This is a genomic window from Sphingomonas sp. Leaf412 (assembly GCF_001425405.1).
Classification (GTDB): domain Bacteria; phylum Pseudomonadota; class Alphaproteobacteria; order Sphingomonadales; family Sphingomonadaceae; genus Sphingomonas.
In genome coordinates, this window is the sequence record NZ_LMQP01000002.1 from 168,232 (window position 1) to 212,193 (window position 43,962).

Genomic DNA, 43,962 nt, shown 5'->3' on the forward strand with positions numbered 1-43,962 from the left:
ATCGAGCAGGCGGATATCGACGCATTGCTTCAGGAAGCGCGCCGCGCGATCGACCCGGCGGGCCGCATGGTCCTGCACGCGCAGCCCGCGCTCTACACGCTCGACGGGCTGACGGGCGTGAAGAAGCCGATCGGGCTGCACGCGGACAAATTGGGCGTCCACATCCACGTTATCGCTGCGGACGGATCGCCGGTCCGCAACCTGGACCTGTGCGTGCGGTCCGCGCATCTGGAGGTGAAGTCGATCATCGCCTCCCCGGTCGCGACGGGTCTCGCCTGCCTCAGCAACGAGGAGCGCGACCTGGGCGTGGCATTGGTGGAGATCGGCGCGGGGATCACCAACGTGTCGCTGTTCGCCGGATCGATGCTGGTGGGGCTGAAGTCGATCCCGATCGGCGGCGCGGACATCACCGACGATATCGCCAGCGCGTTCGGCACGACGCGGTTGCAGGCGGAGCGGATCAAGTGTTTCCACGGTTCCGCCAACGCGTCGCCGCGCGACAATCACGAGATGGTGACGATCCGCGAACGGACCGAGGACGAGGACAGCGAGGCGTTGCAGATCACGAAGGCGGCGCTGATCGCGGTCATCCGCCAGCGGCTGGAACATTGGGCGACCGAGATCCAGACCGCGCTGAAGGAGCTGAAGTTCGAAGGCCCCGTCGCGCGGCAGGTCGTGCTGACCGGCGGCGGGGCGGAGATGAAGGGGATCGCCGATTACGCGCAGCAGTCGCTGGGCCGCTCGGTGCGGATCGGGCGGCCGCGCGGGCTGACCGGATTGCCCGAGGCGCATTCGGGGCCGGGCTTCTCCACCCTGGCGGGACTCGCCTTCTTCGCCGCCAGCGATCCCATCGACCTGCGCGCCATCGCCCCGCGGCAGCAGGCCGTGACGCGCACCAAGGGCATCCGCGGCATCTCCCGCCTGATCCAGGCGGCGAGGGCCAATTATTGACGCATGCATGGGGCGTTAGGTCGCGTTTTCGCTGGCACGAACCGTCCCGTTGCTGCACATCCCCATGAATCTTCTGCGCGGGGGAAGCGCGCGGATGGACGGAGTAGTACCGCGATGAGCATCGAATTCCTGCCCCCCGAGATGGACGACCTGACGCCACGGATCACCGTGATCGGCGTCGGTGGCGCCGGCGGCAACGCGATCGCCAACATGATGCGCGCCGACGTGCAGGGCGTGAACTTCCTGGTCGCCAACACCGACGCGCAGGCGCTGCGCCAGAGCCAGGCCGAGCAGAAGGTGCAGCTGGGGACGAAGATCACGCAGGGTCTGGGCGCGGGCGCCCGGCCGGAGATCGGCCGCGCCGCGGCGGAAGAGACGATCGACCAATTGTCGCGCCTGCTCGAAGGCTCGCACATGTGCTTCATCGCCGCGGGCATGGGCGGCGGCACCGGCACGGGCGCGGCCCCCGTCATCGCCAAGGCGGCGCGCGACATGGGCATCCTGACCGTCGGTGTCGTGACGAAGCCGTTCAGTTTCGAGGGCAACCGCCGGGCGAAGGCGGCCGAGGCGGGCATCGAGGAATTGCAGAAGTTCGTCGACACGCTGATCGTGATCCCGAACCAGAATTTGTTCCTGGTCGCCAACGCCAACACCACGTTCAAGCAGGCGTTCGAGATGGCGGACGAGGTCCTGCAACAGGGCGTCCGCGGCATCACCGACCTGATGGTCATGCCCGGCCTCATCAACCTGGACTTCGCGGACGTCCGTTCCGTGATGCAGGAGATGGGCAAGGCGATGATGGGCACGGGCGAGGCGGACGGCGACGACCGCGCGCTGGTCGCGGCGCAGAAGGCGATCGCCAACCCGCTGCTCGACGGCGTATCGATGCAGGGCGCGAAGGGCGTGATCGTGTCGATCACCGGCGGCGACGACATGCGCCTGCTGGAGGTCGACGAGGCCGCGAACCACATCCGCGACCTGGTCGATCCCGACGCCAACATCATCTGGGGCTCCGCGTTCAATCCCGACCTGGAAGGCCGCATCCGCGTGTCTGTGGTCGCCACGGGCATCGAGGCGGGCGTCACCTCCGCCACGCCGTCCGCACCCGCGACCGCCGCTCCCGAGCCGACCCGCACGTTCAGCTTCTCCGCGCCGCGCCGGCCGGAACCGGCGGGGTTCGCCCCCGTCCCGGTGCCGTCCGACCCGGCGCCCGTCCAGGGGGAGCCCACCGGCGCCGCCGCGGATGCGATGGCGGCGGGCGTGCCCCCCGTGACGCAGGGGCCGCTGGTCGAACCGAACCCGCCGGTCCGGGCGCCCGAGGACGACGAGTTGCTGTTGGGCAGCGAGGCGCTGCTGCCCGAGCCGACGCCGGCCGCGGAACCCGAGCCGCGCGCGGCCGAGCCTGCGCGTCGCCGGTTCCTGGGCGGCGAAGAGGCCGAGCCGGTCGCGCAGCCGCGCGTGAAGCTGGGCGGGACGTTGTTCGAGCGGATGCAGAATGCCACCCGCGCCGCGGCGCGCGGTGACGACGAGCCGCCGCGCGAGGGCGGCGACCTGCCGCGCTTCCTGAACCGGCAGAACAACCAGTAACCTTCGCGCCAGTAACCTTTGCGAAGGTCGGCGGGATCGGGCCCGGTGCGCCTTCGCGGGCGCACCGGGCCCGATTCGCATGGCCGCATCGGGCGCGGAAGTTGACGAAGTTCACGCCACGCAAGCGTCCGGAACCCCCGCCCACCGCTCCCCGGCGGACTCCGGGGGCGAGGGAGGCGGAACGGATCGGGCGCATCGGGGCAGAGTGACAGGTCGGCGGCGTGTAGGACAGGCACGATCGACGTGTCGCCGCGTCGCAGCCGGCTCCGATGTCGCCGGGGGCGGGCGCGCATTATCCGGCGTCGGTGACTGCCGTCGTGACCATTCCATCTTGCGCGCACGACGGCGGACGTCCGGGTGGGGTCGCGGGCCGATCGACCGCAGCCCGCACCTTCATCCCGACCATCCGTCGCGTTCTTCGGAACGGGGCCGAGCCCGCGCCGTCACCACGTGCCGAACACGGGCGCGCCGCGGCGATATTCCTCCAGCCGCCGCCGCGTCGCGGGCGTGACGTCGGGCAGGGCGTCGGCGTCGAACCAGCCGACCTCCGCGATCTCGAAGCCGTCGGGGCGGGTCGCGGTGTCGCCGCGGGCGCGGGCCACGTATACGACCACCTGATCGTCCTTATACTCCTGCCGGTGATGGAAGACGCCGTGCAGCCGTTCCACCGCCACGGCCAGGCCCGTTTCCTCGCGCGCCTCCCGGATCGCGGCGGCATCGGTCGCCTCCCATTTCTTCACGCCGCCGCCGGGCAGGTGCCAGCGATCGACATAGGTGTGCCGGACCAGCGCGATCCTGCCCGCGGCATCGACCACGATCGCGCGGACGCCCAGGGTGCGCGGTCGCCGGACGCGCCACCACAGCCGCGCGCCGTGAACCATCAGGCGGTGATGCAACGCCATCGCGATCTCCTTCGGCGATTCCTTACGCTGCCGGTCGGGCCGCGAACAGGACCGGATGCGGGACGCTTCGTCGCTGCCGCGGCTCCACTCGCCGCAGCGTGGTCGATGCCTCATTGGCGGTTCGACGCGGCTGGTCTTTAGCGGGCGTTCCCATGCCCATCCGTGTCTTCCTGTCCGTGCCGCTGCTCCTCGCAGGGGTCGCCATGCCCGCTGCCGTGCCGGCGCAGGGCTATTCCGCGGTCGCCGCGACCGACGCCGACCGGCTCGCCGCCGCGGTGCGCCGTGTCGGCGCGTCGCCGCGCGACCTGTCCGCCCTGATCGATGCAGGCGAATTGTCGGTAAAGGTAGGCGACGCCACCGCCGCCGCCGCCTTCTTCAAGCGCGCGGAGCAGATCGATCCGAACAACGGGCGGGTGAAGGCGGGGATCGCGCGCATCCTGGTCAGCGGCGAGCATCCGGGCGAGGCGTTGCGTTACTTCGCGCAGGCCGAGCGGACCGGCCTGCCGATGGCGCCCTATGCCGCCGATCGCGGTCTCGCCTACGACCTGATCGGGCAGCAGGAGCGGGCGCAGCGCGACTATCGCCTGGCGCTGGAGCGGGGCGACGACGACGAGCTGCGGCGCCGCTATGCGCTGTCGCTCGGTATCTCCGGTCGGCGGGACGAGGCGTTGAAGGAGATCGACGCGCTGCTTCGCCGCAGCGATCGCGGCGCGTGGCGCGCGCGGGCCTTCATCCTGGCCATGAACGGCGACGTCGCGGGCGCGAACAAGATCGCGGGCAGCATGATGGGGGGCGGCATGGCGGGCGGGCTCGCGGCCTTCTTCCAGCGGTTGCCGACGCTGAACGCCGCGGATCGCGCCTTCGCGGTGCATTTCGGCGAGGTGACCTCCACCCCGGCGCGCGTCGCGGATGCCCAGCTGGCTCCTGCGCTCCCCGCGTTGACGCCCGAGCCGGGGCGCCGCCCGGTCGAGGAGGCCGCAGCGACGACGACTTCCCTGCCGGCCGCGCGGACCGATCGCCGGACCATGCGGCGCGATCGCGGGCGCGTCGCGCCCGTGGTGACCGCCGCCGCGCCCGTGGTGGTGGGACGCCCGGCGAGCGGGGGTGGCGTGACGCCGGTGCCCACGACGACCGCACCCGTCGCCACCGCGGCCACCGCGGCCGCGGCGATCCCGACGCGACCGGCGATCGCGGCGCCGGACCCGGTCGTCCGCAGCATCCCGGCGCCGTCGACCGTCGTCGCAGCGGTGCCGTCGACCGCGGGGGTGTCGACCCCGTCGTCGTCGGTGCCGTCGACCGCGCGGGTCGCGAGCGCCGCGCCGTTTTCGACGACCGCGATCCGGCCGCCGGTGCCCGCGGCCGTCACCGCGCCCGCCGGAACCGCGTCCGCTGCGGCGACCGTCGCCGATGCGACCCCGATTCCGGGCGTCGTGCCCGCGGTGACGACCGCACCCGTCCGGACCGTCTCTTCCGCCGTCTCCCCCGTGATCGCGGCGGCGACGCCGCGCGTTCCTGCTGCGGTGCGACCGGCGACGCGGCCGGCCAATCCGGCGACGACGGTGCGCGGCGACGCCGATGCGATCCTGGCGCGGATCGTCGCCAACATCTCCATCCCCGAATCCGAACTGGCCCCCGGTCCCGCCCGGCCCGCCGCGGCGTCGGGATCGCTGGACCGCGCGGCACGCAAGGCCGAGCGTAACGTCGCGGCCGCGCGGGGCGCGGCGAAGCCGGTCGAGACGGTAGCGGTCGAGCCGCGGCCGGAGAAGAAGGCGCCGACCGCCGCCGAGCGCCGCGCCAAGGCGCTGGCGGATCGCAAGGCGAAGGAGGATGCCGCGGCGAAGAGGCTGCTGGCCGACAAGGCGGCGGCGGAGAAGAAGGCGGCGAAGGCCGATCCGCCGCGCTATTGGGTCCAGGTCGCGGGCGGCGCCAATACGCGCGACCTCGACCGTGCCTGGTCCGACGCGCAGAAGAAGTCGGCGGCACTGGCGGGGCGCAAGGCGTTCACCACCCCGTTGCGTGCCACCAATCGCGTCGTCACCGGCCCGTTCAAGACCGAGGCGGAGGCGCGCGCGATGGTCAACACGCTGAGCCGGCAGGGCCTGTCCGCCTTCACCTTCGCCAGCACGGCGGGGCAGAAGATGACGCCGCTGGACCGGAAATGAGGTCGTGACGCCGCCGGCGCCGTGGGCCAGCGACCCGGCGCGCAGCAAGGGGCGGCTTCATGCCGAGCCGGGAGACGGGCAGCGCGGCCCGCGCGACCCGTTCCAGCGCGACCGCGACCGCATCATCCATTCCATCAGCTTCCGCCGCCTGCGCCACAAGACGCAGGTGTTCCTGGCGCCCGACGGCGACCATTTCCGCGTCCGCCTGACCCACAGCCTGGAGGTCGCGCAGATCGGGCGGACGATCGCGCGCGCGCTGGGCCTGAACGAGGATCTGACGGAGGCGTTGTGCCTGGCGCACGATATCGGCCATCCGCCGTTCGGCCATGCGGGCGAGGACGCGCTGAAGGCGGCGATGACCCATGCGGGCGGGTTCGACCACAACGGCCATACGCTGCGCACGCTGATGCGGATCGAGCGACCCTATCCGCGCTGGCCGGGCCTGAACCTGACGTGGGAGATGCTGGAGGGACTGGCGAAACACAACGGACCGTGCGCGGCGCCGCAATGGGCGCTGGCGGCGGCGGATGCGGAAGCTGCGCTGGCGCTCGACAGCTGGCCGGGGCTGGAGGCGCAGGTCGCCGCGATCGCGGACGATATCGCGTACGACAACCACGACATCGACGACGGCATCCGCGCGGGCCTGCTGACGCTGGAGCAGATCGAGGCGGTGCCGATGGTCGCGCGCGGGTGGCGCGACGTGCGTGCGCGCTTCGCCGATTGCGAGACCGACACGCTGCGCGGCGAATTGATCCGCAGCCAGATCGGCGCGATGGTCAACGACCTGATCGTTGAATCGCGCCGCCGGATCGCCGCGTCGGGCGTGACGACGGTGGAGGACGTGCGCGCCACCGGAACCGCGCTGATCGGCTTTTCGGCGGACATGGCGGCGGACGAACGCGCGTTGAAGCGATTCATGTACGCCAATCTGTATCACCACCCCCGCCAGCTGGAGGCGGCGGCGGCGGCGCAGCAGGTCGTCGCGGGGCTGTTCGCGGCCTATCGCGACGATCCGGCGCTGCTTTCCGCGGAATGGGGCGCGCGCCTGCCGGAAGAGGAGCCCGACCTCAGCCGGCATATCGCCGATTTCATCGCGGGCATGACCGATCGCTATGCGGTCAGCCGCTATCGCACGGCAGTGGGGCCGATCGACCTGCCCGACGGCTTCTGAGCGCCGCCGGGCGGTCGATCACCGCATCAGTCGTTGGCGGCGACTTCGATCGCGGCGAGCGGCTGCGCGGCGCGGAAGCGGACCGGGCGGCCGTCGCTGTAGCCGGTGACGCGATCGCCCTTCACCAGCAGGCGGAAGCGCGAATTCGTCGACGTCTCGCGCCCGACGATCAGCGTGCGACCGTCGTCGATCGCGGCGGTGGTGTAGACGTAGGTGCGGCCGTCACGCGTGAAGCGCTGCTCCGCGGTATCGGTGGCGAGGCCGACGGTGGAGATCAATGCGGTCGACGCGGCGGCGAGAATGGTGAGAAAGCGCATGGATGTGACTCCCCGAAAATGGTGTCCGTCCTCTCCGACTTCCGTATCGACAGATATTGCTGCGGTGCAGCAAGTGCAACTGCCGGTTGCGTTTTCACGATTGCGCGCCACGCAATCGCAGGACGTTTTGCGCCGCCGCGCGGCTTCGTCTAAGCGCCGCGTCATGACGCTGTTTCCCCGTTTCGCCGCTTATGTCGATGCCGCGCTCGACGCCTTGACCGACGCGGGCACGCTGCCCGCCGGGATCGATCGCCGGAACGTGACGGTCGAGCCGCCGCGCGATCCGACGCATGGCGACCTGGCGACCAATGCCGCGATGGTGCTGGCCAAGCCCGCGGGGACGAACCCGCGCCAGCTGGCGGAGGCGCTCGCGGCGCGGTTGCGGGAGGTGGACGAGGTCGCGGGCGTGACGGTGGCGGGGCCGGGGTTCATCAACCTGGCGCTGCGCGACGACGTGTGGCGGCGGGAGATCGAGGGGATCGTCGCGGCGGGGGCGGAATACGGCCGCTCCACCACGGGCGCGGGCCGGACGGTCAACGTCGAATATGTCTCCGCCAATCCCACGGGACCGATGCACATGGGGCATTGCCGTGGCGCGGTGGTGGGCGACGCGCTGTCGACGCTGCTGGAATGGGGCGGGCACCGCGTGGTGCGCGAATATTACGTCAACGACGCGGGCGGACAGGTCGACGTCCTCGCACGGTCGGCGCACGTCCGGTATCGCGAGGCGCTGGGCGACGCGGTCGGCGAGGTGCCGGAGGGCCTGTATCCGGGCGACTATCTGGTCCCGGTCGGACAGGCATTGGCGGCGGAATTCGGCGACCGCTATGCCGCCGCGCCCGAGGACGAATGGCTCGCCGTGTTCCGCACCCGTACGGTCGCGGCGATGATGGCGTTGATCCGCGCCGACCTGGCGCTGCTGGGCATCCATCACGACGTCTTTTCGTCGGAGGCCGAATTGCAGGCGGCGGGGAAGCCGGAGGCGGCGGAGGCGACGCTGCGCGCGCGCGACCTCATCTACGACGGTGTGCTGGAAGCGCCGAAGGGGGAGACGCCCGACGACTGGGAGCCGGTCCAGCTGCCGCTGTTTCGGTCGACGCAGTTCGGCGACGATCAGGATCGCCCGATCCGCAAGTCGAACGGATCGTGGACCTATTTCGGCGCGGACATGGCGTACCATTTCCAGAAGGCGGCGGGCGCGGACGAGCTGATCGACATCTGGGGCGCGGACCACGCCGGCACCGTCAAGCGCATCCAGGCCGCGGTCGCCGCGCTGACGGAGGGGAAGACGCGGTTCGACGTGAAGCTGGTCCAGATGGTCCGCCTGCTGCGGGGCGGCGAGCCGGTGAAGATGTCCAAGCGGTCGGGCAATTTCGTGACGCTGGCGGACGTGGTGCGCGAGGTGGGGAAGGACGTCGTGCGCTTCACCATGCTGACGCGCCGGTCGGATGCGCAGATGGATTTCGATTTCGCGAAGGTGGTCGAGGCGTCGAAGGACAATCCCGTCTTCTACGTCCAGTACGCCCATGCGCGCATCCACTCGCTGCACCGCCGCGCGGCGGAGGCGGGGATCGCGACCGATGGCGTCGATCTGTCCCGGCTTGATACGGAGGATCTGGTCCTGGCGAAGCTGGCGACGCAGTTTCCGCGCGTCGTGGAAACCGCCGCCGCGGCGCGTGAGCCGCATAGAATCGCGTTTTATCTGTATGACTTGGCTGGTGCCTTCCATGCCGCATGGAACGTGGGCAACGATCGCCCCGATCGCCGTTTCCTGGTCCCGGAGGACGCAGGGTTAACGGCGGCGCGACTGTTCTTGGCGTCGGCGATCGGACGCATTATCCGCAATGGCCTCTCCATCATGGGCGTGGAGGCGGTGACGGAGATGAGCTGATGAGCGCGGCGGACGATTACGGCTATCGCGGCGGCGAGGCGGACGGGGACCGCCTGCCGTGGCTCGAATCCGCCGAACCGGAACAGCCGGACGGTCCGACCGCCGGGCGGATCGTGCTGCTCGTCGTGCTGGGTCTGGTCCTGCTGGGGGCGATCGTCTTCGGCATCTGGCGGATGCAGCAGTCGCGGGGCGGCGGCGGATCGGGCGAACTGATCGCGGCGCAGGAGGGCGACTACAAGGTCCGTCCCGACGACCCCGGCGGGCTGAAGGTCGAGGGCGAGGGCGACAGCGCCATCGCGGCGAGCGCGGGGGTGAACCAGAGCGCGGCGATCGACCTGCGCGCGGTGCCGGAAGCGCCGATCACGCCGCGTCGCGGCACCGCTTCATCCCCCGTGCCGACCGAGGCGGGCAAGACCGCGAGCGCGCAGGTTCCCGCGACCAAGGCGCCGCTTCGTGCGCAGCGCCCGATGACCGCGCCGAGCGCGCCGGTGCCGGGCGCCGGGTCGGGCGGGTCGCTGGTGCAGCTGGGCGCCTTCCCGACCGAGGCCGCGGCAAATACCGCGTGGAGCGCGATCGCGCGCCGCTTCGGCTATGTCGCGCAGCTGGGCAAGTCGGTCGAGCGTGCGGACGTGGGCGGCCGCACCGTGTTCCGCCTGCGCGTCAACGCGGGCAGCGCGGGCGCGGCGGCGGACATCTGCGGCCGGTTGAAGGTGGCGGGCGAGGGGTGCTTCGTCACCGGGTGAGGGGGATTTGCGTCGCGGCGGGTGGGCCGGGCGTCATCACCCCTTCGTCACCCCGGACTTGATCCGGGGTCCATCATGCCGCGTCCGCCGTCTTTGATCCTCGGAGCGCGCGCTTGCGGCGCGATGGACCCCGGCCTTCGCCGGGGTGACGGGCCGGGGTGACGGACTGTGAGTGATCGACAACTTCAGGCCGCGACCTCTCCCGCCATCAGCGCGGGGAAGAACCCCTCGTGCGCGGTGCGCAGCGCGTCGAGCGTCACGACATCGTCGCGGTTCGGGCGTTCGAAGATCAGGCGCTTGCCGCCGGTCCGGCCCAGCGGCTCGACATCGACGCCCGCATCCTGCGCCGCGGCGAGGAAATCGAGCAGCGCGGCGTCGTCGACCGTCACGATATAGACGCCCTGATCCTCCGCGAAGAACGATCCCGCGCAATCGAACGGCTGCTTGCGGTCGACCATCGCGCCGATGCCGCCCGCCAGCGCCATCTCCGCCAGCGCGACCCCGACGCCGCCGTCGGACACGTCGTGGACCGCGGTCAGCTGCCCCGACAGGATGCCGCCGCGAACGAGATCGCCCGCGCGCCTTTCCGCATCCAGGTCGACGCGCGGCGGGGGGCCTTCCTCGCGCCCGTGGACCTCGCGCAGCCAGAGCGACTGGCCGAGATGGCCGTGGCGCGTGCCGACCGCGAGGATGACGTCGCCCGACCCCTTGAACGCGATCGTCGCCGACTTCGTCCAGTCCCGCAGCAGGCCGACGCCGCCGATCGCGGGCGTCGGCAGGATCGCGGAGCCGCCGCCGGTCGCCTTCGATTCGTTATAGAGGCTGACGTTCCCGCTCACGATCGGGAAGTCGAGCGCGACGCAGGCCTGCGACATGCCGTCGAGGCAGCCGACGATCTGGCCCATGATCTCGGGCCGTTGCGGGTTGGCGAAGTTCAGGCAGTTCGTGACCGCCAGCGGCGTCGCGCCGACCGCGGACAGGTTGCGCCACGCCTCCGCCACCGCCTGCTTCCCGCCCTCGACCGGGTCGGCGAAGCAATAGCGCGGGGTGCAGTCGGTGGTCATCGCCAGCGCCTTGTCGGTGCCGTGGACGCGCACCACCGCTGCGTCGCCGCCGGGACGCTGGACCGTGTCGGCGCCGACCATGTGGTCGTATTGTTCCCAGATCCAGCGGCGGCTGGCGATGTCGGGCGACGCCATCAGCACCAGCAGGTCGGCGGCGATGTCGCGGCTTTCGGGGACGTCGACCAGCGCCTTCGCGGGCGGGGTGGGGACGTGCGGCCGATCGTACAGCGGCGCGTCGTCGGCAAGGGGCCCCAGCGGAATGTCGCAGACGGTGTCGCCCTTCCACGTCAGCACCATGCGACCGGTATCGGTCACGCGGCCGATGACGGCGAAGTCCAGTTCCCACTTCTCGAAAATGGCCTGCGCGAAATCCTCGCGTCCCGGTTTCAGGACCATCAGCATGCGTTCCTGCGATTCGGACAGCATCATCTCGTACGGGGTCATGCCCGTCTCGCGCTGCGGCACGTCGTCCATGACCAGTTCGATGCCGACGCCGCCCTTGCTCGCCATCTCCACCGACGACGACGTCAGGCCCGCGGCGCCCATGTCCTGGATCGCGACGATCGCGTCGCTGGCCATCAGTTCCAGGCACGCCTCGATCAGCAGCTTTTCGGTGAAGGGATCGCCGACCTGCACGGTCGGGCGTTTCGCCTCCGCATCCTCGCCGAAATCGGCCGACGCCATGGTCGCGCCGTGGATGCCGTCGCGACCGGTCTTGCTGCCGACGTACACGATCGGATTGCCGACGCCCGACGCGGCGGAATAGAAGATCCTGTCCTGGTCGGCGACGCCGACGGTCATGGCGTTGACCAGGATGTTGCCGTCATAGGCGGGGTGGAAATTGACCTCCCCCCCCACGGTCGGCACGCCGACGCAATTGCCGTAGCCGCCGATGCCGTGGACGACGCCGCTGATGAGGTGGCGCATCCGCGGATGATCCGGGCGGCCGAAGCGCAACGCGTTCAAATTCGCGATCGGCCGCGCGCCCATCGTGAACACGTCGCGCAGGATCCCGCCGACGCCCGTCGCCGCGCCCTGATACGGCTCGATATACGATGGGTGGTTGTGCGATTCCATCTTGAAGATCGCCGCCTGCCCGTCGCCGATGTCGATCACGCCCGCATTCTCGCCGGGGCCGCAGATCACCTGCGGGCCGGTGGTGGGCAGCTTCTTCAGGTGGAGGCGGCTGGATTTGTAGCTGCAATGCTCCGACCACATGACCGAGAAGATGCCGAGTTCGACGAGGTTCGGCGCACGGCCCAGCGCGGCCAGGACGCGGTCGTATTCCTCGGGGGACAGGCCGTGGTCGGCGACGATCTGTGCGGTGATCTCGGTCATGGGGCGCCTGTAGCTTGTGTGTGGGCCGGTTGCCATACGGGGCATCGCCCCCGCGCCGAGTTCCGTCCGCGCCGGGCGTGGTGGACGGTTACCGCCGCCGCAACCGCCGGAGCAGGCCGCGCTTCTCCAGCGGTTCGAACATCTCCGCCGGGCCCTCGGGGTCCAGCACCTCGTTGTCCGCCAGCCATTTCTCGATCTCCGTCAGGTCGTCGATCTCGTAGGGGATCAGGCTGCGTCCCGGTCCGCGCAGCCGCTCGATCGTGGCGATCAGGCCGTCGGCGGCGATCCCTTCCGTCACCGTCGCGGGATCGACCGCCAGATGCTCCGCGATCAGGTCGTCGCGAATGCCCGCGATCGTCGACCCGACATGCGCGATCGTGACGTCGCATTCGGTGTCGAGCCGCAACGACCGGTTGTTGAGGTTGGACGAACCGATGCGGATCACGTCCTCGTCCACCACCATCACCTTGGCATGGACGTAGATCGGTTCCTCCCCCGCGGTGACGGGGTGGTACATGGCGAAGCGCTTCTTGTGATCGCGGTGGCGCAGTTCGGCGACCAGTCGCGCGCGCGCGGTGTCCATCGCCAGCGGTTCGAGCCAGCCCTGCGCGGTCGTGGGATTGACGATCACGATCTCGGGCGGGTCGTCCTCCTTCAGTCGGGCGGCGATCGCCTCCGCGATGCGGCGGGAGGCGAAATACTGGCTTTCGGCGTAGATGCGCCGCTTCGCACGCGCGATCAGGGCGAGATACAGTTCCTCGATCTCGCGAATCTCCTCCTGCCCCTCGTGCAGGGGTTGCGAGCGCGAGATCGCGACGTCGACGTCGGTGAAGTCCGCCTCGATCGACGCGGGCCAGCAGCGCCCCTCCGCGGGCGGGGGCGGGTCGACCGGGGCGCCGCCCGCGATCGCCCACCGCGCGCGGCACACCTCGCCCAGCGCGGCGGCGACGGGTCCCTCCAAGGCGGTGGTCGCGTCGTGCCACGGCTTGTACGCGCGGCCCCAGGGCGTGCGGCGATGCGGCTGATCGTCCAGGTGCTCGCGCGTGTCCCAGCGCTCGTCGGTCATGTCGATCCCGCCGCAGAAGGCGAGGCAATCGTCGATGACGACGATCTTTTGATGCTGCGAGGCGCCGAACGGGTGGACCGAATCGAGTTTCAGATGGATGCGCGGGCGGGCGAAGCGCCATTTCGTCAGCGTCCACAAGGTGCGACCGCGGAACAGCGTCTTCACCGCGCCCTTGTCCCAGCGCAGGATATGGACCTGCAACCCCGGCGTCCGCTTCACCAGCCAGCCGATGAAGTCGCCCACCGTCGTCGGCGCCTCCGGATGGTCGTCGTCCCACGCCAGGTTGATGCGCGCGTCGAAATCCCAGCCGACGAGGAGGATCTGGTGCCGGGCGTTCAGCATCGCCTGCCGCGCGGCGCGGAAATAGGTGTCGGCGTCGATGACGACCGCGGCGCGGGTGGCGCGCGCAACGCGCCAGTGCGTGTTCGGGGGGAGCGTCACAGCAGGTCCAGCACGCGGTCGGCCGGGCGCGCGATCACGGCGCCCTTCGCGGTCTCGACCACGGGGCGCTGGATCGTCGCGGGATCGCGCACCATCAGGTCGAGCGCGGCATCGTCGTCGGCGACCGCGGTCGAGCCGGGCCGCAGCGCGTCGCGCGGCGCCACGCCCGCGCGGGCGTAGACGCGCGCCAGTTCGTCGCGCGACGGCGGGTCCTCCAGATACTCGACCACCGTCACCGTCGCCCCCGCGTCGGTCAGCATCGCCAGCGCGGCGCGCGATGTGGAGCAGCGCGGATTGTGCCAGATGGTCGCGTTCATGGCCCTCGCTCTACAGGCTTGATACCGCGGGTCCAGCCCGGGCGACGCGGGTCGCCTGCACCCACCAGGCCAGGGCGGCGAGAACCGCATAGGCCAGCAGGGCGGTCAGCGGCAGGGAGGCGGGAACGGGATCGACCACGGTCGCCGGTTGCGGCGTGGCCCAGTTCACCAGCTGGAACGCCAGCAGCGCGGCGATCAGCGTCGCGAGCGATACGCGGCCGATCGCGCCGCGCGACGCCGTCCGCGACGCGAAGACGACGATCGCGAGCGCGACCAGGCCCAGTTCCAGCGGCATTTCGATCGCGGGATGGTTCCACAGGCCAAGGCCGTAGCGGCGCCCGATCCCGGCCAGCGTCAGGTCGGGCGCATGGACCAGCAGATCGAGCAGCCAGTGCGACGCGACCACCGCCGCGCCGATCGCCGCCATTCGCCACGTGCCGCGACGCAGCCGGACCAGCAGCGCCCACAGGGCCGCGAAGCCCAGCGTGCCGATCAGGCTGTGGGTATAGGGCATGTGGTACAGGTCGATCGCGTTCATGACGGTATGGCCGGGGGTTTCGCGCATCCGCTCCGTGCCGGTCAGGACGAAGGAGAAGAAGGCGATGTCGACGAACTGCGCCGCCACGAACAATGTCGCCAGCCCGGGGCCGCGGCGGGTGCCGGCAAGGGCGAGGGCGGGGGCGTAGTTGCCGATGAACATGGCCGGAAGGGTAGCGCGGGCGGGGGAGGGTGCAATCGGGATCTTCCCAAGCCCCTCCCGTGAAGGGGAGGGGCTTTTCGAGAAGGCTCAGAACAATCGCGTCAGGCCGTAGAACAGGGCGCCGACCGCCGCGGATGCCGGGATGGTGATGATCCATGCGGTCACCACGTTCTTCGCCACGCCCCAGCGCACCGCGGAGGCGCGGCGGGCCACGCCCGCACCGATGATCGAGCCGGTGATCGTGTGCGTGGTCGACACCGGGATGCCCAGCAGCGAGGCGCCGAAGATCACGATCGACCCCGCGGTCGAGGCGCTGAACCCCTGATGCTGCGACAGCTTCGTGATGCGCGATCCCATCGTCTCGATGATCTTCCACCCGCCGGTCGCGGTGCCCATCGCGATCGCGATATAGCAGCTGATCGCCACCCAGTGCGGCACCTCGAACTCGCCCGACAGATAGCCGGTGGAATACAGCAGGACGGTGATGATCCCCATCGTCTTCTGCGCGTCGTTCAGCCCGTGGCTGAGCGAATAGGCGGCGGAGGAGAACAGGTGCATCGCGCGGAACGTGCGTTCCGCCTTGACCGCGGTGAAGCGATGCAGCGCCCAGCTGGACAGCAGCATCACCCCCAGCGCCAGGAACATGCCGATCGTCGGCGACAGCACGATCGCGATCAGCGTCTTGTTCAGCCCGCCCCAGTGGATGCCGGTGAACCCCGCATGTGCGACCCCAGAGCCGATCAGCCCGCCGATCAGCGCGTGGCTGGAGGAGGAGGGGATGCCCTTCAGCCAGGTCACGACATTCCAGAACATCGCGCCGACCAGCGCGCCGAAGATGACCGCGGGGGTCACCACGTCCTTGTCGATCAGGCCCTTACCGATGGTTTCCGCCACCGCATGTAGTTGCGGGAAGACCAGGGTCAGGAAATAGGCGGCGAAGTTGAAGAAGGCGGCGAAGACGACCGCGGTGACGGGCGACAGCAGGCGCGTCGCGACGACGGTCGCGATCGAATTGGCCGCATCGTGCAGGCCGTTCAGATAATCGAACGCCAGCGCGAGGACGATCAGCCCGACGAGCAGGGGGAAGGCGAGCTGGTGCATGGGGTCGCTGCCGCTCGCTCAGGCGTGGTCGATGACGATGCCGTCGATCTCGTCGGCGACATCCTCGAACGCATCGGTGATGCGTTCGAGATGCTTGTACAATTCGCGTTCGATCACGAAGCGGAGCGTATCGCTGGTCCCATGGTCGGCCAGCGCGCGGCGCAGGCCCGCGCCGTGGATCTCGTCGGCATGGCCTTCCATCCGGATCAGCCGCTCGGTCAGTTCGTGCAGTCGCGCGGCGTTCTTCGCCACGTCGCGCAACAGCGGCATCGCCTCCGCGGTCAGGCGCGCGGCGTCGACCACGATCGCGGCCATGTCGCGCATCTCGGGCGGGAAATCGCTGACGCCGTACAGCGCCGCGGCGCTGGCCGCGGCGTGCATCTCGTCCACCGTATCGTCCAGCGCGCCGATCAGCGCGGCGATGGCGCTGCGATCGAACGGGGTCAGGAAGGTCGCGCGCACGGTCTTCAGCACGTCGCGCGTGATCTCGTCCGCCTCATGCTCGCGCTCCGCGATCTCGCGGATATGCTCGGCGGCATGCGATCCGCCGTGGAACAGCCGCGACGTCGCCTCCGCAGCGGCCAGCACGGTGGCGGCGTGCGCCTCGAACATCCCGAAGAAATTGCCCGTGCGCGGCAACAGGCGGTGGAACCAGGCGAACATCGAACCCTCTTTCGTGGACAGACCGGGCACGCTCAGACGGCCGCGGCGGACCGCCGCATTGAATTCCGCCGGCGCGAACGAGCGGAACAGCTCGCGCAGGTCGGGTTCGTCGACCGCGTCGGCGGCCTCCTTCAGCGAGAACCAGCGACGCTGGCGCTGGTGCTGTTCCTTCCACGTCGGCATTTCCCGGACGACCGCGAGCGGGAAGACGTCGACGTCGATCATCAGCTGCGCGCCGCTGCCGCGCTTCTTGCGGTAGCGGTAGCTGCCCAGCGGCACCGGGCAGACCGCGCCCGCGACCCCCGCTTCCTCCTCCGCCTCGATCGCGGCGGCGGCATGTGGCGTCAGTCCACCACCGATGTTGCCCTTGGGCACCACCCAGCGCCCGCTTTCGCGCGACGTGACCAGCAGGACGCGCACGCCCGCATCGAGCGCGGCGCTGTCGGAGCGATAGGGGAGGGCGGCGGTCTGTCGGATGGTCGGGACTCGATTGAACGGTGCGCGCGCTTAGCGCCCGGTATGTTACAGCCTGACGACATTTTCGAAAGCGCGGCTTGCCTCTCCGCCCGAACGGCCTGAGCGAAGTCGAAGGCTATGCGCCCACGGTCGAGCATAGGCTTCGACTTCGCTCAGCCCGAACGGACGGGGGCGTGGGCTCTTACCGGCACCCCCGCTGCCGCCAGCGCGGCATGCGCGTCGGCGATGCTCGCCTCGCCGAAATGGAAGATCGAGGCGGCGAGGACGGCGGAGGCGTGACCCTCCACGACCCCGGCGACGAGGTGGTCGAGATTGCCGACCCCGCCCGACGCCACGACGGGCACGCCGGTGCGATCGGCGATGGCGCGGATCAGCGCGAGGTCGTAGCCGTCACGCGTGCCGTCGCGGTCCATCGAGGTGACCAGCAATTCGCCCGCGCCCAGGTCCGCGAGCCGCAGCGCGTGCGCGACCGCGTCGATGCCCGTCGCGCGGCGACCGCCGTGGGTGAACACCTCCCAGCGGTCGCCGACGCGCCGCGCGTCGACGCTGGCGACGCAGCACTGGCTGCCGAAGCGTTCGGCGATGTCGGCGACCAGTTCGGGGCGGGCGACCGCGGCGGAATTGACCGCGACCTTGTCCGCCCCCGCCAGCAGCAGCGCGCGTGCGTCGTCGGCGCTGCGCACCCCCCCGCCGACGGTCAGCGGCATGAAGCAGACCGCGGCGGTGCGGCGCACGACGTCCAGGATCGTGTCGCGTCCCTCGTGGCTGGCGCCGATGTCGAGGAAGCACAATTCGTCCGCGCCGGCAGCGTCATAGGCGCGCGCCTGCTCGACCGGATCGCCCGCATCGATCAGGTCGACGAAGTTCACGCCCTTCACCACGCGCCCGTTCGCGACGTCGAGACAGGGGATCACGCGGGCGCGGACGGTCATGGTCGGGTGAGGGGAAAGGCCATGGGCGGCGCATGCCGCGGTGCCGGGAGAAGGGCAAGCCGCACCGGTTAACGCGTTCGATTCGCAGGTGGAACAAGCGCACGGCGTGGGGGCTTGTGCCGCGATGCATGTCGCTCCCGCCCGCGCCGTCGACATCGACCCGGCCGCCGCCGCCCGCATCAGGCTGACGTATTGGTGGCGGCACGGCCGGTTGCCCGACCTGGCCGACCCGACCGCCTTCACCGAACTGGTTCAGTGGCGAAAGTTGCACGATCGCGACCCGCGCCTGCCCGTCATGGCGGACAAGGCGGCGATGAAGGAAATCGTCGGCGATCGTCTGGGGCGCGACTGGGTCGTCCCGATGCTGTGGTCGGGCACCGCCCTGCCGGACCGACCGGTCGGACGCGGGCCGATGGTCGTGAAGGCGCGCCATGGCTGCAACCAGAATGCGTTCGTCCACGACGATGCCGGATGGCGCCGGGCCGGGCGGCGTGCGGTGCGGTGGGTCGGGGTGCCCTACGGCCGGTGGCTGGACGAATGGCTGTATACGCTTATCCCACGCGGCATCCTGATCGAACCGTTCATCGGCGTCGACGGCGCGTTGCCCGTGGATTACAAATTCTACGTCTTCGGCGGGCACGTCACGCACGTGCAGGTCCATCTGGACCGCGGCGGCAGGCATCGGTGGACCGTGCACGACCGCAAATGGATCCCGATGGTGCGCGATGCGCCCGTGGTGACGCGACCGACCGCGCTGGACGCGATGATCGCGGCGGCGGAGGAGATGGGGCGGGGGTTCGATTTCGTCCGGGTCGATTTCTATCAGCCCGCGGCCCGGCCACTGTTCGGCGAGATGTGCTTCTATCCCGGATCCGGGCTGGACCCGTTCGATCCCCCGTGGCTCGACGCCGAGATGGGGCGATTGTGGATGGCGGCGGCGCGCAGGCGGGCAGCGGGGCGGGACGGCGCGCGGGATCGTGTCGCCGCCTGACGGGTTCAGGCCGCCGCCGCCACGCTCATCGCCGCCGCCAGGTCGAGCCGGCCGTCGTACAGCGCGCGGCCGGTGATGACGCCTTCCACGCCGTCCCGCGCGTGGAGCGCCAGGACGTGGATGTCCGCGATGCCCGCGACGCCGCCGCTGGCGATGACGGGGATGTCGACCGCGCGGGCGAGGTCGACCGTGGCTTCCACGTTGCAGCCCTTCAGCAGGCCGTCGCGGCCGACGTCGGTGAACAGCAGAGCGGCGACGCCCGCATCCTCGAACCGGCGCGACAGGTCGAGGACGCTGGTGGTCGATACGTCGGCCCACCCCTTCGTGGCGACCATGCCGTCGCGCGCGTCGACCGCGACGACGATGCCGCCCGGGAAGGCGGCGGCCATGTCGCGGACGAATTGCGGCTGTTCCAGCGCGGCGGTGCCGATGACGACGCGCGCGACGCCTGCGTCGAACCACGCCTCCACCGCGGCGGGGGTGCGGATGCCGCCGCCGAGCTGGACGTGGCCGGGGAAGGCGGCGACGATCCCGCGCACCGCGTCGCCGTTGACGCTGGCACCCGCGAAGGCGCCGTCGAGGTCGACGACGTGCAGATGCTGCGCCCCCGCGTCGGCGAACAACGTCGCCTGATGCGCGGGGTCGTCGCCGTAGATCGTGGCGCGGTCCATGTCGCCCTCGGCCAGGCGCACGACCTGCCCGGCCTTCAGGTCGATGGCGGGAAAGACGATGAGGGTCATCTATCCTCCCCGAGCGGGCTCGGGGAGGATCGTCACGGCCGCCATGTCAGGAACCTTTCCAGCAGCGCCAGGCCGTAGCGCTGGCTCTTTTCGGGATGGAATTGCACGCCCACCATGTTGTCGCGCGCGATCGCGGCGGTGACGGGGCCGGCGTGGTCGGTGGCGGCGATCACGTCGTCGCCCTCGAAGGCGAAGCTGTGGAGGAAATAGGCCTCGCCAGCGACGATCAGCGGGTGATCCGCAACGGGCGTCACGTCGTTCCAGCCCATATGCGGTACCTTCGCCCCCGTCCCCGCGGGATCGATGCGACGGACGCGGCCCGCGATCCAGCCGAGGCCCGCATGGGCGCCCAGTTCCTCGCCCACGTCGGCCATCAATTGCATCCCGACACAGATACCCAGGAAGGGCGTCCCGTCGTGGCGGACGCGGCGTTCCAGCGCGTCGACCATGCCCGGCACGCCGCGCAAGGCGGACGCGCAGGCGCCGAACGCGCCGACGCCGGGAAGGACGATGCGATCCGCGCGCGCGACCGCATCGGGGTCCGCGGTGACCGCAAGATCGGTGCAGCCCGCGACGCGCAACGCATTCTCGACCGAGTGCAAATTGCCCGCGCCATAATCGATCAGCGCCAGCGTCATGCCAGCAGGTTTCCGAGCGCGGGCTGCGCGAAGCTGGCGTTGAAGGCGACAACCTCCACCGTCGCGACGCCGCCGGTCACGAACGGATCGGTCGCGGCGATCGCCTCGACCGCCGTCGCGGTACCGTGGGCGAGGATCACGCCGCCGGTGCGCGGGTTCCGGCGACCGGCGACGAGGAACGCGCCCTCGCGCATCGCCGCCTCTACCCATTCGACATGCGCGGGCATCAGCGCATCGACCTTTTCCAGCGACGCGACATAGGTCAGCAGGATCAGCGACAGGTCGCCCTTGCTGCGATAGCCGCTCACAAGCTGCCCTTGGTCGAGGGGATCGCATCCGCCTTCCGCGGGTCGATCTCCACCGCGGTGCGAAGCGCGCGGGCCAGGCCCTTGAACGCGCTTTCGGCGATGTGGTGATTGTTGTCGCCGTACAGCGTCTCGATGTGCAGCGTGATTCCCGCGGTCTGCGCGAAGCTGTGGAAGAAGTGCTGGAACAGCTCGGTATCCATCTCGCCCAGCCGCGGCTGCGAGAATTCGGTCTTCCACACCAGCCAGGGGCGGCCCGAGATGTCGAGCGCGACGCGCGTCAGCGTCTCGTCCATCGGGCTGAGCGCATCGCCGTAGCGGCGGATGCCGCGCTTGTCCCCCAGCGCCTGCGCGACCGCGGCGCCCAGCGCCAGCGCGGTATCCTCGACCGTATGATGCTGGTCGATATGCAGGTCGCCCTTCGTCGTGATCGCGATGTCGATCAGCGAATGGCGCGACAATTGTTCGAGCATGTGGTCGAAGAAGCCGACCCCGGTCGCGACCTCGTAAATGCCGGTCCCGTCGAGGTTGACGGCGATATCGATCTCGGTTTCGCTGGTGGCGCGGCGAAGCGTGGCGGTGCGCATGGCGTCGCCCCATAACGCACGCGGCGACGCATGCAATCTTGACCGCGCGTCGCATCGCGCTACCCATGATGCGATGACCGAGATGCCCGACAGCCTGATCCCCTATGACGAGATCGTGCAGGAAGCGCTGCGCGCCGTCGTCGGCCGGGTGCTGGGCACCGTCGCCGAGTCGGGCGGGCTGCCCGGCGACCATCATTTCTACATCACGTTCAAGACCCAGGCCCCCGGCGTCGACATTCCGACGCGGCTGGTGGAACGGTTCCCGGACGAGATGACGATCGTCCTCCAGAACCGTTATTGGGACCTGACGGTGGACGGCACGAAATTCTCCGTCGGCCTGTCGTTCAACCAGGTGCCGTCGAAGCTGGTCGTCCCGTACGGCGCGATCACCGGCTTCCACGATCCGACGGTGAACTTCGAACTGCGGTTCCAGGCGCAGGAGGGGCCGGAGGACGGCCCCGGCGGGCACGACCCGGCGGAGAACGACGGCCCGGCGGCGGTGCCGGTCGAGGACGGATCGAACGTCGTCGCGGTGGATTTCAAGCGGAAGAAGTAATCGGGCAGGCCGATCGCGATTTTTTCTTTCATCCTCGCGGGCGCGACGCTGCGCGACCGGTTGGTCGCCTGCACCGGGGCGCTGATCGGTATCGCCCTGACCGCCTGGGTAAGCGCGATCGGCGTCGGCATGGACGCCGCGGTGCTGATCGTCGCGCCGATGGGCGCGTCGGCGGTGCTGATCTTCGCCGTGCCCGCCAGTCCCCTGGCACAACCCTGGCCCGTCATCGCGGGCAACACGCTGTCGGCGCTGGTCGGCGTTGCGGTCGCGGCGCTCGTGCCGGTGCCCGCGGTGGCGGCGGGGATGGCCGTCGCGCTCGCGATCCTGCTGATGTCCTTGACGCGTTCGCTGCATCCGCCGGGCGGGGCTGCGGCATTGCTGGCGGTGGTCGGCGGGGCGGAGGTCGCCGCGGCGGGATGGACGTTCGCGATCGTGCCGGTGGCCCTGAACGCGGTGATCCTGGCGGCGGTGGGCGTGCTGTTCCATCGCGTGTCGGGGCACAATTATCCGCATCGTCCGCTTGCGCTGCCGCTGGCGCATCCCGAGGATGTCGACCGCGCGCTGGAGGATCTGGGCGAGACGCTGGACGTGGACCGCGCCGACATCGACCGGTTGCTGGTGCGGGTCCAGCATCATGCGGGGATGCGGGCGCGGCGGCGATAGCGACGACGCGGGGAATGGCGGGAACGACGCCCGGCGCCTGTTGTTGATCGTGCCATGACCACCCGTACCGAAACCGACTCGACCGGCGCGATCGAGGTTCCCGCCGACGCCTATTGGGGCGCGCAGACGCAACGGAGCATCGCCAATTTCCCGTTCGGTGCGCGCGAGCGGATGCCGATCGAGATCGTCCATGCGCTGGCGCTGGTGAAGCAGGCGGCGGCGCGGGTGAACCGGCGCCACGGGCTGGACGCGGAAAAGGCCGGGGCGATCGAGGCGGCGGCGAAGGAGGTCGTGGAGGGAAAGCTGGACGACCAGTTCCCGCTCGTCATCTGGCAGACCGGCAGCGGCACGCAGTCCAACATGAACGTGAACGAGGTGATCGCGGGCCGCGCCAACGAATTGCTGACCGGCACACGCGGCGGCAAGACGCCGGTCCATCCCAACGACGACGTCAATCGCGGGCAGTCGAGCAATGACAGCTTCCCGACCGCGCTGCACATCGCCTGCTCGCTGGCGGTACGGCGGCGATTGCTGCCCGCGGTGGAGCGGTTGCATGACGCGCTGGCGGCGAAATCGACGGCGTGGGGCGGGATCGTGAAGATCGGGCGCACGCACCTTCAGGATGCGACGCCGCTGACGCTGGGGCAGGAATTCTCGGGCTATGCGCATCAGCTGAACCGTTGCCTGCGCCGCATCGAGCCCGCGGTGGAACAGGGCACCGACCGGCTGGCGCAGGGCGGCACCGCGGTGGGCACGGGGCTGAACGCGCCGAAGGGATTCGCGCGCGATTTCTGCGCCGAACTGCGCGGCATCACGGGCGTCGATTTCAGCCCGGCGGAGAACATGTTCGAGGCGCTGGCGTCGAACGATCCGCTGGTCCATCTGTCGGGGACGCTCAACACGCTGGCGGTGGCGTGTACGAAAGTCGCGAACGACATCCGCCTGCTCGGCTCGGGCCCGCGCTGCGGTATCGGCGAGCTGGACCTGCCCGCGAACGAGCCGGGCAGCTCGATCATGCCGGGCAAGGTGAACCCGACGCAGTGCGAGATGCTGACGATGGTCGCAGGCCAGGTGATGGGGAACCACGCCGCGATCACGATCGGGGGGATGCAGGGGCATCTGGAGCTGAACGTGTTCAAGCCGATGATCGGCGCGGCGGTGCTGCGGTCGATCGACCTGCTGGCGACGGGGTGCGCGGGGTTCGCCGAGCGATGCGTCGAGGGGCTGGTCGCCAACGAGGGGCGGATCGCGGAACTGGTCGACCGGTCGCTGATGCTGGTCACCGCGCTGGCGCCCGAGATCGGGTACGATGCCGCGGCGAAGATCGCCAAGTATGCGCATGAGAACGGCCTGACGCTGAAGGCGGCGGGCGTGGCGCTGGGGCTGGTTGACGAGGCGACGTTCGATCGCGTCGTGCGCGCGGATGCGATGCTGGGGAACTGACGCGCCGTTCGGGGTTTCAGCCCCCGAACGAAAGGATGTTTCATGGGTGCAACGACCATTGGCGCGCTGATCGGCGGGGCGATCGATTCGATGTCGGGCGACGACAGTTCGGTCGACGGCGCGATCTACGGCGCGATCACCGCGAACGTCCTGAAAGTCGCAATCCCGATCGCGGTTACCTACGCCATCGGTTGGGGTGTGTTGAAGGGCCTGGAGAAGCTGGGCGATACGATTTCGGAGAAGGTGTCGGCATGATAAAGTCCATCATCGGTGCGCTCGTCGGGCGCGAAGTGGGTCGTCGCGACGGCGGCGGCGGGGCCAAGGGCGCGCTGGTCGGCATGGCGCTGACCCGGGTCGCGACGCGGATGGGGCCGCTGGGCATGCTGCTGGGCGGTGGCTATGTGGCGAAGAAGGCGCTGGATCGGCGGCGCGACCGCAAGGCCGGGCGGGTGCCGCCGGTTATTTGATCGCCGGCCATCGGCGGTAATCGCCTAACAATTGTGCCTCCGCGAAGGCGGAGGCTCAGACTGGGTTCCCGCCTTCGCGGGAACACAATAGTCAGGTCCAGTCCGCGTCGGGATGTGCCCCTAGTTTCGGGCTTGCGGTCGCTGCCATGACGCGGTCGCCGTCGTACATGACCGGCGCGGCCAGCCCCGGCAGGCCGTCCACCAGCAGGCGCATTCCGCGCGCCACGACCTGCGGGTCGGCGAAGACCTGATCGACGCGATTCACCGGGCCGACGGGGACGCCGGCCGTCTCAAGTGCGGCAAGCAGGTCCGCGCTCGACCATTTGACCGTCTCCGCCACCACCAGCGGCAGCAGTGCCGCGCGGTTGCCCACGCGCGCGGGATTGGTGGCGAAGCGTTCGTCCTGCGCCAGTGCGGGTATACCCAGCACCGCGCACGCCTTCGCGAACTGGCCGTCGTTGCCGACCGCGACGATCAGGTCCCCGTCCGCGGTCGGGAAGCTCTGATACGGGGCGAGGTTCGCGTGGCCGTTGCCCATCCGGTGCGGGACGTCCCCGCTCGCCATCCAGTTCAGCGCCTGGTTCGCCAGCACGCCGACCTGCGTATCGAGCAATGCCATGTCGATATGCGTGCCGGTCCCGCCGGACGCGCGCGCGGACACGGCGGCGAGGATCGCGACCGCGGAATAGACGCCCGTGAACAAATCCGCGATCGCCACCCCGCTCTTCTGCGGCGCGCCGTCGGGCTCGCCGGTCAGCGACATGATGCCGCCCATCCCCTGGATGATGAAATCGTAGCCCGCGCGGCGCGCATACGGCCCGGTCTGGCCGAAGCCGGTGATCGAGCAGACGATCAGCCGCGGGTTCATGGCGCGAAGGGAGGCGGCGTCGAGGCCGTATCTGGCGAGGCCGCCGACCTTGTAATTCTCGATCACCACGTCGGCGGTGGCGGCCAGTTCCTTCACGCGCGCCTGCCCCTCCGGCGTCGCGATGTCGAGCGCGACGCTTCGCTTCCCGCGATTGCAGGCGTGATAATAAGCGGCGGACAGGTTTTCGCCATCCGCGCCGATCATGAAGGGCGGCCCCCAATGGCGCGTGTCGTCGCCCGCGCCGGGTCGCTCCACCTTGATGACGTCGGCGCCGAGATCCGCCAGCAATTGCCCGCACCACGGCCCGGCGAGGATGCGCGCGAGTTCGAGGACGCGCAGGCCGGCGAGCGGGCGGGGCGGGGAGTGGGTCATGATATCCCTTCATCGTGCCGGGTCGATCCCGGCATCCATCGCGCCGCGCACGCGACGACCCGCCGGTCTTGCGACACGATCGGCCACGGCTCAAGGCCGGGCGGGCCCGCGCGTGGCGTATCGGCGGTCGCGGGCCATTCTCGAAATCCGGGTCTGGCGGACCGTGGTGGCCGCCGACACGGTCGCCCGGGACCGATCGGCGCCGATACGCCACGTCGCGACGACGTTGCGCCGGGGGCGTCGGCACTATAGCGCAGGCACACGTACAACCCGATATCGAGGATGAGGTATGGCCTACACCGGCAAGGAACTGCGCTCCACCGCCACCGAGGATGGGCGCCTGACGCTGACGCTGGAGGATGTGACGCTCGACGCGCCGGGCGACGACGAGGTGATCGTGCGGGTGGAGGCGGCGCCGATCAATCCGTCCGACCTGGGGTTGCTGCTCGGCCCCGCGGACATCGGCTCGCTGGAGGCGATCGACGGCGGCGTGGCGTTCGGCATCCCGCAGGGGCGGCTGGGCGGCGTGAAGGCGCGGCTGGGTCAGTCGCTGCCGGTGGGCAACGAGGGCGCGGGCACCGTCGTGGCGGCGGGGGCGAACGCCGCCGCGCTGGAGGGCAAGCTGGTCGGCATGCTGGGCGGGGGCATGTATACCCAGTACCGCAAGCTGAAGACGCGCGACGTCGTACCGCTGCCCGAGGGCGCGACCGCGGCGGACGGCGCGTCGATGTTCGTCAATCCGCTGACCGCGCTGGCCTTCGTCGAAACGATGCGGATGGAGGGGCACAGCGCGATCGTCCACACCGCGGCGGCATCGAACCTGGGGCAGATGTTGCAGAAGATCTGCACCGCGGACGGCGTGCCGCTGGTGAACATCGTGCGCAGCGAGGAGCAGGCGGCGATCCTGCGCGGCATCGGCGCGACGTACGTCCTGAACAGCAAGGATGCGGATTTCCGCGCGCAACTGGTCGACGCCATCGCCGAGACGAAGGCGACGCTGGCGTTCGACGCGATCGGCGGCGGATCGCTGGGCAGCGACATCGTGCAGTCGATGGAACAGGCCGCGGTGCGCAACATGACCGAATACAGCCGCTACGGATCGAACAGCTTCAAGCAGCTGTACATCTACGGCGCGCTGGACCTCGGTCCGACGGTGATGAACCGGCTGGCGTTCGGGTTCCAGTGGAGCGTGGGCGGGTTCCTGCTGACGCCGTTCATGCAGAAGGCGGGACAGGAGGTCGTCGGTCGGATGCGGCAGCGGGTCGTGGACGAATTGAAGACGACCTTCGCGAGCAACTACACCCGCACGATCGGGCTCGCCGAGGCGCTGGAGCCCGAGGTGCTGCGCGCGTACGAGAAGAAGGCGACGGGGGAGAAATATCTGATCGACCCGACGCGGTGAGGGCTGTGTCCCCGCGAAGGCGGGGACCCAGTCTGGGCTCCCGCCTTGGGTCCCATCAAAGTATTACTTTGATGAGTGCCCTTCGCGGGAGCACATTCTTTTAGCGCAGCGCCTTCACCGCGGGGGTGTCCATGCGGCGCATCATGTCGGCGCGGTCCATCGGCGGGGTTGCTCCAACCGCGCCCGCGGGCGCAACGTCGGTCGCCGCACCGATCGCGACCGGGGTGAAGCCGGTGCCGCCGGTCACCTTCATCGCCTCCGCCAGCATCCGCGGCGGCGTGTCATAGCCTTCGTAGCTCAGCCGGAACGTGCCCCAGTGGATCGGGATCGAGCGCGTCGCGCCGAGCCGCTGGTGCACCAGCGCCGCCTCCGCCGGGCCGATGTGGCTGCCCGACGACATCTGTCCCGGCGCGAAGCGGAAGGCGCCGATCGGGATCAGCGCCAGCCGTACCGGCCCCAGCGCCGCCGCCTCCGCGGGCCAATTGCCGTCGCCGAAGCCGGTGTCGCCCGCGAAGAAGACGTTGCCGCCCGACGGCAGGCGGATCACGAAGCTGGACCACAGGGCGCGGTTGCGGTCGGTGAACCAGCGGCTGCCCCAATGGTGGTTGCGCGTGACCGCGACCGATATGCCGGGGCGAACCTGCGCGCTCTGGCCCCAGTCGAGCGCGGTCGCCTGCGCCCCGGTCTGCGCGATGACGCTGTCGTTGCCGAAGCTGGTGACGATGAGCGGCCTGTCGCGTTCCCACAGGCGCTTCAGCGTATCCTTGTCCAGATGGTCGTAATGGTTGTGGCTGACCAGGACGAGGTCGATCCGGGGCAGGTCGGCAAGTGCGATCCCGGGTGCGGCCACGCGCCTCGGCCCGAAACCGAACGGTCCGGCGCGATCGGCGTAGACGGGGTCGGTCAGGATGTTCAGCCCCTGCGTCTGGATCAGGACGGTCGCATGGCCGATCCACGTCGCCACCATCCGGTCGCCGTCGATCCGCTCGGCAGGTTTCCCGGCGGCCACCGGCACCGCATCGGGCCATGACGGGCGCCCGTCGCTGCCGCTTAGCTGCCGCCACAGGAAGCCGCCGCGGCTGCCCCCGGCGGGGGGGGCCGCGGTGTCGTCGCCATCGGGATTGAAGAAGCGCGCGCCGTCGAAATGGTCGCTGTCGGGACCGATGTAATAGATGCGGTCGAGGAAGCGCGGGACGATCGCGATCGCCAGTCCGACCGCGACGATCACGAGCAGGACGACGCCGCCGACGATCTTCAATAGCAGCGCCACGGCCCGACCTCTCCGGTGAACGAGACGCCCCCAACGCGCCGCATCGCCGCGGGAGCCGTCACCGCAGCAATTCGTCGCGAATCCGGATCGCGGTCGTCGACACCCGCACCTCCAGCATGAAGGCGCCGAGGCTGGCGATCAGCAGCGCCATCGCCAGGATGAAGCCCGCCGCGACATACTGACCGATGTGGAATTTCAGCAGCACCGCGACGAACAGCATCGCGACGACGAGGCAGGTCATGACCGCGCTGGATACCGCCATCAGCAGCGCGGCGTTGGTGATCGACATGCGCCGCGCCAGGACGCGCAGTTCGCCCACCGCGCGATCGTGATCCGCGCCCGTCGTCTCCTGGTGGATGCGTTCCAGCACGCGTGCCCGGTCGATCACGCGCGACAGCCGACCGGCCAGGACGTTCAGAAGCGCGCCGATGCCCGCGAGCATGAACACTGGGCTGAGCGACGCCTGGATCGCGTCGGCGATGGTGGAGATGGCGGGGGAATAGGCCATGCCGCCTCCAATGCGGCGGGTGCGAAGAGAGCGCAAGGGTGACGGGGCAGGGGCGCCGGGGCAGGGGGGGGCGGGCGCACGAACGCTCTGGTAACCCCGCGGGGCGTAGAGCGCGGTTGATGACCCGCCCGCTGCGCCTCGACCCCGGCACCGCCGCCGCCGCGCCGGTCGACGCGATCCTCCACGACGGCCTGCCCGAGGCGATCGATACGATCGCGGATGCGGGGCCGGCGTCGCATCGCTTCCTTCGGCGCGGCTGGTTCGCCGCGGCGACCGCGGCCTATGGCGGCGCGGCGCGTACCATCGTGGCGCGCGTCGATGGCGCGCCGGTGCTGGCATTGCCGATCGTGCGCGCGGGGCCGCGCGGGCTGGGCATCGCGGCGGTCGCGGGCTGCTACTGGCCGTTCCGCAGCGTGCCGGCGGTTCCCGCGATGCTGGGCGAGGCGGCGATGGCCGCGACGCTCGCGACGCTGGCGGGCACGACGCGGGCGTTGCGGATCGGGCCGGTGCCCGACGGCGATGCGGGGGTCGCGGCGCTGACGCAGGCGGCACGCGCACGGGGCTGGGGCGTGGCGAGCCGCGCGGTGGCGAGCACCTTCGTCCTCGACATGGCGGCGTTGCGCGCGGAGGGGCAATGGCCGCGCGGATCGACGCTGCGCAAGAACCGCTTCCACGAAAAGCATCTGGCCGCGCACGGCGCGCTCGACTGGTCGTTCGTGGATCCCGGCGGCTGGGACGCCGCCTTCGACGCGATGGCGGCGGTGGAGACGCGCAGCTGGCTGGCGGACCGTACCGACGGGGCGGATGCGAAGTTCACCGCGCGCGGCCATGGCGCGTTCTTCCGCGCGGCGGCGCGCGATCCGGTCATTGCGGGCATGTTCAACGCCGCGCTGCTACGCGTCGACGGGGTGCCCGCGGCCTTCTCCTTCGACCTCGACGCAGGCGCGCTGAAATATGCCGTCGCCAACAGCTACGACCCCGTCTTCGCCAAGCATTCGCCGGGGAAGCTGCTGTATTACCGCAACCTCGTCCGCGCGATCGAGCGCGGGGTGACGACGGTCGACTGGGGCGCGGGCGACAGCGGGTACAAGCGCGTCATCGGTGCGGCGGAGGGGCCGGTGCTGCGCGACTGGCTGCTGCTGCGGCCGGGGATGACATCGTGGCTGGCGCCGGTGGCGCGGCGGGTGTGGGGAGATGACGGGCACCCGACCCAGCGTTCGTAATGAGCGCCGGCGACGCACATGCGCCAGCGCCTGGCCTTCGACTGCGCTCTGGCCGACCGGAGGATGTGGTTATCCGGCCGTCGGACTGGTCAGGATCGCCTCCACCGCGTCGAGCATCCCGGCCAGCGCCTCCGGCCGGCTCCAGAAATGGTGGTCGCCGGTGTCGCTGCGGTCCATCGCCGCCTCGCGCGCGGCCAGCAGCGTCTGGAGCGACAGCGCGGCGAACAGCAGGCGCTGGTTGATCGTGGCGGCGGACAGGGGGGCCAGCAGCCGCTGCACATGCGCGCGATAGCGGGCATAACCGGGCGAATGATCCGACACCGCGTCGTGGAACAGCGCGCGGCGTTCGTTCTGGACGTTCACGATGAAGCGGAAGTACGTTTCCGCCTCCCCGGTGTCCCCGCCGAGGTCCAGGCAGGGCAGGACGTTGGCGCGCACCACGTCGCGCAGCGACGGCGGGCCGTCCGCCTCCGCCGCGTCGAACATCGCGCGCCGCCGCGCGTCGATCAGGTCCGCGCCGTCGATCAGCAATTCGCGCAGCAGATCGTCCTTGCTGCCGAAATAATAATGGACCGCGGCGGCGTTGCGCTGGCCTGCGGCTTCCACCACCTCGCGCATCCCCACCGCCGCGATGCCGCGTTCGGCGAACAGGCGGCGCGCCGCGCGCTTCAGTTCGTTGCGCGTGCTGCCGCCGCGGGGGAGGGGCTGGGCCTTTCCGGTCATCGCATCGACCTTCCACGCCCGCGCCGCCGTCGCAAGGGGCGTCAGTCGTCCGCGCCGGGGATGGGCGCGTCCTTCAGCAGCCGCGCCAGATGCGCGGCGTTGGTCGCCAGCATCCCCGCGGTCTTCGCCACTTTCTCCGGCGTTTCGTCCAGATCCTTGAAATCGACCGATCCGTACGCCTCGCCCACCCAATATATCGCGCCGACGGGGGGAATCGTGAAGCCGACGTCGTTAAGGCACTGGAACGTCTGTGCCGACGACACGTGGGCGCCGTCCTCGTTCCCCACGATCGCGGTCACCGCGACCTTGCCGTAGCTGGGCATCCGGCCCGCGTCGTCGGTTTCGGACAGGAAGGCGTCCATCCGTTCCAGCACGCGTTTCGCGACCGAACCCAGCTGCCCCATCCAGATCGGTCCGGCCAGGACCAGGATATCGTGGTCGAGGATGCGGCGGCGCAGGTCGGGCCAATCGTCGCCCGGCCCCTCGTCGCTGGTCACGCCGGGCAGGATGTTCAGCGCGGCGACGCGGACCGGATCGGACATGGTCACGCCCGCCTTCGCGAGCGCGTCGCCCACGACCGTGAGCATCGCATCCGTCGAGGATTTCTGCGTCGGATCCGATTTCAGCGTACAATTCAGGGCGATGGCGGTCAGCGTCATGGGGTTTCTCCTGCGAGAACCCGGAGCGCATCACCGCGCGCGCGGTTCCGTGGACAGGCGGGTGATGAGCGCGGCGCTGCGCAGCGCCTGACGCTGGATGCTGGCGAGATCGACCGTCTCCCCCACCGCATGCGCGCCGCCGCCATCGACGCCCATGCCGCCCAATGTATCGGCATAGGCGGCGACGAAGCCCGAATCGGCCGCGCCGCGCTTCGCCGGATCGTATTCGCCCATTTCGGGCAGGCCGAGGTCGCGGTTTACCGCGTTCAGCGTCGCCAGCAGCGCGCGATTGCCCGCGGATGGCGCCATCGGCGGGTAGCTGTCGAAGAATTGCAGCGTCGCATCGGTCTTCGGCAGGTGCTGCGCCACGATCGCCTGCATCTGCGCGCGCACCCGCGTCTCCTGCTCGGGGGTCAGCGTACGCAGGTCGCCGCGCGCGATCGCAGCAGCGGGCATGACGTTGGTCTTCCCGCTGGCGGTGACGTTCAGCCCGGCGGCGTCGATCGCGGCGGGGGTGCCGCCCGCCATGACGCCGACGCTGTAGGTCAGGTTCGGCTCGGGCAGGTCGCGGCGGAACGCGTCGACGATGCGCGCCAGTTCGTAGATCGCGCCATAGCCGCGTTCGGTGCCGAAGATGCCGCCGGAATGGCCCGTGCTGCCGCTGGTCTTCAGCTCCCAGCTGCTCGATCCGCGGCGCGCGACGGTCGCCATGTCGCGTCCGTCCTGCCGCGCGAGCCCTTCATATTCCAGCGCGACGTCGGCCCATTTCCCCGCCTCGATCAGGTCGCGGCGCGCGACCGCCAGCGGGGCGCCGGTCCGTTCCTCGTCGCCGACCAGGTGGACCTGGATATCCGCGTTCTTCAGCGTGCCCGCCGCCTGCATCGCGCGCAGCGCGGCGACGATGACGACGTTGCCGCCCTTCATGTCGCTGGTCCCCGGACCGGTCGCAATATCGCCGTCGCGGACGAATTTCTGGAACGGCGAGGATGGTTCGAACACCGTGTCGAGATGGCCGATCAGCAGGATGCGCTTGCCGCGGCCGTTGCCCTTGTGCGTGGCGACGAGATGTCCGGCGCGTGCGGTCGCGGATTGATCGATCCAGCGGACGGTGAAGCCCAGCGCCTCGAATTCGGGACGGAAGATGTTGCCGACCTTGCGCACGCCGTCCAGGTTCAGCGTGCCCGAATTCTGGTTCACCGCGCGTTCCAGCAGCGCGACGTTGCGTTCCTGCTCCGCGGCGATCGTCGCCTTCATGCGCGCGTCGGTCGGCGCGGCGGCGGCGGGGGCGGCGATCAGCACCAGCGCGGCGGCGGTGAGGCCGCGAATGTTGCGAATGTTGAGGCGCTGGCGCGTTTTCGGGCGGGGCTGGTTCTGCATGCCCCTTCGTATCAGGAGCGGCCGGCGTAGGACATAGGGGGGCATGGGGGGCATGGGGGGGGGGCATGGGGGTGGCGCGGCCGGACCGTGCCGGAACCCCGCACGCGCCCGGGGGATTGTGGAGGCTTCAGTGATGGAGTTTCCCATGCGTAACATGCTTGCGGCCATGGCCGTGATGATCGTGGCGTCGCCGCTGGCGGCGCAGCAGTCCGCCGACCCGAACGCGCCGCGCACGCCGCTGCCCTACGACCGCGGCTACGACAAGGACCAGCCGCGCACGCGCGCGATCAACGATGCCGAGCGGCCCGAGGTGCAGGAAGCGAACGACATCGCGCTGGCGCAGTCGCGGACGGTGTCGGCGCCCACGGTGGCGGGCAATGCCGCGAACGAGGCGCGCTATGCCGCCGACGTGGCGGCGTATCGCGTGATGCTGCGCCAGCATCGCCGCGACGTGCGCGCCTATGCGCGGCAGGAGGGCGCCTATGCGCAGGCGATGGCCGACTGGCGCGCGCAGGTCGACGCCTGCGACCGCGGCAACCGGCGCGCGTGCGATGCGCCGACGCCGGATCCGATGAACTATATGTGAGGGGTGGGGGGGCTTGTGCTCCCCGCTAGGGGTCGGGCGGAGGCGGGGCTGAGGGCGCGCGCACTCGTACTTCGAGACGGCCCTTCGGCTTCGCTCAGGGCCTCCTCAGCACGAACGGGGGGGCAAGGTTCTCGTCACCGCCCTATATCGCGACGTGACGTCCTCAATTACCTCCGTTCGCCCTAAGGAGAGGCTGAGCGACGTCGAAGCCTCGTCTCGAAGGGTATGCGCGACGCATGTGCCGTGAGACGCCATGAGCGGTAGCGCACGTCTTCGACCACGTTCCGACGACCGACGCGGTAAAGCCGCGTCGTCAGACCGCGCGGGGCGCGGCTGGCCGGCCTTCGCGGTGTCGCGGGCAGCTTGCGCTGCCCGCGTGCCGTTCAGGCGCTGTAGTACATGTCGTATTCGACCGGCGACGGGGTCATTTCCCAGCGCGCGACCTCGCCCCACTTCAGTTCGACATACGCCTCGATCTGATCCTTCGTGAACACGTCGCCCTTCAGCAGGAAGTCGTGGTCGGCCAGCAGGCTGTCGAGTGCCTCGCGCAGCGATGCGCAGACGGTCGGGACTTCGGCCAGTTCGGCCGGCGGCAGGTCGTACAGGTTCTTGTCCATCGCCTCGCCCGGATGGATCTTGTTCTGGATACCGTCCAGACCCGCCATCAGCAGCGCGGCATAGGCGAGGTACGGGTTCGCCATCGCATCGGGGAAACGCACCTCGACACGCTTCGACTTCGGACCCGTGCCGTAGGGGATACGGCAGGATGCGGAGCGGTTGCGCGCCGAATAGGCGAGCAGCACCGGCGCCTCGTATCCCGGGACCAGCCGCTTGTAGCTGTTGGTCGTGGGGTTGGTGAAGGCGTTGATCGCCTTGGCATGCTTGATGATGCCGCCGATGAAATACAGGCACGTGTCGGACAGGCCGGCATAGCCGTTGCCCGCGAACAGCGGGCTCTTGCCTTCCCAGATCGAGAAGTGCGTGTGCATCCCGCTGCCGTTATCTTCCTTGATCGGCTTGGGCATGAAGGTCGCGGTCTTGCCATAGGCGTGCGCGACCTGGTGCACGACGTACTTGTAGATCTGCATCCGGTCCGCGGTCTGCGTCAGCGTGCCGAAGGTCAGGCCCAGTTCGTGTTGCGCGGCGGCGACCTCGTGGTGATGCTTGTCGCAGGGCAGGCCCATTTCGAGCATCGTCGTGACCATCTCGCCACGGATGTCGACCGCGCTGTCGACGGGCGCGACGGGGAAATAGCCGCCCTTCGCACGCGGACGGTGCGCCAGGTTCCCGCCCTCGTAATCGCGGCCGGTGTTCGTCGGCAGTTCGATGTCGTCGATCTTGAAATAGGATTCGGCGTAGTTGGTGTCGAACTGCACGCTGTCGAACATGAAGAATTCGGCTTCCGGCCCGACGTACACGGTGTCGCCGATGCCGGTCGACTTCACATACGCCTCCGCGCGCTTCGCGGTGGTGCGCGGGTCGCGGCTGTAGCCTTCGCCGGTCGACGGTTCGACGATGTCGCAGAACACGATCAGCATCGGCGTGGCGGAGAAGGGGTCGGTGTAGACCGCGTCGAGATCGGGCATCAGGATCATGTCCGACTCGTTGATCGCCTTCCAGCCCTCGATCGAGCTGCCGTCGAACATCAGGCCGTCGGTCCACTCATCCTCGCCCATCACGGACGCGACCATGGTCAGGTGCTGCCACTTCCCCTTGGGATCGGTGAAGCGCAGGTCGACCCACTCGATCTCCTCTTCCTTGATCTTCTTCAGGACGTCCGAGGCCGTGTTCGCCATGATGCTTTCTCTCTCTCGCAATTTGCGTCACCCCGGCGAACGCCGGGGTCTCGCCGTAACTGGAAGGCCCCGGCGTGCGCCGGGGTGACGCGTGACTAGATCGCGTCGTCGCCGCGCTCGCCCGTGCGGATGCGGAGCGCGGTTTCGACGGGGATGACGAAAATCTTGCCGTCGCCGATACGGCCGGTCTGCGCGGCGGCGGCGATCGCCTCCACCACGCGGTCGGCCAGGCCGTCCTCGACCACCACCTCCAGCTTCACCTTCGGCAGGAAGTCGACGACATATTCGGCGCCGCGGTACAATTCGGTGTGGCCCTTCTGCCGGCCGAAACCCTTCGCCTCCGTGACGGTGATGCCGGACACGCCGATTTCGTGCAGCGCCTCCTTCACCTCGTCCAGCTTGAACGGTTTGATGATCGCCTCGATCTTCTTCACGCGCGCAATGCCCCACCCGTTGTCCGGTCGCCCCGATCGACGCCTTGCAGCGACCGTGCCATTCGGACGCCACGAGGGCAAGCCGCGGCGGCGGCCCGGCGCGCGCGTTAACCCCTGCTTAGGAATCGGGCAGCGTCCTGCGCGATGCCGCATTGTCGGGCAGGGAGCGGCGACGCGCGCGCCTCGTCCGGGTCACTTCCTCGCCAGATTCTTGCGCGCCCAGTTCGCCTCGTCGATCACGTACAGCCGTACCAGCTGCGCCTGTTCGGGGGTCATGACCTTCGCGAAGCTGACCATGCCCTGATCCTTCAGCGCGCCGTCGATCAGGATCGACTTCCACGTGTCGGCATCCGCCAGCGTCGGCGAATGCTGAAGGTCGGGCAGGACGCCGCCGCCGCCCGCGCTGGCGCCGTGGCACACCTGGCAGAAGCGGCCGTACAATGCCTGTCCCTGCGCGACCTGCTGCGGCGTGGCGGTGGACGGCGGGGGCGGCGGGGGCGGCGCGGCGGTCGTGGTCGCGACCGCGGGCAGCTTCGTCGCGCCGCCCAGCTTGAACACCAGCAGGCGCGGCTTGTTGGGGACGTCGCGCGCCTTGCCGATGGCGTAGCCGATCGACAGCGGCAGCGCGCCGCCGCGGCCCGCGAGGATCGCGACATATTGCGTGTCGCCGACCATGTAGGTCGACGCCCCCGCCATCACGCCGGTGCCGACGGGGTAGGAGAACAATTGCTTGCCGCTGCCCGCGTCATAGGCGCGGAATTCGCCCAGCGCGGTACCCTGGAACACCAGGTTGCCCGCGGTCGCCATCGTGCCGCCGTTCCACGGCGTCGGATAGGGCACGGTCCAGCGCGCCTTGTTCGCCACCGGGTCCCACGCCACAAGCGCGCCCGTCGCGCCCGCGGTCGCGGCCTTCACCACCGCGGCGTCGCGCGGGTACATGGCGTTGCCCAGGTCCTGCCCCACGTTGAAGCCGATCGGCTTGGGCCCGTCCAATGGCGACGACGGATTCAGATACGCCGAGCCGACCGACTGCGCGGGGATATAGGCGAGGCCGGTCTGGCGCGAGAAGGCCATCGGCTGCCAGTTGTGCGCCGCGATCGCGCTGGGCATCGCGAGGAACGGCTTGCCGGTCTTGTAGAAGCGCGCGGCGGGATTCTCGATCGGGCGACCGGTCTTCATGTCGTAACCGCTCGCCCAGTTGACGCCGGGGATGAACTGGCCCGCGTTGATGAGCTTTCCGTTGGTGCGGTCGACGACGTAGAAGAAGCCGTTCTTCGGCGCCTGCATCAGCACCTTGCGCGGCTGCCCGCCGATCGTCAGCGTCGCGAGCGCGATCGGTTGCGTGGCGGTGAAGTCCCACGTCTCGCCCGGCGTCTCCTGATAATGCCACACATATTCGCCGGTCGACGGTTTCAGCGCGACGATCGAGGACAGGAACAGATTGTCGCCCTGCCCCTCGCTGCGCAGGCCGTGGTTCCATGGGGAGCCGTTGCCGACGCCCAGGTACAATTGGTCGAGATCGGCGTCGTAGACGATCGAATCCCAGACGGTGCCGCCGCCGCCCGACTGCTTCCACTGGCCGTTCTTCGACCAGGTGGGCGACACCTTCGCCATCGCGGGGTCGCTGACCTCCCCGTCCTTCGCGCCGGTGGGATTGGGGACGGTGTAGAAGCGCCATTTCTTCGCGCCGGTCGCGGCGTCGTAGGCGGTGACATAGCCGCGCACGCCGAATTCCGCGCCGCCGTTGCCGATGACGACCATGTCCTTGATGACCCGCGGCACGCCGGTGATGGTGTAGGGCTTGCTGTTGTCGGTGGTCTGCACCGACCAGTCGGGCTTGCCGGTTTCGGCGTCGAGCGCGATCAGGCGGCCGTCGATCGTGCCGACGTACAGCCGGCCCTTCCACGCCGCGACGCCGCGATTGACGACGTCGCAGCACGCCTGCACGCCCTTGTCCTTCGACACGCCGGGATCGAATTCCCACAGCTTCGCGCCGGTGGCGGCGTCGTAGGCGAACACCTTCGACCACGGGCCGGTCACGAACAACTTTCCGTCGACCACCACCGGCGTCGCCTCCTGCCCGCGTGCGTCGGGCATGTCGGCGAACCAGGCGAGGCCGAGCTTCGCCACGTTGCCCGCATTCACCTGCGTCAGGGGGGAAAAGCGGTCCTCGCTATAGTCGAAGCCGGTCATCGCCCAGTCGCGGCCGTCGCCGCCGGTGGTCAGCAGCGCGGCGTCGACCTTTCCCACGCCGGTCGGCGCGGCGCGGTCGGGCGCGCCGGTTTCGGTGCCGCCGCTGCATGCCGACAACATCATCGCCGCGATCAGCGACACCTGGCCCTTCCGCATCCCCATTCTCCCCGTCGGCGCCGCGATTCCGGTCGCTTTGGCACGATCGTGGCGCAGTTGGGCGGGGATGGGAAGGCGTAGCGCGATGTTAAGTTGATCGACCTAGGGGGAGAATCGACGGGACGGGGATTTTTACGGGATGTCGATGCGTATCACCGGGCAGCGCCTGATCCATGCCACGCTGGTGCTGCCGCTGCTGCTGACCGGATGCGGCGGCGAGGGTGGCGACGGGGGCGGGGCAAGCACGCCGATCGCGGTCGCGCCGACACCGACGCCGACTCCCGCCCCTTCGCCGTCGCCCACGCCGACGCCCAGCCCGACGCCGACCGCCACCGTCGCGGTACCGCCCGCGCCCGCGCGCCCGGCCAGCTGGGCCGCGGGCGCCGCCGCGCTGTACGTGACCGCGCCCGACGTGCCGGGATGCTCGACCGGCGTGCTGCGCCAGGCGGTGAAGGACGACGTGCTGCTGCGGATGAACGCGCTGCGCGCGCTGCACGGGCTGGCGCCCGTCACGTACAACGACGCCGACGATGCCCAGACGATGGAATCGTCGCTGATGATGGCCGCCAACGGCGCGCTCGATCACACGCCGCCCAACACGTGGAAATGCTGGACGCAGACCGGGTACAACGGATCGAGCAGCAGCAACCTGTACGGGGGCACCGTTTCCGCCTTCCTGACATGGTCGAGCGAGGACGATTTCATCGCGGGCTGGATGACGGAGGTGAACAATTTGCTGGCCGACAATGTCGGTCACCGCCGCTGGATGCTCGATCCGTTCCTGGGCAAGATTTCCTACGGCCGGGTGGCGCAGGTTTTGAGCGACGGGCGCCGGACCGACGCCGCGTCGCTGAAGGTGTTCGGGTTCGCAGGCGGCGTGCCCGCGCCGGGGACCGTGCCCGCGTATGTCGCCTATCCGCAGGGCGATTATCCCGCGCGCTGGTTCGATCCGCGCGCTTTGCTGTCATTCTCCGCCGTCGCCAGCACCGCCGGGCGCGGCGCGAACGCGAACGTCAGCTTCGCCAATGCCACGATCACGGTGCGCGATCCGTCGGGCACTGCGCTGGCGATCAGCGGCGTGTCGTTCGACAATGTCGGCTACGGCCTGCCCAACAACCTGCAATGGAAGGTCGCGGGGTTGCAGAACAACGTGCGCTATTCGGTGGCGATCGCGGGCGTGGTCGTGAACGGCGTGACGCGGAATTACGATTACACGTTCCGCAGCGTGAGTTGATTTCGTCGCCCGTCATCGTGCTCGTAGCGGAGTAATCCAGTGTTTCGCGCGGGACTCTGGATTGCTTCGCTGCGCTCGCAATGACGAAATGAGACAAGGCCCGCCGCGCTTTTCAGCGCGACGGGCCTTTTCTGTTACTCGGGTAGCCCGCGTTACTTGATCTTGACCGGGATGAAGACGCCGGCGGTCCGCTGGCGCGTGACGTTGAGCAGGACGGCGGGGCGGCCCGCGGTCTTCGCCGCGGCCACGACGCGCGCCACGTCGGCGGCGGTGCGGACCGGCTGCGAATTCACCGCGGAGATCACGTCGCCGCGACGCAGCTTCTGGCCCGCGTCGCTGGACGGATCGGTCGCGACGACCACGACGCCCTGCACGGTCGAATCGACCCCGACCGAACGCGCGATCTGCGGCGTCAGCGGCTGGACCGTGACGCCCAGCGACGCGGTCGGGGCGACCTCGCCCGTGCCGTTGTCGTCGGGCAGGCCGTCGTCGTCGCCGCCGCCGCCGAGCGCGGCGATCTGGTCTTCCGCCGGACGGGTCGCGACCGTCGCGGTCAGCGTCTGGGGACGGCCGTCGCGGATCACGTCCAGCTTGATCGCCGATCCCGGCGCCGCATTGGCGACGAGATACGACAGGGTCTGGTCCGGCGACACCTTCTTGCCGTTGATCGCGGTGACGACGTCGCCCGCGCGCAGGCCCGCCTTCGCACCCGGGCCCGCGGGCTCGACGCGGCCGATGATCTCGCCCTGGTTCTTGGGCAGGCCCAGCGCGGCGGCGATGTCGTCGCTCACCGGCTGGATGCCGACGCCGAGATAGCCGCGCTGCACCGACTGGCCCTTGATGAGGGTGTCGATGATCGGCTTCGCCTCCGTCGCGGGGATCGCGAAACCGATGCCGATGTTGCCGCCCGACTGCGAATAGATCTGGCTGTTGATGCCGATCACGTCGCCGTTCAGGTTGAACATCGGGCCGCCCGAATTGCCCTGGTTGATCGCGGCATCGGTCTGGATGAAGCTGTCGAACGGGCCGTTGCCGGTCGACCGGTGGACCGCCGACACGATGCCCGCGGTGACCGTGCCGCCCAGGCCGAACGGCTGCCCGATCGCGACGATCCAGTCGCCGACGCGCGCACGGGTCGAATCGCCCAGCTTCACGAACGGCAGCGCGGTCGGCGACGTGATCTTCAGAACCGCCAGGTCCGACGTCGGATCGCGGCCGATCAGCTTCGCCTTGTATTCCTTGCGGTCCTGCAAGGTGACGGTGATCGATTCGACCGTCGCGCCGCGCGCCGCCGGCGCGATGACGTGGTTGTTGGTGACGACATAGCCGTCGGCGGAGATCAGGAAGCCCGATCCCAGAGACTGCCCCTCGCGCGTCACGGGCGCGCCGCCCTGTCCGCCGCCGCCCATGCCGCCGAACAATTCGCCGAACGGCGTGCCCGCGAACGGGTTAGCCTGCTGCTGCACCGTCACGCGCTGAGTCGTGGAGATGTTGACGACCGCGGGTTGCAGCTTGGCGACCATGTCGGCGAAGCTCATCGGCGCGCCCGCCTTGGGCGCCTGCGCCTGGATCGCGCCGGGTTCATTCTGCGCCACCTGCGCGGTCGCGGGGTTCTGCATGGTCAGCGAGGCGGCGGTGCCGCCGAGGAGGATCGCGCCGGTCAGGGCATAGGCGTATCGCACGGTCTTCATGTCCTCTTGGTCACCCGGTCAAAGCTGTGGAGGTGCCACGTGCTGTGGCTTTCCCACGATGAACGGCGATTGAATGTGAACGATCCGTCAGCCGCGCCGGTCGCCCCGCATTACCCGACTTGAGGGGGTGACGGCGGTGCGACCGGGCGTGGTCACGGCCGCCCGCGGCCCTCGAACTCGCGCAGGTAGGCGTTGTCGCGGCTCATGATGATGTTCGTCGATCCCGCGGGCGCGGCGTTGCCGTCGGCGCCGAAGGTGTAGCGGTACGACTGCATCGCGCGGTAGAAATCGTAGAAGTCGGCGTCCTTGCTGAACGCCTGCGCGTAGATCTGCGCGGAGGAGGCGTCGGCCTCCGCCCGCACGATCTGCGCCGCCTTCTGCCCCTGCGCGCGGATCGTGTTCGCCTCCTGCTGGCGCGCGGTGCGCATCCGCGACAGCGCGCTTTCCAGCGGGCTGCCCTCGGGAAGGTCGGCATGCTTGATCCGCACGTCGATGATCTCCGCCCCGTATTGCCGCGCGTCGCGCTGCAACGACGCCTGGATCGCGTCCATGACGCGCCCGCGTTCGGGCGACAGCAGGCTGGCGAACTGCACCTTGCCCAGTTCGTTGCGCAACGCGGTGCCGAGCAGCGGGCGGAGCTGGTCCGCGACGCGCTCCTCGGTGCTGGACGTGCTGCCGGTGGAGGTGATCGCCTTCAACGGATCGACGATGCGGAAGCGCGCGAAGGCGTCGACGTTCAGCCGCAGCTGGTCGGTCGACAGGACCAGCGTGTTGTCGAGATCGGCGTCGAGCACGCGCTTGTCGATCCACACGATCTTGTCGACGAAGGGCACGCGCGCGATCACGCCCGCGCCGGTGTTGCCCACGACCTGTCCCGGCGTCCACTGGTTGACGATGCGGATCGGGTTGTTGAGCCGCAGCACGACGGCCTGCATGGTTTCGGGCACGATCGCGAAGGTCGCCGCGGCGACGATGACGACCAGCAGTGCGGCGAAGCCGGCGGCGATGGGATTCTGCATCCAGCGCGGCATCAGCGGGCACCCCCCTGCGTCGCGGCGGGCTGGGCCGTGGTTTCCGGCTCGGTCAGCTTGCGCGCGCGGTCCAGCGGCAGGAGCGGCGCCACGCCGGGAACCTCCACGATCGTCTTGTCCGTCTTGGCCAGCACGGCCTCCATCGTCTCGTAATACATGCGGCGGCGCGTGACCTCCGGCGCCAGGCGGTACTGGGCGTAGACCTTGTCGAAGGACGCGGCCTCGCCCTGCGCGCGCGCGATCACCTGCTGCGCGTAGGAGCGGGCGTTGTTGAGGTCGCCCACCGCCTGCTGCTGCGCCGCGGTGACGGCGTTGAAGTCGTCGATCAGGCTGGCGGGGGCGGCGGCCTGCTTGATCGACACGCCCTGCACGCGCACGCCCGCCTCGTAGCTGTCGAGGATCTCCTGCATCGCGGTCGTGACCTTCGCCTCGATCGTGGTGCGGCCCGCGCCGATCGCCTCGTTGAGCGTCGTCGTCGCCAGCACCGCGCGCATCGCGCTTTCCGCGGTGGCGCGGACGGTTTCCTGCGGGTCCTTGATCTCGAACACGTAATCGCGCGGGTTCGTGATGCGCCAGCGGACGGTATAGGCCAGGTCGATGATGTTCTGGTCGCCGGTCAGGACGTTCTCCCCGCCCTCGCGCGGGAATTCGTCGGTACGCACCTGTTCCACGTCCACCTTCGTCACGCTGACGAAGGGGGCGGGGAGGGTGAGGCGGATGCCGGGTTCCAGCATCCCCGAATAGCGGCCGAAGAAGGTGACGACGCCGCGCTGCTGCGGCCCGATCTGGTGGATCGAGGTGAACACCAGCCAGATCGCGGCGATGACGCCGACGCCCAGCAGCCACAGGGTGCGCGCATTGGCGCCCATCGGCAGTTGCGGGCGCCCGCCGCCGCCGCCGCCGTCGCCCCCGCCGCCACCGGGGATGCGCGCCTTCTTCAGGAATTCGTCCAGCGCGGTCGGCCGTCCGCCGCCGGCCTTGCGCCCGCCGGGCGGCTGCGCCCACGGATTGCGCGGGCCCGCGCCCCCCTTTCCGTCGTCGCCGCCGCCGCCCTCGCCCCACGGGCTGGGCGGACCATTGTTGTCGGCGGCGAGAAGGGTCGGGCGGCGCAACGTGAAGCGGGGCCAACGCGGGAGGATGCTCATGACTGTCCTTATAGGAACGCCGCGCGCGAAAAACAGTGGCAAGGCGCGGTCGCACGCGTATCGCCCCGACACATGATCGAACAACAGGTGAAGGCCGCGGTCGCGGCGGTGGCGGGCACGCGCGCGACGGTGCGGGTGGAAGGGCAGCGGATCGGCGTCGTGCTGGACGCCAGCGGGCTGGACCCGACGCAGCGCGACGCGATGGAGGCCGCGGTGCGGATGGCCGCGGGCGCGCCCGGGTTCGAGGTGCGCGTGGTCGTCACAGCCGAACGCACGCAGCGCCGCCTGATCGCGATCGCCAGCGGGAAGGGGGGCGTGGGCAAGTCCACGCTGGCCGCGAACCTGGCCATCGCGCTGGCGCGGCTGGGGCGGCGGACGGGGATGGTCGACGCCGACATCTACGGCCCGTCGCAGCCGACGCTGCTGGGCGCGGAGGGGACGCGGCCGCAGGCGCGCGACAAGGTACTGCTGCCCGTCGCCACCCGCTTCGGCGTGCCCCTGCTGTCGATGGGGCAGCTGATCGAGCCGGGGAAGGCGATCGCGTGGCGCGGGCCGATGACCGCGGGTGCGCTGGGGCAATTGATCGACGCCGACTGGGGCGCCACCGATACTTTGGTCGTCGACCTGCCGCCGGGGACGGGGGACGTGCAGCTGACCATGATCCAGAAGCATCGCCCCGCGGGCGCGGTGATCGTGTCGACGCCGCAGGACCTGGCGCTGATCGACGCGCGGAGGGCGATCGACCTGTTCGAGAAGGCGGGGGTGCCGATCATCGGGCTGGTCGAGAATATGGCGGGCTACATCTGCCCGCATTGCGGCGAGGTGTCGGACCCGTTCGGGCGCGGGGGGGCGGCGGCGGCGGCGGCGGCGGCGGGGATCCCGTTCCTGGGGCGCGTGCCGCTGGATATCGCGATCCGTACCGCGTCGGATGCGGGAGAACCGCCGGCCGCGCAGGACGACGACCGGGTGTTCGCGCCGATCGCGGTGCAGGTGGGGGCGTGGTTGGGCGCGCTCTAGATCCTCCCCGGTACGGGGAGGGGGACCATCCGCAGGATGGTGGAGGGGCTTTGGCAGCGCTCCG

The 43,962-nt window shown here is 69.9% G+C and carries 42 protein-coding genes (1 of these 42 only partly in view); 17 read left to right on the forward strand and 25 right to left on the reverse strand.

Features of this window, described 5'->3' with window-relative positions:
• Both ftsA and ftsZ read left to right on the forward strand, forming a co-directional pair.
• On the forward strand, positions 1-951 hold the 3' portion of the coding sequence (gene ftsA, locus ASG29_RS05220) for a cell division protein FtsA (protein WP_055981275.1). 309 nt of this gene lie to the left of the window's left edge; only the last 951 of its 1,260 coding nucleotides appear in the window; its start codon lies off the left edge, out of view; the stop codon is at positions 949-951.
• Positions 952-1,065: 114 nt separating this feature from the next.
• Entirely contained in the window at positions 1,066-2,538 is a 1,473-nt protein-coding gene (gene ftsZ / locus ASG29_RS05225) for a cell division protein FtsZ (protein WP_055981278.1), read from the forward strand.
• Between the two features lie 443 nt (positions 2,539-2,981).
• On the opposite strand, the gene ASG29_RS05230 is transcribed toward ftsZ, so the two are convergent.
• A complete protein-coding gene (locus tag ASG29_RS05230) occupies positions 2,982-3,440 on the reverse strand; it encodes an NUDIX domain-containing protein (protein WP_082515665.1) in 459 nt (152 codons plus the stop codon).
• 152 nt (positions 3,441-3,592) lie between these two features.
• Between ASG29_RS05230 and ASG29_RS05235 the strand changes: the two genes are divergently transcribed.
• Together ASG29_RS05235 and ASG29_RS05240 are read left to right on the forward strand one after the other, a co-directional pair.
• On the forward strand, positions 3,593-5,602 hold the full coding sequence (locus tag ASG29_RS05235) for an SPOR domain-containing protein (protein WP_055981281.1): 2,010 nt from the start codon (positions 3,593-3,595) through the stop codon (positions 5,600-5,602).
• Positions 5,603-5,606: 4 nt separating this feature from the next.
• A complete protein-coding gene (locus tag ASG29_RS05240; protein WP_055981284.1) occupies positions 5,607-6,773 on the forward strand; it encodes a deoxyguanosinetriphosphate triphosphohydrolase in 1,167 nt (388 codons plus the stop codon).
• Between the two features lie 26 nt (positions 6,774-6,799).
• Here ASG29_RS05240 and ASG29_RS05245 read toward each other — a convergent pair whose 3' ends face one another.
• Positions 6,800-7,090 carry a hypothetical protein gene (locus ASG29_RS05245; protein ID WP_055981286.1) on the reverse strand — a complete coding sequence of 97 codons (291 nt, stop codon included), beginning with the start codon at positions 7,088-7,090 and terminating at the stop codon, positions 6,800-6,802.
• Between the two features lie 163 nt (positions 7,091-7,253).
• Between ASG29_RS05245 and argS the strand changes: the two genes are divergently transcribed.
• Positions 7,254-8,981 carry an arginine--tRNA ligase gene (gene argS, locus ASG29_RS05250; protein ID WP_055981289.1) on the forward strand — a complete coding sequence of 576 codons (1,728 nt, stop codon included), beginning with the start codon at positions 7,254-7,256 and terminating at the stop codon, positions 8,979-8,981.
• Positions 8,981-9,724 carry an SPOR domain-containing protein gene (locus ASG29_RS05255; protein WP_055981294.1) on the forward strand — a complete coding sequence of 248 codons (744 nt, stop codon included), beginning with the start codon at positions 8,981-8,983 and terminating at the stop codon, positions 9,722-9,724. The genes argS and ASG29_RS05255 overlap by 1 nt, the downstream gene beginning before the upstream one ends.
• 185 nt (positions 9,725-9,909) lie before the next feature.
• Here the strand turns inward: ASG29_RS05255 and purL are convergent, their stop codons facing one another.
• The 7 genes from purL to hisF all read right to left on the reverse strand — a co-directional run bounded on the left by purL (position 9,910) and on the right by hisF (position 17,823).
• On the reverse strand, positions 9,910-12,126 hold the full coding sequence (gene purL, locus ASG29_RS05260; RefSeq protein ID WP_055981295.1) for a phosphoribosylformylglycinamidine synthase subunit PurL: 2,217 nt from the start codon (positions 12,124-12,126) through the stop codon (positions 9,910-9,912).
• Between the two features lie 88 nt (positions 12,127-12,214).
• Positions 12,215-13,633 (reverse strand): phospholipase D-like domain-containing protein, encoded by a 1,419-nt coding sequence (locus ASG29_RS05265; RefSeq protein ID WP_055981297.1) that lies wholly within the window; start codon positions 13,631-13,633, stop codon positions 12,215-12,217.
• Positions 13,630-13,950: an ArsC/Spx/MgsR family protein gene (locus ASG29_RS05270; protein ID WP_055981298.1), complete on the reverse strand. Its 321-nt coding sequence runs from the start codon at positions 13,948-13,950 to the stop codon at positions 13,630-13,632. The genes ASG29_RS05265 and ASG29_RS05270 overlap by 4 nt, the downstream gene beginning before the upstream one ends.
• A gap of 10 nt (positions 13,951-13,960) precedes the next feature.
• Positions 13,961-14,650: a hypothetical protein gene (locus ASG29_RS05275; protein WP_055981300.1), complete on the reverse strand. Its 690-nt coding sequence runs from the start codon at positions 14,648-14,650 to the stop codon at positions 13,961-13,963.
• 87 nt (positions 14,651-14,737) lie between these two features.
• Positions 14,738-15,751, reverse strand: a complete 1,014-nt coding sequence (locus tag ASG29_RS05280; RefSeq protein ID WP_055981303.1) for an inorganic phosphate transporter — start codon at positions 15,749-15,751, stop codon at positions 14,738-14,740.
• Between the two features lie 18 nt (positions 15,752-15,769).
• Positions 15,770-16,834, reverse strand: a complete 1,065-nt coding sequence (locus tag ASG29_RS05285; RefSeq protein ID WP_055981306.1) for a DUF47 family protein — start codon at positions 16,832-16,834, stop codon at positions 15,770-15,772.
• Positions 16,835-17,043: 209 nt separating this feature from the next.
• Positions 17,044-17,823, reverse strand: a complete 780-nt coding sequence (hisF, locus tag ASG29_RS05290) for an imidazole glycerol phosphate synthase subunit HisF (protein ID WP_055981309.1) — start codon at positions 17,821-17,823, stop codon at positions 17,044-17,046.
• Positions 17,824-17,947: 124 nt separating this feature from the next.
• Here hisF and ASG29_RS05295 point away from each other — a divergent pair, with 124 nt between their 5' ends.
• Positions 17,948-18,814, forward strand: a complete 867-nt coding sequence (locus tag ASG29_RS05295) for an ATP-grasp fold amidoligase family protein (RefSeq protein ID WP_082515670.1) — start codon at positions 17,948-17,950, stop codon at positions 18,812-18,814.
• Between the two features lie 5 nt (positions 18,815-18,819).
• On the opposite strand, the gene hisA is transcribed toward ASG29_RS05295, so the two are convergent.
• Genes hisA through hisB form a run of 4 tightly spaced genes read right to left on the reverse strand, consistent with a single transcriptional unit; the run spans position 18,820 to position 21,084 of the window.
• A complete protein-coding gene (gene hisA / locus ASG29_RS05300; RefSeq protein WP_055981313.1) occupies positions 18,820-19,554 on the reverse strand; it encodes a 1-(5-phosphoribosyl)-5-[(5-phosphoribosylamino)methylideneamino]imidazole-4-carboxamide isomerase in 735 nt (244 codons plus the stop codon).
• 32 nt (positions 19,555-19,586) lie between these two features.
• Positions 19,587-20,192, reverse strand: coding sequence for an imidazole glycerol phosphate synthase subunit HisH (gene hisH, locus ASG29_RS05305; protein WP_055981322.1), 606 nt, complete (start codon positions 20,190-20,192; stop codon positions 19,587-19,589).
• Positions 20,189-20,500, reverse strand: coding sequence for a YciI family protein (locus ASG29_RS05310; protein WP_235532785.1), 312 nt, complete (start codon positions 20,498-20,500; stop codon positions 20,189-20,191). Before ASG29_RS05310 ends, hisH begins: the two co-directional genes overlap by 4 nt.
• Complete coding sequence (gene hisB / locus ASG29_RS05315; protein ID WP_055981325.1) at positions 20,497-21,084, reverse strand: imidazoleglycerol-phosphate dehydratase HisB; 588 nt, start codon at positions 21,082-21,084, stop codon at positions 20,497-20,499. Before hisB ends, ASG29_RS05310 begins: the two co-directional genes overlap by 4 nt.
• Positions 21,085-21,157: 73 nt before the next feature.
• Here hisB and ASG29_RS05320 point away from each other — a divergent pair, with 73 nt between their 5' ends.
• The 5 genes from ASG29_RS05320 to ASG29_RS05340 all read left to right on the forward strand — a co-directional run bounded on the left by ASG29_RS05320 (position 21,158) and on the right by ASG29_RS05340 (position 24,213).
• Positions 21,158-21,640, forward strand: coding sequence for an SspB family protein (locus ASG29_RS05320; protein WP_055981330.1), 483 nt, complete (start codon positions 21,158-21,160; stop codon positions 21,638-21,640).
• A 129-nt stretch (positions 21,641-21,769) separates the two neighbouring features.
• A complete protein-coding gene (locus tag ASG29_RS05325) occupies positions 21,770-22,303 on the forward strand; it encodes an HPP family protein (RefSeq protein ID WP_321163181.1) in 534 nt (177 codons plus the stop codon).
• A 54-nt stretch (positions 22,304-22,357) separates the two neighbouring features.
• On the forward strand, positions 22,358-23,746 hold the full coding sequence (gene fumC, locus ASG29_RS05330) for a class II fumarate hydratase (protein ID WP_055981335.1): 1,389 nt from the start codon (positions 22,358-22,360) through the stop codon (positions 23,744-23,746).
• Positions 23,747-23,788: 42 nt separating this feature from the next.
• Entirely contained in the window at positions 23,789-24,001 is a 213-nt protein-coding gene (locus ASG29_RS05335) for a hypothetical protein (RefSeq protein WP_055981338.1), read from the forward strand.
• Positions 23,998-24,213 (forward strand): hypothetical protein, encoded by a 216-nt coding sequence (locus tag ASG29_RS05340; protein WP_055981339.1) that lies wholly within the window; start codon positions 23,998-24,000, stop codon positions 24,211-24,213. Before ASG29_RS05335 ends, ASG29_RS05340 begins: the two co-directional genes overlap by 4 nt.
• Before the next feature lie 91 nt (positions 24,214-24,304).
• Here ASG29_RS05340 and ASG29_RS05345 read toward each other — a convergent pair whose 3' ends face one another.
• The gene (locus ASG29_RS05345) at positions 24,305-25,453 is read right to left on the reverse strand and encodes a CaiB/BaiF CoA transferase family protein (RefSeq protein WP_055981344.1); all 1,149 of its coding nucleotides are present in this window, start codon (positions 25,451-25,453) and stop codon (positions 24,305-24,307) included.
• Positions 25,454-25,742: 289 nt separating this feature from the next.
• On the opposite strand from ASG29_RS05345, the gene ASG29_RS05350 reads away from it, so the two are divergent.
• A complete protein-coding gene (locus ASG29_RS05350) occupies positions 25,743-26,855 on the forward strand; it encodes a zinc-binding dehydrogenase (protein ID WP_055981348.1) in 1,113 nt (370 codons plus the stop codon).
• Between the two features lie 100 nt (positions 26,856-26,955).
• Here the strand turns inward: ASG29_RS05350 and ASG29_RS05355 are convergent, their stop codons facing one another.
• Both ASG29_RS05355 and ASG29_RS05360 read right to left on the reverse strand, forming a co-directional pair.
• A complete protein-coding gene (locus ASG29_RS05355) occupies positions 26,956-28,125 on the reverse strand; it encodes an MBL fold metallo-hydrolase (RefSeq protein ID WP_055981351.1) in 1,170 nt (389 codons plus the stop codon).
• Positions 28,126-28,183: 58 nt separating this feature from the next.
• On the reverse strand, positions 28,184-28,633 hold the full coding sequence (locus tag ASG29_RS05360) for a DUF2721 domain-containing protein (RefSeq protein WP_055981354.1): 450 nt from the start codon (positions 28,631-28,633) through the stop codon (positions 28,184-28,186).
• A gap of 119 nt (positions 28,634-28,752) precedes the next feature.
• On the opposite strand from ASG29_RS05360, the gene ASG29_RS05365 reads away from it, so the two are divergent.
• On the forward strand, positions 28,753-29,856 hold the full coding sequence (locus tag ASG29_RS05365) for a GNAT family N-acetyltransferase (protein WP_055981357.1): 1,104 nt from the start codon (positions 28,753-28,755) through the stop codon (positions 29,854-29,856).
• A gap of 69 nt (positions 29,857-29,925) precedes the next feature.
• Here ASG29_RS05365 and ASG29_RS05370 read toward each other — a convergent pair whose 3' ends face one another.
• The 3 genes from ASG29_RS05370 to ASG29_RS05380 are packed head-to-tail and all read right to left on the reverse strand — an operon-like array spanning position 29,926 to position 32,615.
• Complete coding sequence (locus tag ASG29_RS05370; RefSeq protein WP_055981360.1) at positions 29,926-30,579, reverse strand: TetR/AcrR family transcriptional regulator; 654 nt, start codon at positions 30,577-30,579, stop codon at positions 29,926-29,928.
• A 41-nt stretch (positions 30,580-30,620) separates the two neighbouring features.
• Positions 30,621-31,238, reverse strand: coding sequence for a flavodoxin family protein (locus tag ASG29_RS05375; protein ID WP_055981363.1), 618 nt, complete (start codon positions 31,236-31,238; stop codon positions 30,621-30,623).
• A gap of 30 nt (positions 31,239-31,268) precedes the next feature.
• Positions 31,269-32,615, reverse strand: coding sequence for a M20/M25/M40 family metallo-hydrolase (locus ASG29_RS05380; protein ID WP_055981366.1), 1,347 nt, complete (start codon positions 32,613-32,615; stop codon positions 31,269-31,271).
• A 145-nt stretch (positions 32,616-32,760) separates the two neighbouring features.
• On the opposite strand from ASG29_RS05380, the gene ASG29_RS05385 reads away from it, so the two are divergent.
• Positions 32,761-33,201 carry a hypothetical protein gene (locus ASG29_RS05385; RefSeq protein WP_235532786.1) on the forward strand — a complete coding sequence of 147 codons (441 nt, stop codon included), beginning with the start codon at positions 32,761-32,763 and terminating at the stop codon, positions 33,199-33,201.
• Positions 33,202-33,584: 383 nt separating this feature from the next.
• Here ASG29_RS05385 and glnA read toward each other — a convergent pair whose 3' ends face one another.
• From glnA to ASG29_RS05400, 3 genes are all read right to left on the reverse strand, one after another.
• Positions 33,585-34,997, reverse strand: a complete 1,413-nt coding sequence (glnA, locus tag ASG29_RS05390; RefSeq protein ID WP_055981368.1) for a type I glutamate--ammonia ligase — start codon at positions 34,995-34,997, stop codon at positions 33,585-33,587.
• Positions 34,998-35,092: 95 nt separating this feature from the next.
• Positions 35,093-35,431 carry a P-II family nitrogen regulator gene (locus tag ASG29_RS05395; RefSeq protein ID WP_055981372.1) on the reverse strand — a complete coding sequence of 113 codons (339 nt, stop codon included), beginning with the start codon at positions 35,429-35,431 and terminating at the stop codon, positions 35,093-35,095.
• A gap of 192 nt (positions 35,432-35,623) precedes the next feature.
• Positions 35,624-37,780: a PQQ-dependent dehydrogenase, methanol/ethanol family gene (locus ASG29_RS05400; protein ID WP_235532787.1), complete on the reverse strand. Its 2,157-nt coding sequence runs from the start codon at positions 37,778-37,780 to the stop codon at positions 35,624-35,626.
• Between the two features lie 145 nt (positions 37,781-37,925).
• Between ASG29_RS05400 and ASG29_RS05405 the strand changes: the two genes are divergently transcribed.
• Entirely contained in the window at positions 37,926-39,014 is a 1,089-nt protein-coding gene (locus ASG29_RS05405; RefSeq protein ID WP_235532788.1) for a CAP domain-containing protein, read from the forward strand.
• 152 nt (positions 39,015-39,166) lie between these two features.
• Here ASG29_RS05405 and ASG29_RS05410 read toward each other — a convergent pair whose 3' ends face one another.
• The 3 genes from ASG29_RS05410 to hflK all read right to left on the reverse strand — a co-directional run bounded on the left by ASG29_RS05410 (position 39,167) and on the right by hflK (position 42,881).
• The gene (locus tag ASG29_RS05410; RefSeq protein WP_055982261.1) at positions 39,167-40,696 is read right to left on the reverse strand and encodes a Do family serine endopeptidase; all 1,530 of its coding nucleotides are present in this window, start codon (positions 40,694-40,696) and stop codon (positions 39,167-39,169) included.
• A gap of 161 nt (positions 40,697-40,857) precedes the next feature.
• Positions 40,858-41,736 carry a protease modulator HflC gene (gene hflC / locus ASG29_RS05415; RefSeq protein ID WP_055981379.1) on the reverse strand — a complete coding sequence of 293 codons (879 nt, stop codon included), beginning with the start codon at positions 41,734-41,736 and terminating at the stop codon, positions 40,858-40,860.
• Positions 41,736-42,881 (reverse strand): protease modulator HflK, encoded by a 1,146-nt coding sequence (gene hflK / locus ASG29_RS05420; RefSeq protein WP_055981382.1) that lies wholly within the window; start codon positions 42,879-42,881, stop codon positions 41,736-41,738. The genes hflC and hflK overlap by 1 nt, the downstream gene beginning before the upstream one ends.
• Before the next feature lie 72 nt (positions 42,882-42,953).
• On the opposite strand from hflK, the gene ASG29_RS05425 reads away from it, so the two are divergent.
• Complete coding sequence (locus tag ASG29_RS05425) at positions 42,954-43,898, forward strand: Mrp/NBP35 family ATP-binding protein (protein ID WP_055981385.1); 945 nt, start codon at positions 42,954-42,956, stop codon at positions 43,896-43,898.
• Positions 43,899-43,962 lie beyond the last annotated feature (64 nt).

Bases quoted from the DNA above. Each gene is read 5' to 3' on its own strand.
- ftsZ (WP_055981278.1), top strand. From the start codon at position 1,066: ATGAGCATCGAATTCCTGCCCCCCGAGATGGACGACCTGACGCCACGG.
- ASG29_RS05230 (WP_082515665.1), bottom strand. From the start codon at position 3,440: ATGGCGTTGCATCACCGCCTGATGGTTCACGGCGCGCGGCTGTGGTGG.
- ASG29_RS05235 (WP_055981281.1), top strand. From the start codon at position 3,593: ATGCCCATCCGTGTCTTCCTGTCCGTGCCGCTGCTCCTCGCAGGGGTC.
- ASG29_RS05245 (WP_055981286.1), bottom strand. From the start codon at position 7,090: ATGCGCTTTCTCACCATTCTCGCCGCCGCGTCGACCGCATTGATCTCC.
- argS (WP_055981289.1), top strand. From the start codon at position 7,254: ATGACGCTGTTTCCCCGTTTCGCCGCTTATGTCGATGCCGCGCTCGAC.
- ASG29_RS05255 (WP_055981294.1), top strand. From the start codon at position 8,981: ATGAGCGCGGCGGACGATTACGGCTATCGCGGCGGCGAGGCGGACGGG.
- purL (WP_055981295.1), bottom strand. From the start codon at position 12,126: ATGACCGAGATCACCGCACAGATCGTCGCCGACCACGGCCTGTCCCCC.
- ASG29_RS05270 (WP_055981298.1), bottom strand. From the start codon at position 13,950: ATGAACGCGACCATCTGGCACAATCCGCGCTGCTCCACATCGCGCGCC.
- ASG29_RS05275 (WP_055981300.1), bottom strand. From the start codon at position 14,650: ATGTTCATCGGCAACTACGCCCCCGCCCTCGCCCTTGCCGGCACCCGC.
- ASG29_RS05280 (WP_055981303.1), bottom strand. From the start codon at position 15,751: ATGCACCAGCTCGCCTTCCCCCTGCTCGTCGGGCTGATCGTCCTCGCG.
- hisF (WP_055981309.1), bottom strand. From the start codon at position 17,823: ATGACCGTCCGCGCCCGCGTGATCCCCTGTCTCGACGTCGCGAACGGG.
- ASG29_RS05295 (WP_082515670.1), top strand. From the start codon at position 17,948: ATGCATGTCGCTCCCGCCCGCGCCGTCGACATCGACCCGGCCGCCGCC.
- hisA (WP_055981313.1), bottom strand. From the start codon at position 19,554: ATGACCCTCATCGTCTTTCCCGCCATCGACCTGAAGGCCGGGCAGGTC.
- hisH (WP_055981322.1), bottom strand. From the start codon at position 20,192: ATGACGCTGGCGCTGATCGATTATGGCGCGGGCAATTTGCACTCGGTC.
- hisB (WP_055981325.1), bottom strand. From the start codon at position 21,084: ATGCGCACCGCCACGCTTCGCCGCGCCACCAGCGAAACCGAGATCGAT.
- ASG29_RS05320 (WP_055981330.1), top strand. From the start codon at position 21,158: ATGACCGAGATGCCCGACAGCCTGATCCCCTATGACGAGATCGTGCAG.
- ASG29_RS05325 (WP_321163181.1), top strand. From the start codon at position 21,770: ATGGACGCCGCGGTGCTGATCGTCGCGCCGATGGGCGCGTCGGCGGTG.
- fumC (WP_055981335.1), top strand. From the start codon at position 22,358: ATGACCACCCGTACCGAAACCGACTCGACCGGCGCGATCGAGGTTCCC.
- ASG29_RS05335 (WP_055981338.1), top strand. From the start codon at position 23,789: ATGGGTGCAACGACCATTGGCGCGCTGATCGGCGGGGCGATCGATTCG.
- ASG29_RS05340 (WP_055981339.1), top strand. From the start codon at position 23,998: ATGATAAAGTCCATCATCGGTGCGCTCGTCGGGCGCGAAGTGGGTCGT.
- ASG29_RS05345 (WP_055981344.1), bottom strand. From the start codon at position 25,453: ATGACCCACTCCCCGCCCCGCCCGCTCGCCGGCCTGCGCGTCCTCGAA.
- ASG29_RS05350 (WP_055981348.1), top strand. From the start codon at position 25,743: ATGGCCTACACCGGCAAGGAACTGCGCTCCACCGCCACCGAGGATGGG.
- ASG29_RS05360 (WP_055981354.1), bottom strand. From the start codon at position 28,633: ATGGCCTATTCCCCCGCCATCTCCACCATCGCCGACGCGATCCAGGCG.
- ASG29_RS05365 (WP_055981357.1), top strand. From the start codon at position 28,753: ATGACCCGCCCGCTGCGCCTCGACCCCGGCACCGCCGCCGCCGCGCCG.
- ASG29_RS05370 (WP_055981360.1), bottom strand. From the start codon at position 30,579: ATGACCGGAAAGGCCCAGCCCCTCCCCCGCGGCGGCAGCACGCGCAAC.
- ASG29_RS05375 (WP_055981363.1), bottom strand. From the start codon at position 31,238: ATGACGCTGACCGCCATCGCCCTGAATTGTACGCTGAAATCGGATCCG.
- ASG29_RS05380 (WP_055981366.1), bottom strand. From the start codon at position 32,615: ATGCAGAACCAGCCCCGCCCGAAAACGCGCCAGCGCCTCAACATTCGC.
- ASG29_RS05385 (WP_235532786.1), top strand. From the start codon at position 32,761: ATGCGTAACATGCTTGCGGCCATGGCCGTGATGATCGTGGCGTCGCCG.
- glnA (WP_055981368.1), bottom strand. From the start codon at position 34,997: ATGGCGAACACGGCCTCGGACGTCCTGAAGAAGATCAAGGAAGAGGAG.
- ASG29_RS05400 (WP_235532787.1), bottom strand. From the start codon at position 37,780: ATGCGGAAGGGCCAGGTGTCGCTGATCGCGGCGATGATGTTGTCGGCA.
- ASG29_RS05405 (WP_235532788.1), top strand. From the start codon at position 37,926: ATGCGTATCACCGGGCAGCGCCTGATCCATGCCACGCTGGTGCTGCCG.
- hflC (WP_055981379.1), bottom strand. From the start codon at position 41,736: ATGCCGCGCTGGATGCAGAATCCCATCGCCGCCGGCTTCGCCGCACTG.
- hflK (WP_055981382.1), bottom strand. From the start codon at position 42,881: ATGAGCATCCTCCCGCGTTGGCCCCGCTTCACGTTGCGCCGCCCGACC.
- ASG29_RS05425 (WP_055981385.1), top strand. From the start codon at position 42,954: ATGATCGAACAACAGGTGAAGGCCGCGGTCGCGGCGGTGGCGGGCACG.